The organism is Pseudomonas sp. CHM02 (assembly GCF_000612585.1).
Classification (GTDB): domain Bacteria; phylum Pseudomonadota; class Gammaproteobacteria; order Pseudomonadales; family Pseudomonadaceae; genus Aquipseudomonas.
In genome coordinates this window covers 1-57671 of record NZ_JFCA01000027.1, presented here as the reverse complement: position 1 = coordinate 57671, position 57671 = coordinate 1, and the positions used below count along the sequence as shown (strand labels likewise).

At 56.6% G+C, this 57671-nt stretch carries 51 protein-coding genes, 2 tRNA genes and 1 other RNA gene (1 of these 54 running past the window's edge); 22 read left to right on the top strand and 32 right to left on the bottom strand.

All coding sequences use genetic code 11. The features are described from left to right. The 10 genes from nusA to rlmE all read right to left on the bottom strand — a co-directional run. A protein-coding gene (gene nusA, locus BM70_RS0116970; protein WP_025857112.1) for a transcription termination factor NusA crosses the window boundary here: on the bottom strand, positions 1-63 show its 5' portion. The gene continues 1419 nt to the left of window position 1, outside the view; the window shows 63 of its 1482 coding nt (coding positions 1-63); its start codon is at positions 61-63; the stop codon falls past the left edge of the window. Positions 64-110: 47 nt separating this feature from the next. Then, entirely contained in the window at positions 111-569 is a 459-nt protein-coding gene (rimP, locus tag BM70_RS0116965) for a ribosome maturation factor RimP (protein ID WP_003235029.1), read from the bottom strand. Positions 570-709: 140 nt separating this feature from the next. Continuing rightward, positions 710-786: transfer RNA gene (locus BM70_RS0116960), tRNA-Met, on the bottom strand. A gap of 96 nt (positions 787-882) precedes the next feature. After that, positions 883-968 (bottom strand) — tRNA-Leu (locus tag BM70_RS0116955). A 22-nt stretch (positions 969-990) separates the two neighbouring features. Beyond that, positions 991-1374: a preprotein translocase subunit SecG gene (gene secG / locus BM70_RS32485; RefSeq protein ID WP_010206600.1), complete on the bottom strand. Its 384-nt coding sequence runs from the start codon at positions 1372-1374 to the stop codon at positions 991-993. Between the two features lie 4 nt (positions 1375-1378). After that, the gene (tpiA, locus tag BM70_RS0116950; protein ID WP_003194193.1) at positions 1379-2134 is read right to left on the bottom strand and encodes a triose-phosphate isomerase; all 756 of its coding nucleotides are present in this window, start codon (positions 2132-2134) and stop codon (positions 1379-1381) included. Between the two features lie 66 nt (positions 2135-2200). After that, positions 2201-3538 carry a phosphoglucosamine mutase gene (gene glmM, locus BM70_RS0116945; protein WP_025857111.1) on the bottom strand — a complete coding sequence of 446 codons (1338 nt, stop codon included), beginning with the start codon at positions 3536-3538 and terminating at the stop codon, positions 2201-2203. A 16-nt stretch (positions 3539-3554) separates the two neighbouring features. Further along, positions 3555-4406: a dihydropteroate synthase gene (folP, locus tag BM70_RS0116940; RefSeq protein WP_025857110.1), complete on the bottom strand. Its 852-nt coding sequence runs from the start codon at positions 4404-4406 to the stop codon at positions 3555-3557. 8 nt (positions 4407-4414) lie between these two features. Next, positions 4415-6325: an ATP-dependent zinc metalloprotease FtsH gene (gene ftsH, locus BM70_RS0116935; protein ID WP_010562674.1), complete on the bottom strand. Its 1911-nt coding sequence runs from the start codon at positions 6323-6325 to the stop codon at positions 4415-4417. A 200-nt stretch (positions 6326-6525) separates the two neighbouring features. Next, positions 6526-7176, bottom strand: coding sequence for a 23S rRNA (uridine(2552)-2'-O)-methyltransferase RlmE (gene rlmE / locus BM70_RS0116930; RefSeq protein WP_010206606.1), 651 nt, complete (start codon positions 7174-7176; stop codon positions 6526-6528). A 106-nt stretch (positions 7177-7282) separates the two neighbouring features. Here rlmE and BM70_RS0116925 point away from each other — a divergent pair, with 106 nt between their 5' ends. Then, positions 7283-7591: a YhbY family RNA-binding protein gene (locus tag BM70_RS0116925; RefSeq protein WP_010206607.1), complete on the top strand. Its 309-nt coding sequence runs from the start codon at positions 7283-7285 to the stop codon at positions 7589-7591. 9 nt (positions 7592-7600) lie between these two features. Here the strand turns inward: BM70_RS0116925 and BM70_RS0116920 are convergent, their stop codons facing one another. The 8 genes from BM70_RS0116920 to grpE form a co-directional block, all read right to left on the bottom strand. Further along, a complete protein-coding gene (locus BM70_RS0116920; RefSeq protein WP_025857109.1) occupies positions 7601-8005 on the bottom strand; it encodes a hypothetical protein in 405 nt (134 codons plus the stop codon). A gap of 28 nt (positions 8006-8033) precedes the next feature. Continuing rightward, positions 8034-8510, bottom strand: a complete 477-nt coding sequence (gene greA / locus BM70_RS0116915; protein WP_025857108.1) for a transcription elongation factor GreA — start codon at positions 8508-8510, stop codon at positions 8034-8036. Further along, the gene (gene carB / locus BM70_RS0116910; RefSeq protein WP_025857107.1) at positions 8507-11728 is read right to left on the bottom strand and encodes a carbamoyl-phosphate synthase large subunit; all 3222 of its coding nucleotides are present in this window, start codon (positions 11726-11728) and stop codon (positions 8507-8509) included. Before carB ends, greA begins: the two co-directional genes overlap by 4 nt. A 105-nt stretch (positions 11729-11833) precedes the next feature. After that, positions 11834-12970 (bottom strand): glutamine-hydrolyzing carbamoyl-phosphate synthase small subunit, encoded by a 1137-nt coding sequence (gene carA / locus BM70_RS0116905; protein ID WP_025857106.1) that lies wholly within the window; start codon positions 12968-12970, stop codon positions 11834-11836. A 259-nt stretch (positions 12971-13229) separates the two neighbouring features. Continuing rightward, positions 13230-14036, bottom strand: a complete 807-nt coding sequence (dapB, locus tag BM70_RS0116900; protein ID WP_025857105.1) for a 4-hydroxy-tetrahydrodipicolinate reductase — start codon at positions 14034-14036, stop codon at positions 13230-13232. 10 nt (positions 14037-14046) lie between these two features. Then, positions 14047-15171, bottom strand: coding sequence for a molecular chaperone DnaJ (gene dnaJ / locus BM70_RS0116895; RefSeq protein ID WP_016976814.1), 1125 nt, complete (start codon positions 15169-15171; stop codon positions 14047-14049). A gap of 316 nt (positions 15172-15487) precedes the next feature. Continuing rightward, positions 15488-17404, bottom strand: coding sequence for a molecular chaperone DnaK (gene dnaK / locus BM70_RS0116890; protein WP_025857104.1), 1917 nt, complete (start codon positions 17402-17404; stop codon positions 15488-15490). 102 nt (positions 17405-17506) lie between these two features. Further along, the gene (gene grpE / locus BM70_RS0116885; RefSeq protein WP_025857103.1) at positions 17507-18067 is read right to left on the bottom strand and encodes a nucleotide exchange factor GrpE; all 561 of its coding nucleotides are present in this window, start codon (positions 18065-18067) and stop codon (positions 17507-17509) included. A gap of 254 nt (positions 18068-18321) precedes the next feature. On the opposite strand from grpE, the gene recN reads away from it, so the two are divergent. After that, entirely contained in the window at positions 18322-19995 is a 1674-nt protein-coding gene (gene recN, locus BM70_RS0116880) for a DNA repair protein RecN (RefSeq protein WP_025857102.1), read from the top strand. Between the two features lie 85 nt (positions 19996-20080). On the opposite strand, the gene fur is transcribed toward recN, so the two are convergent. Further along, positions 20081-20485 (bottom strand): ferric iron uptake transcriptional regulator, encoded by a 405-nt coding sequence (gene fur, locus BM70_RS0116875; protein ID WP_003194220.1) that lies wholly within the window; start codon positions 20483-20485, stop codon positions 20081-20083. A 98-nt stretch (positions 20486-20583) separates the two neighbouring features. On the opposite strand from fur, the gene BM70_RS0116870 reads away from it, so the two are divergent. Further along, entirely contained in the window at positions 20584-21111 is a 528-nt protein-coding gene (locus tag BM70_RS0116870; protein WP_025857101.1) for an outer membrane protein assembly factor BamE, read from the top strand. Positions 21112-21174: 63 nt separating this feature from the next. Here BM70_RS0116870 and BM70_RS0116865 read toward each other — a convergent pair whose 3' ends face one another. Together BM70_RS0116865 and BM70_RS0116860 are read right to left on the bottom strand one after the other, a co-directional pair. After that, complete coding sequence (locus tag BM70_RS0116865; RefSeq protein ID WP_025857100.1) at positions 21175-21477, bottom strand: RnfH family protein; 303 nt, start codon at positions 21475-21477, stop codon at positions 21175-21177. Then, entirely contained in the window at positions 21470-21904 is a 435-nt protein-coding gene (locus BM70_RS0116860; protein WP_025857099.1) for a type II toxin-antitoxin system RatA family toxin, read from the bottom strand. Before BM70_RS0116860 ends, BM70_RS0116865 begins: the two co-directional genes overlap by 8 nt. A gap of 168 nt (positions 21905-22072) precedes the next feature. Here BM70_RS0116860 and smpB point away from each other — a divergent pair, with 168 nt between their 5' ends. Next, positions 22073-22555 carry an SsrA-binding protein SmpB gene (gene smpB / locus BM70_RS0116855; RefSeq protein ID WP_025857098.1) on the top strand — a complete coding sequence of 161 codons (483 nt, stop codon included), beginning with the start codon at positions 22073-22075 and terminating at the stop codon, positions 22553-22555. Between the two features lie 36 nt (positions 22556-22591). Here smpB and BM70_RS0116850 read toward each other — a convergent pair whose 3' ends face one another. Then, complete coding sequence (locus BM70_RS0116850; protein WP_025857097.1) at positions 22592-23359, bottom strand: GntR family transcriptional regulator; 768 nt, start codon at positions 23357-23359, stop codon at positions 22592-22594. Between the two features lie 250 nt (positions 23360-23609). Between BM70_RS0116850 and BM70_RS0116845 the strand changes: the two genes are divergently transcribed. From BM70_RS0116845 to BM70_RS0116830, 5 genes are all read left to right on the top strand, one after another. Further along, the gene (locus tag BM70_RS0116845; protein WP_025857096.1) at positions 23610-25304 is read left to right on the top strand and encodes a lactate permease LctP family transporter; all 1695 of its coding nucleotides are present in this window, start codon (positions 23610-23612) and stop codon (positions 25302-25304) included. A 69-nt stretch (positions 25305-25373) separates the two neighbouring features. After that, positions 25374-28184, top strand: a complete 2811-nt coding sequence (locus BM70_RS0116840) for an FAD-binding and (Fe-S)-binding domain-containing protein (RefSeq protein WP_025857095.1) — start codon at positions 25374-25376, stop codon at positions 28182-28184. Between the two features lie 150 nt (positions 28185-28334). After that, positions 28335-28616: a hypothetical protein gene (locus BM70_RS0116835; RefSeq protein WP_025857094.1), complete on the top strand. Its 282-nt coding sequence runs from the start codon at positions 28335-28337 to the stop codon at positions 28614-28616. Between the two features lie 102 nt (positions 28617-28718). Next, positions 28719-29115: a transfer-messenger RNA gene (gene ssrA, locus BM70_RS32480) on the top strand. Positions 29116-29299: 184 nt separating this feature from the next. Further along, entirely contained in the window at positions 29300-30556 is a 1257-nt protein-coding gene (locus BM70_RS0116830; protein WP_025857093.1) for an integrase domain-containing protein, read from the top strand. 174 nt (positions 30557-30730) lie between these two features. Here BM70_RS0116830 and BM70_RS0116825 read toward each other — a convergent pair whose 3' ends face one another. Continuing rightward, on the bottom strand, positions 30731-31741 hold the full coding sequence (locus BM70_RS0116825) for a Kiwa anti-phage protein KwaB-like domain-containing protein (RefSeq protein ID WP_025857092.1): 1011 nt from the start codon (positions 31739-31741) through the stop codon (positions 30731-30733). Beyond that, positions 31734-32369 carry a hypothetical protein gene (locus BM70_RS0116820; RefSeq protein ID WP_025857091.1) on the bottom strand — a complete coding sequence of 212 codons (636 nt, stop codon included), beginning with the start codon at positions 32367-32369 and terminating at the stop codon, positions 31734-31736. The genes BM70_RS0116825 and BM70_RS0116820 overlap by 8 nt, the downstream gene beginning before the upstream one ends. Positions 32370-32600: 231 nt before the next feature. On the opposite strand from BM70_RS0116820, the gene BM70_RS33650 reads away from it, so the two are divergent. From BM70_RS33650 to BM70_RS33645, 5 genes are all read left to right on the top strand, one after another. After that, positions 32601-32930 (top strand): hypothetical protein, encoded by a 330-nt coding sequence (locus BM70_RS33650; protein ID WP_081782087.1) that lies wholly within the window; start codon positions 32601-32603, stop codon positions 32928-32930. Positions 32931-33024: 94 nt separating this feature from the next. Continuing rightward, positions 33025-33993 (top strand): DUF932 domain-containing protein, encoded by a 969-nt coding sequence (locus BM70_RS0116810; protein ID WP_025857089.1) that lies wholly within the window; start codon positions 33025-33027, stop codon positions 33991-33993. 79 nt (positions 33994-34072) lie between these two features. Beyond that, positions 34073-35074, top strand: a complete 1002-nt coding sequence (locus tag BM70_RS0116805) for a YqaJ viral recombinase family protein (protein WP_025857088.1) — start codon at positions 34073-34075, stop codon at positions 35072-35074. A 90-nt stretch (positions 35075-35164) separates the two neighbouring features. Then, a complete protein-coding gene (locus BM70_RS0116800; RefSeq protein ID WP_025857087.1) occupies positions 35165-36058 on the top strand; it encodes a hypothetical protein in 894 nt (297 codons plus the stop codon). A gap of 56 nt (positions 36059-36114) precedes the next feature. Next, complete coding sequence (locus tag BM70_RS33645) at positions 36115-36303, top strand: hypothetical protein (RefSeq protein WP_025857086.1); 189 nt, start codon at positions 36115-36117, stop codon at positions 36301-36303. A gap of 175 nt (positions 36304-36478) precedes the next feature. Here BM70_RS33645 and BM70_RS32470 read toward each other — a convergent pair whose 3' ends face one another. Then, positions 36479-36724, bottom strand: coding sequence for a helix-turn-helix domain-containing protein (locus tag BM70_RS32470; protein ID WP_081782084.1), 246 nt, complete (start codon positions 36722-36724; stop codon positions 36479-36481). A gap of 200 nt (positions 36725-36924) precedes the next feature. On the opposite strand from BM70_RS32470, the gene BM70_RS0116790 reads away from it, so the two are divergent. From BM70_RS0116790 to BM70_RS0116760, 7 genes are all read left to right on the top strand, one after another. Beyond that, positions 36925-37278: a hypothetical protein gene (locus BM70_RS0116790; protein ID WP_025857085.1), complete on the top strand. Its 354-nt coding sequence runs from the start codon at positions 36925-36927 to the stop codon at positions 37276-37278. 113 nt (positions 37279-37391) lie between these two features. Then, entirely contained in the window at positions 37392-38183 is a 792-nt protein-coding gene (locus tag BM70_RS0116785; RefSeq protein WP_025857084.1) for a hypothetical protein, read from the top strand. Positions 38184-38753: 570 nt separating this feature from the next. Beyond that, entirely contained in the window at positions 38754-40259 is a 1506-nt protein-coding gene (locus tag BM70_RS0116775; RefSeq protein ID WP_025857083.1) for a DNA cytosine methyltransferase, read from the top strand. After that, positions 40225-41904 (top strand): McrB family protein, encoded by a 1680-nt coding sequence (locus BM70_RS0116770; RefSeq protein ID WP_025857082.1) that lies wholly within the window; start codon positions 40225-40227, stop codon positions 41902-41904. Before BM70_RS0116775 ends, BM70_RS0116770 begins: the two co-directional genes overlap by 35 nt. Before the next feature lie 60 nt (positions 41905-41964). Next, a complete protein-coding gene (locus tag BM70_RS0116765) occupies positions 41965-43566 on the top strand; it encodes a DUF2357 domain-containing protein (protein WP_218187294.1) in 1602 nt (533 codons plus the stop codon). Further along, the gene (locus BM70_RS32465) at positions 43566-44048 is read left to right on the top strand and encodes a very short patch repair endonuclease (RefSeq protein WP_081782083.1); all 483 of its coding nucleotides are present in this window, start codon (positions 43566-43568) and stop codon (positions 44046-44048) included. Before BM70_RS0116765 ends, BM70_RS32465 begins: the two co-directional genes overlap by 1 nt. Continuing rightward, positions 44029-44604 carry a hypothetical protein gene (locus BM70_RS0116760; RefSeq protein ID WP_025857080.1) on the top strand — a complete coding sequence of 192 codons (576 nt, stop codon included), beginning with the start codon at positions 44029-44031 and terminating at the stop codon, positions 44602-44604. Before BM70_RS32465 ends, BM70_RS0116760 begins: the two co-directional genes overlap by 20 nt. A gap of 59 nt (positions 44605-44663) precedes the next feature. On the opposite strand, the gene BM70_RS0116755 is transcribed toward BM70_RS0116760, so the two are convergent. From BM70_RS0116755 to BM70_RS31920, 7 genes are all read right to left on the bottom strand, one after another. After that, entirely contained in the window at positions 44664-46352 is a 1689-nt protein-coding gene (locus BM70_RS0116755) for a nuclease-related domain-containing DEAD/DEAH box helicase (protein WP_025857079.1), read from the bottom strand. Continuing rightward, on the bottom strand, positions 46352-48205 hold the full coding sequence (drmB, locus tag BM70_RS0116750; RefSeq protein WP_025857078.1) for a DrmB family protein: 1854 nt from the start codon (positions 48203-48205) through the stop codon (positions 46352-46354). Before drmB ends, BM70_RS0116755 begins: the two co-directional genes overlap by 1 nt. After that, on the bottom strand, positions 48195-51386 hold the full coding sequence (locus tag BM70_RS0116745) for a helicase-related protein (RefSeq protein WP_025857077.1): 3192 nt from the start codon (positions 51384-51386) through the stop codon (positions 48195-48197). The genes drmB and BM70_RS0116745 overlap by 11 nt, the downstream gene beginning before the upstream one ends. A gap of 5 nt (positions 51387-51391) precedes the next feature. Continuing rightward, positions 51392-53266 carry a UvrD-helicase domain-containing protein gene (locus tag BM70_RS0116740; protein WP_025857076.1) on the bottom strand — a complete coding sequence of 625 codons (1875 nt, stop codon included), beginning with the start codon at positions 53264-53266 and terminating at the stop codon, positions 51392-51394. A gap of 406 nt (positions 53267-53672) precedes the next feature. Continuing rightward, complete coding sequence (locus BM70_RS0116735) at positions 53673-54374, bottom strand: inovirus Gp2 family protein (protein ID WP_025857075.1); 702 nt, start codon at positions 54372-54374, stop codon at positions 53673-53675. Between the two features lie 462 nt (positions 54375-54836). Then, positions 54837-55064, bottom strand: a complete 228-nt coding sequence (locus tag BM70_RS0116725) for an AlpA family transcriptional regulator (protein WP_025857074.1) — start codon at positions 55062-55064, stop codon at positions 54837-54839. Positions 55065-55125: 61 nt separating this feature from the next. Then, positions 55126-56433, bottom strand: a complete 1308-nt coding sequence (locus BM70_RS31920; protein ID WP_025857073.1) for a hypothetical protein — start codon at positions 56431-56433, stop codon at positions 55126-55128. Positions 56434-56590: 157 nt separating this feature from the next. Here BM70_RS31920 and BM70_RS0116715 point away from each other — a divergent pair, with 157 nt between their 5' ends. Then, on the top strand, positions 56591-57463 hold the full coding sequence (locus BM70_RS0116715; RefSeq protein ID WP_025857072.1) for a hypothetical protein: 873 nt from the start codon (positions 56591-56593) through the stop codon (positions 57461-57463). The last annotated feature ends 208 nt before the right edge of the window (positions 57464-57671 follow it).

The window sequence follows — 57671 nt, the reverse complement described above, 5'->3', positions numbered from 1 at the left end:
GTTTGCCGGTACGCCCTTTTCATTGGATACCGACTCAACAACCAGCAGTACTTCTTTGCTCATCGTACGCCTCGCCTTTCGCAAGCCATTGGATCCGCGGGATCCGCGTCTCAGTCAAAACTGGGAATAATGTTGGCCTTGTCGATCATATCGATCGGCAACAGGAACTCATGGTCTTCTACCTGCACCACGACATCCTGTTCTTCTACACCGCGCAGAAGGCCCTGAAAGTTGCGTCGCCCTTCAAAGGGAGATCGCAGCTTGATCTTCACTTGTTCACCGGCAAATTTTGCAAACTGATCAATAGTGAACAGTGGGCGTTCCATGCCTGGCGAGGAAACTTCGAGGGTGTATTCAACGGAGATTGGATCTTCAACATCCAGCACACCGCTGATCTGACGGCTGACAATGGCACAATCGTCCACCAGCACGCCGCCCTCTTTATCGATATAAACGCGCAACATTGAGTGGCGACCTTGAGCCGAAAACTCAATACCCCAGCATTCATAGCCTAGGGCCACGACCACCGGGGCCAACAAGGCCTGCAACTCTTCTAGCTTGCTCGACACCTGAACCCCCTCGTGCATGTATGTGCATGCTGTGCAAAATAAAAAAATGGGCGAAACGCCCATCCTTGAAACGCCGTCGAACAGCGGCGTTGAAAGTGTCCAGCTAACAAAAAGCCCCTTAAAAGGGGCTCCGCTAAAACTGGTTGCGGGGGCCGGATTTGAACCGACGACCTTCGGGTTATGAGCCCGACGAGCTACCAGACTGCTCCACCCCGCGACAAAGCTGGGGCGGAAGTATACGACCGATCCCTTACAGGGTCAATGTAACCTTCCACCTACAAGAAAGCCCGCAACAGCGGGCTCTCCTGATAATTGGTACCGAGAAGGGGACTCGAACCCCTACACCCTATGGGCACAACCACCTCAAGGTTGCGTGTCTACCAATTCCACCACCTCGGCAATACAGCGCTTACAACCCTTCTTACTTCTGCTCTTGAGCTGGAGGTACGTCAGTCGCTGGAGTAGCCGACTTTTGCTCTTGAAGCACCGGGACATCATCAGAAGCCGGTTTTGCTTTTGGTACTTCCAACACTGCTGGGTTTGGGAGACCTACCTGAGTCAGCACATGAGCTTTCTCTTTAGCAAAGTAACCTAACCCCAAGCTGGTTATGAAGAAACCGGCGGCAAGTATAGCAGTAAACTTACTAAGAAAGGTAGAGGAACCTTGGCTTCCGAACACAGTATTTGAAGCACCTGCACCGAAAGACGCACCAGCATCCGCACCTTTACCCTGTTGCAACAAAACCAGGGCAACTACGCCCAGGGCAGCCAACAGATGAAAAACGACTACGACTGTTTCCAGCATTTTTTCAGTTTCCCGCGGCGCGACAGATCGCACCGAACTCATCTGCATTCAGGGAAGCTCCACCAATGAGCCCCCCATCGATATCCGGCATGCCGAACAGTTCGACCGCATTGGCCGCCTTCACGCTGCCGCCGTATAGAAGACGCACACCTTGTGCGACTTCAGAATTCTCTGCCGCCAACTGCGCGCGGATGGCTGCGTGCACATCCTGCGCCTGTTGCGGTGTAGCAGTCAGCCCGGTGCCAATGGCCCAGACCGGCTCGTAAGCAATTACTGCCTTTGCAAACGCACCAACACCCAGCTCCTCGATGATGCTGCCCAGCTGACGCGAGACAACTTCAAGAGTCTTGCCCGATTCACGCTGCTCCAGGGTCTCCCCTATGCACAACACTGGAATCAAGCCACAAGCCTGTGCCGCCGCGAACTTGCGATTGAGTGTCCCATCACGCTCGCCCATCATCTGACGGCGTTCGGAGTGCCCGACAAGCACATAGGAACAACCCGCATCGACCAACTGACTCGGCGAAATCTCACCAGTCAACGCACCCTGCATTGGTTCCACCGCAGAGTTCTGCGCGCCGACCTGGATCGACTTGCCTTTCAAGCCATCAACCACTTGGTTGATATGCAGGCAAGGCGGAAAAACCGCAACATCAACACCGCTAGGCAAGGCCAAGTGACGAAGGCCATTGATCAGCTCAGCGACACTGGCGCGGGTACCGTGCATCTTCCAGTTACCAGCTACCATAGTGCGACGCATGCTGTACCTCGTCGGTCAAAGTGGGCGCAGATGTTACCCAACCACATCATCACTGGCAAGCCGAATTCAGGCGCAAACTTCAGTTACCAGTTTTGCCAGGTCTTCGGCGTGGCCGCGAACCTGTGTTTCGTCGTCACCTTCGACCATGACACGCACCAGAGGCTCTGTGCCGGACTTGCGCAGCAGCACTCGGCCACGCCCCGCCATTGCCAGGGTCACGCGCTCGCACGCCTCTTTGACAGCCGGGTGCTCGATCGGGTTTTCGCCGCCGGCAAACCGCACATTCAGCAGCACTTGCGGACATTTGCGCAGCGCCTGGCGCGCCTGGGCCAGGCTCTCTTCGCGACGACGCAGCGACAGCAGAACCTGCAGCGCAGCAATGATCGCATCACCAGTGGTGGTGTGCTGGAAGCAGACGACATGCCCGGAATTCTCGCCACCCACCTGCCAGTTACGCTCAAGCAGCTCGGCGATCACATAGCGGTCACCGACATTGGCTCGCACGAACGGGATACCCAGGTCCGCCAAGGCCAACTCAAGCCCCAGGTTGCTCATCAGCGTACCGACGACACCACCTTGCAGCTTGTTACGCTCATGCAAGTCGCGGGCAATGATGAACAGCAGATCATCACCATCAACGATGGCGCCCGTGTGATCCACCATCAGCACACGGTCACCGTCACCGTCAAAGGCAATACCCAGATCCGCATGCTCGGAAAGGACGGCAGCCTGCAACTGCTCCATATGCGTGGAGCCGCAGTTGTCGTTGATGTTCAGCCCGTCAGGCTGGGCCGACAGGACTGTCACGTCCGCGCCCAACTCCTTGAATACGCTTGGCGCCACTTTGTAAGTCGCACCATGGGCGCAATCGACCACGATCTTCAGGCCGGCAAAATTGGTGCTGCTCGGCACGCTGCTTTTGCAGAATTCGATATATCGGCCAGAAGCGTCGTTAATGCGCGATACCTTGCCCAGCTTGCTGGACTCGACCACCGTCATCGGCGCATCCAGCAGCTCTTCGATCATCAACTCGATCTCGTCCGGCAGCTTGGTGCCCTGCCCCGAGAAGAATTTGATGCCATTGTCATCATGAGGGTTGTGCGAAGCACTGATCACAATACCGGCTTCAGCGTGAAAGGTACGCGTCAGGTAAGCGATCGCTGGCGTCGGCATAGGCCCCAGCAGCATCACATCGGCACCCGCGGCGGACAGGCCTGCCTCCAGTGCGGATTCAAACATGTAGCCAGAAATGCGCGTGTCCTTGCCCACCAGGATGCGGCAAGCCCCCATGCTCCGGAACGCCATCCCTGCAGCCCAACCCAGCTTGAGCATGAAATCAGGAGTAATCGGAAATTCGCCGACCCGACCACGGATACCGTCGGTGCCAAAGTATTTTTTAGTCATAAGTGCTCCATCATTCTTATTCGGCTGATTCTACTGCGGCAATCATGCGCACCACATCCACTGTTTCGGCAACATCATGCACACGCAAGATACGCGCGCCTTTGCTTACTGCAAGCGCTGCCAGTGCAAGACCACCGTACAGCCGCTCACCCACCGGGCGACTCAGGGCCAGCCCTATCATGCTTTTGCGCGAAACGCCGACCAGAAGGGGCCGACCAAGGGCATGCAGGGATTCCATATGCTTGAACAGACTTAGATTGTGCTGCAGGGTCTTGGCGAAGCCAAAGCCGGGATCGAGGATGATCTTTTCCGCAGCAATCCCCACGACAGCACATTGAGCGATCCGCTCAGCGAGGAAACCGCTGACTTCGCCGACAAGGTCATCATAGTGAGGATTGTCCTGCATATTGCCGGGTTCTCCGAGCATATGCATCAGGCACACCGGCAAACCGGTAGCGGCAGCGGCATCAAGGGCACCGTCGCGCTGAAGGGAGCGCACATCATTGATCAACCCCGCGCCCAGGCGCGCAGTTTCGCGCATTACCGCCGGCGTCGAGGTGTCCACCGAGATGATCACATCCAGCTCACGTGCAATGCGCTCCACTATCGGCGCCACCCGCTCAAGCTCCTCCAAGGGAGAAACCACGCGAGCGCCAGGCCGAGTCGACTCACCACCCACATCAATCAGGGTAGCCCCCGCCACTACCATCGCCTCAGCGTGACGCAATGCAGCATCAAGCTGGCTGAAGCGGCCACCATCGGAAAAGGAGTCGGGGGTTACATTAAGAATACCCATGACATGCGTATGGGCCAAATCAAGAACCCGGTTGCCGCAAGGCAACCGGGTGGAGGACAACACAGAAGTCATTTCAAACCTTAGTGGTCAGCTGCCGGGCCGCCGATCGGGGTTTCAGGGCGTTCATTCTGAACCACTGGCGGCGTGCCAGAGGTACCCGAACCACCTTCCCAATCACGAGGCTCACGAGGCGTGCGACCAGCCATGATGTCGTCGATCTGGTCGGCATCAATGGTCTCGTACTTCATCAGCGCATCAGCCATGGCATCCAGCTTGTCGCGGTTGTCAGTCAGAATCTGCTTGGCCGTGCCGTAGCACTGATCAATGATGCTGCGCACTTCGGAGTCGATCAGCTTGGCTGTCTCACCGGAGAAGCTGGCGTTCTGACCGCCACCGCCGCGACCCAGGAACACTTCGCCTTCTTCCTCGGCATACATCAACGGACCGAGTTTTTCCGACAAACCCCACTTGGTCACCATGTTCCGTGCGATCTGGCTGGCACGCATGATGTCGTTGGAGGCACCGGTCGTCACGCCATCGAAGCCCAAGGTCATCTCTTCTGCAATACGACCACCGTACAGCGAGCAGATCTGGCTGATCAACGCACGCTTGGAGAGGCTGTAGCGATCCTCTTCCGGCAGGAACATCGTGACACCCAGCGCCCGACCGCGAGGAATGATCGACACTTTGTAGACCGGGTCATGCTCTGGCACAACGCGACCGACAATGGCGTGACCAGCTTCGTGATAAGCGGTGTTCTGTTTCTCTTTTTCGGACATGACCATGGATTTACGCTCGGCGCCCATCATGATCTTGTCTTTCGCCAATTCGAACTCTTTCATCTCCACGATGCGCTTGCCGGTACGGGCAGCGAACAACGAAGCTTCGTTGACCAGGTTGGCCAGGTCGGCACCGGAGAAGCCTGGAGTACCACGGGCGATCACGGCCGGAGCCACGTCGTCGCCCATTGGGACTTTGCGCATGTGTACTTTCAGGATCTGCTCGCGACCACGGATATCCGGCAGGCCAACCACGACCTGACGGTCGAAACGACCTGGACGCAGCAACGCAGGGTCCAAAACGTCCGGACGGTTGGTTGCAGCGATCACGATGATGCCGTCGTTCATTTCAAAGCCGTCCATCTCAACCAGCAACTGGTTAAGGGTCTGCTCACGCTCATCATGACCGCCGCCCATGCCGGCGCCACGATGGCGACCAACGGCGTCGATTTCATCGATGAAGATGATGCAAGGCGCATGCTTCTTGGCCTGTTCGAACATATCGCGAACACGGCTGGCACCGACGCCGACGAACATTTCGACGAAGTCAGAACCGGAAATGGTGAAGAACGGCACCTTGGCTTCGCCGGCAATCGCCTTGGCCAGCAAGGTTTTACCGGTACCCGGAGGACCGACCATCAGCACACCGCGAGGAATGCGACCACCCAGGCGCTGGAACTTGCCCGGATCGCGCAGGAACTCGACCAACTCGCCCACTTCCTCCTTGGCTTCGTCGCAACCCGCAACGTCAGCCAGGGTGGTCTTTACCTGATCCTCAGAGAGCAGGCGCGCCTTGCTCTTGCCGAAGCTCATCGGCCCGCCCTTGCCGCCCGCACCGCCTTGCATCTGGCGCATGAAGAACATGAACACGGCGATGATCACCAGGATCGGGAAGCTGGCTACCAGCAACTGGGTCCAGATGCTCTGCTGCTCAGGCTGCTTGCCTTCGACAACCACGTGGTTATCCACCAGGTCGCCGATCAGGCCATTGTCCTGGATCGCCGGACGAATGGTCTTGAAGCTGTCGCCATCGTTGCGTTTGCCGGTGATCACGTAGCCATCAACCGCTACGCGCTCGACCTTGCCATCCTTAACTTGCTGGATGAAGTCGGAATAGTTGAGGGTCTGCGGCTCGTTAGGGCTGGAGAAGTTGTTCATCACCGTCACCAGGACAGCCGCGATGATCAACCACAGGATCAGATTCTTTGCCATATCGTTCAATTAACTACCCTCTGAAGCAAGCTCCGCTACTGGCGCGTGCTTCGCATGATATTCACCGGCCTAACTTACTACATTACCTACAACACTGGCAGGCGCCGTCTGTAACCCTTTGTGAAACTTTGACTACACAATATTCGTAAAGCTTCGTGACGAAAGCGATATAAAAAAACCTATCGACTCCCTTCAAACCTTCAAAGACGCTCATCACTGGCGGCGCCTTCAATGCCGCGAAACCCCCGCGCCAACAGGTACTGCTCGCGAGACCGGTCACGAGAAGAGTCCGGCTTGCGCATCTGCACCTTGTCGAACAGCTTGCGGATGTTCTTGTGGTACTCGTCGAAACCTTCCCCTTGGAAGACCTTGACCAGGAAATCGCCACCCGGACGCAATACCCGACCCGCCAGATCCAGTGCCAATTCGCACAGGAACATGGCGCGCGGCATATCAACAGCCGGTAATCCACTCATATTGGGGGCCATGTCGGAAATCACAAGGTCCACCTGCGAATTTCCTACAGCTTCCAGGATCTCGGCCAGGACAGCGTCCTGGGTAAAGTCACCGTGCACAAAGGTCACGTCCGGGATGCTGTCCATCTCCAGGATGTCGGAAGCGATCAAACGGCCTTGCCCACCAATCAGACGACTGGCCACCTGGGACCAGCCACCCGGGGCGGCACCCAGGTCGATCACGCTCATGCCGGGGCGAAACAATTTGTCCTTGTCCTGCAGCTCCAGCAGTTTGTAGCTGGCCCGGGAACGGTAGCCGTCCTTTTGCGCCTTTTTGACGTAAGGATCGTTGAAATGTTCTTGTAGCCACTTAAGGCTGGTTTTGGAACGGGCCACGGGCCACCTCGAAAAATAAAACGGGTCGTGATTAACTGGGCGGTCCCGGACTCGCTCGGGTAAACTGGCCGCCGCTTTTTACAAGATCAGACGCAGGGGTCAGATTATGCCGCTCACTCAAGAGCAGAAGAAACAGTACAAATCCATTGGCCACCATCTGAAACCAGTTCTGATTGTGGCAGATAACGGTTTGACTGAAGGTGTGCTAGCCGAATTCGAACGTGCACTGAACGATCATGAACTGATCAAGATCAAGGTCAACATCCTTGACCGCGAAGCGCGCCTGGCCGCCATTGCAGAACTGTGCAAGGTGGGCAAAGCGGACCTGGTCCAGGTCATCGGCAAGATGGCGCTGCTGTATCGCAAGAACTTCAGCGTCAACAAGCAACTGTCGAACGTACACCGCTTCAAGTAATAAAAAGGGTCACGGGCGTGCTTCGCGCGCCCTGCCACTCCATCCCGGTGCAGGCTGTATGACCAGCACCAGGCCGGAGAACCCTAGCACAAGATAGCTGAATAGCTGCCAGCGCAACGCTTCCGGCAGCCACACATGCACGATGCAATACATTGCACACGCATACAGCGCCATCAACAGCAGTTGGCCGCGAATATCCCGCCACAAACTCTCCAAGCCCTCGGCCTTGACCAGCACCAACGCCTGGAGCGTCACGCACGCCGCTGCAAAACCGACCAGCAACGCACTGAGCAATCCATCGATCTCATCGATCAGCAACGGCGCCAGGCCAATCAGGCCCAGCGCCGGTAGCACACCGATATGCAATAACCACAGGCCGCCTACCCAGAGCATCTGGGAGAGCTGCCAAAGCATGGCACCCGCTTGAAGCGGGCGCCGCCTTTCAGATGTGACGAACTTCAACGATCTCGTACTCGATCACACCACCTGGCGTCTTCACAGCCACCACATCACCCTCTTCCTTGGCAATCAAGGCGCGAGCAAGCGGGGAACCGACAGAGATCTTGCCGAGTTTGAAGTCAGCCTCATCTTCGCCAACGATGTGGTAGACCACACTTTCGTCAGTCTCGACGTTGGCGATTTCCACGGTAGTACCGAAAATCACCTTGCCGGTCTTCGGAATGGTCGTCACGTCGATGACCACCGAGTTCTGCAGGCGGCCTTCGATGTCACGGATCCGCGCCTCGACCATACCTTGCTGCTCGCGAGCAGCGTGGTATTCGGCGTTTTCCTTCAGGTCACCCAGTTCGCGGGCCGTACCGATGTCCTGGCTCAGCTTTGGACGTACGACCTTGGTCAGATGGGCGTGCTCCTCTTCCAGGGCCTTGAAGCCCTGGACGGTCATTGGGTATTTGGTCATGCCTTCAATCCTGCGTGTAGATCCTGCAAGCGACGCACGGTCTTTTCCGGACCGAACTTGAGCGCTTCGCAGATGGCTTCGCCAGCAGCAATGGTGGTGGTGCAGTAGATCTTGTGCTGCAAGGCGTTACGACGAATGGAGTAGGAGTCCGCGATCGACTGGCGACCTTCGGTCGTGTTGATGATCAAGGTGACTTCGTCATTCTTGATCATATCGACCACGTGCGGACGGCCTTCCGTCACCTTGTTCACGCGACGCACTTTCAGGCCGGCAGCTTCGATCAGCTTGGCGGTCCCGGCGGTGGCCACGACTTCGAAGCCCAAGTTGATCAGATCACGGGCCACGCCTGCAACCAGTGGCTTGTCGTCATCACGCACGCTGATGAACGCAGTACCGCCGGTCGGCAGCACTTCGCTGGCCCCCATCTGGGCCTTGGCGAAGGCTTCGCCGAAGGTATCGCCCACGCCCATCACTTCACCGGTGGACTTCATCTCTGGACCCAGGATCGGGTCCACACCAGGGAACTTGGCGAATGGGAACACTGCCTCTTTCACGCTGTAGAAGTTCGGAATGATTTCCTTGGTGAAGCCGATTTCCTTCAGGGTCTTACCAGCCATCACGCGGGCAGCGATCATGGCCAGGGACACACCGATGCACTTGGAAACAAATGGCACGGTCCGCGAAGCGCGTGGGTTGACTTCGATGACGTAGATGTCTTCGCCTTGCAGCGCCAACTGTACGTTCATCAGGCCGACTACGCCCAGTTCCAGGGCCATTTTCTTGACCTGGTCGCGCATCTCGTCCTGGATGTGCGCCGGCAGCGAGTACGGCGGCAGCGAGCAAGCGGAGTCACCGGAGTGAACGCCCGCCTGTTCGATGTGCTGCATGATCGCGCCGATCACCACGTCGGTACCGTCGCAGACAGCGTCCACGTCCATCTCGATGGCGCAGTTGAGGAAGTGGTCCAGCAGCACCGGGCTGTCGTTGGACACTTTCACCGCATCGCGCAAGTAACGCTTGAGCTCTTCTTCTTCGTAGACGATTTCCATCGCACGGCCGCCCAGGACGTAGGACGGACGCACCACCAGCGGGTAGCCGATCTTGCTGGCCGCACGGATGGCTTCGTCTTCGCTGCGCACGGTGGCGTTTGGCGGCTGACGCAGGTTCAGGCGCTCAACCATTTGCTGGAAGCGCTCACGGTCTTCTGCACGGTCGATAGCGTCCGGGCTCGTGCCGATGATCGGCACGCCAGCAGCTTCCAGGGCACGCGCCAGTTTCAGCGGGGTTTGGCCGCCGTACTGGACGATGACGCCTTTTGGCTTCTCGACGCGCACGATTTCCAGCACGTCTTCCAGGGTCACTGGTTCGAAGTACAGGCGATCGGAGGTGTCGTAGTCGGTGGAAACGGTTTCCGGGTTGCAGTTGACCATGATGGTCTCGTACCCGTCTTCGCGCAGTGCGAGGGCGGCGTGTACGCAGCAGTAGTCGAACTCGATGCCCTGGCCGATACGGTTCGGGCCGCCACCCAGGATCATGATCTTGTCGCGACCCGACGGCGCGGCTTCGCACTCTTCCTCATAGGTGGAGTACAGGTACGCAGTGTCGGTGGAGAACTCGGCCGCGCAGGTGTCAACGCGCTTGTAGACCGGGAAGATCTCCAGCTTGTGGCGATGAGTGCGCAGGTTTTTCTCGGTCACGCCCAGCAGCTTGGCCAGACGCTGGTCGGAGAAGCCTTTGCGCTTGAGGCGGAACATCATGTCGCGGTCGATGCTGGCCAGCCCCAGGGTCTTGACCTTCTCTTCTTCCTTGATCAGATCTTCGATCTGTACCAGGAACCACGGGTCGATCATGTTCATGCCGAAGATGTCTTCGACGGTCATGCCGGCGCGGAAGGCGTCAGCCACATACCAGATACGCTCGGCGCCCGGCACGGTCAGCTCGCGCTTGAGCACGCTCATGCTTTCCGGGTTGCTCAGGTCGAGCTTCTCGTCCAGGCCGCAAACACCCACTTCCAGGCCGCGCAGGGCTTTCTGCAGGGATTCCTGGAACGTGCGACCGATGGCCATGACTTCACCCACAGATTTCATCTGGGTGGTCAGGCGCGCGTCGGCCTTGGCGAATTTCTCGAAGGCAAAACGTGGCAGCTTGGTGACCACGTAGTCGATGGACGGCTCGAAGGACGCCGGGGTCTTGCCGCCGGTGATGTCGTTCGACAGTTCGTCCAGGGTGTAACCCACAGCCAGCTTGGCCGCGACCTTGGCGATCGGGAAGCCGGTGGCTTTCGATGCCAGCGCCGACGAACGGGACACACGCGGGTTCATCTCGATCACGACCATACGGCCGGTGTTCGGGCAGATGCCGAACTGAACGTTGGAGCCGCCGGTTTCCACGCCGATTTCGCGCAATACCGCCAGGGAGGCGTTACGCAGGATCTGGTATTCCTTGTCGGTCAGGGTCTGCGCTGGGGCCACGGTGATCGAGTCACCGGTGTGCACGCCCATCGGGTCGAAGTTTTCGATGGAGCAGACGATGATGCAGTTGTCCTTCTTATCGCGGACAACCTCCATCTCATATTCTTTCCAGCCGATCAGGGATTCGTCGATCAGCAGCTCTTTGGTCGGCGACAGGTCCAAGCCGCGAGCGCAGATTTCTTCGAACTCTTCACGGTTGTACGCGATACCGCCACCGGTGCCGCCCATGGTGAAGGACGGACGGATAATGCACGGGAAGCCCAGGGTCTCGAGGACCGCATTGGCTTCTTCCATGCTGTGGGCGATACCGGAGCGCGGGCAAGCCAGGCCGATGGACTTCATGGCCTTGTCGAAACGCGAACGGTCTTCAGCCTTGTCGATGGTGTCGGCATTGGCGCCGATCATCTCCACGCCGAATTTTTCCAGGACGCCTTCGCGCTCCAGGTCCAGGGCGCAGTTCAGTGCAGTCTGGCCGCCCATGGTGGGCAACAGCGCGTCCGGACGCTCTTTTTCGATGATCTTGGCAACGGTCTGCCACTTGATCGGCTCGATGTAGGTAGCGTCAGCCATGGCCGGGTCGGTCATGATGGTGGCCGGGTTGGAGTTCACCAGGATGACGCGGTAGCCCTCCTCGCGCAGGGCCTTACAGGCCTGGGCGCCGGAGTAGTCGAATTCGCAGGCCTGGCCGATCACGATCGGGCCAGCGCCGAGAATCAGGATGCTTTTTATGTCTGTACGTTTTGGCATGGGTTTGTCACTCAAATCCGCAGGTCAGTCGGCAAGCCGTCTTGAACAATCTTTGAAGAGCCTGCGGGGGCCACCGAAATCCGGGGCCGCCCGCAGGCCGCTCAGTCAGCGTCGCTTGGCCATCTCATTGATGAAACGGTCGAACAGCGGCGCTACGTCGTTCGGGCCCGGGCTGGCTTCAGGGTGGCCCTGGAAGCTGAACGCGCTCTTGTCGGTGCGCTCGATACCCTGCAGGGAACCGTCGAACAGCGACTTGTGAATGGCGCGCACATTGCTCGGCAAGGTGGCTTCATCTACCGCAAAACCGTGGTTCTGGCTGGTGATCATCACAACGCCGGTGTCCAGGTCTTGCACAGGGTGGTTGGCACCGTGGTGGCCGTGCCCCATTTTCAGGGTCTTGGCGCCCGAGGCCAGGGCCAGCAGTTGGTGACCGAGGCAGATACCGAATACCGGGATCTCGGTTTCCAGCACGTCCTTGATCGCCTGGATGGCGTAGTCGCAAGGCTCAGGGTCACCCGGGCCGTTGGACAGGAACACGCCGTCCGGTTGCAGGGCGAGCACGTCGCTGGCCGGGGTTTGCGCCGGCACCACGGTCACGCGGCAACCGCGCTCGACCAGCATGCGCAGGATGTTGTACTTCACACCGTAGTCGTAGGCGACCACGTGGTAAGGCAACTCGGCAGCATCGATGGTCGCGTGGCTGTCCGTCTTCAGGTCCCAGACCGTGGAGCGCCACTCGTATTTCTCTTTGACGCTGACGACTTTCGCCAAGTCCATGCCCTTCAGGCCAGGGAAGCCTTGCGCTGCGGCAATCGCCGCCTCTTCGGAAATATTGTCACCGACCATGATGCAGCCGTTCTGCGAGCCTTTCTCACGTAGGATGCGTGTCAGGCGGCGCGTATCGATACCGGCGATTGCCACAACGTTGTTGGCTTTCAGGTAATCGGACAGCGACATCGTGTTACGCCAGTTGCTCGCAACCAGTGGCAGGTCACGAATCACCAGACCGGCCGACCAGACACGATCAGACTCGACATCTTCCGGTGTAGTACCGGTGTTGCCGATGTGCGGATAGGTCAGGGTAACGATCTGTTGGGCGTAGGAAGGATCGGTAAGGATTTCCTGATAGCCGGTCATGGCAGTGTTAAACACTACCTCTCCAACGGTCTGACCGTCGGCTCCAATGGCTTCGCCGCGAAAAATGCTGCCATCAGCAAGGGCGAGTATGGCTGGCTTAGTCAAGAAGACCTCCCGTAAATAAAGCCTGAAAGGGCGATCGCAGGTTGTAAAAAAGCGGAGTGACGTATGGACACGTCACCCCGCTTCTTCACTGAATTATTCTGCGCGCTTTTAGTGGACACACTAAAGCTGTAGCTTACAGAAAAAGGCTTTTTTGGTCCACCGCTAATGAGCCTTAAAGGCAGGGGAATGCGACAGGACGTCGCTTAGCGGGTAAAAACGGGGCCTAAGCATAAGCTTGAGACCCCGTTTTAGCTACTGATTAGTGCAGATCCAGCACATCGCGCATGTCATAAAGGCCCGCTTCGCGACCTTCCAGCCAGAGCGCAGCACGTACAGCGCCTTTGGCAAACGTCATGCGACTGGACGCTTTGTGCGTGATTTCCAGGCGCTCGCCCTCAGTGGCGAACAACACGGTGTGATCACCCACCACATCGCCACCGCGCACGGTTGCAAAGCCAATGGTGTCACGCGCACGCGCACCAGTGTGACCTTCACGACCGTACACCGCCACTTTCGACAAGTCGCGACCGAGCGCATCGGCAATCGCCTCACCCATGCGCAGCGCAGTGCCCGACGGCGCGTCGATCTTGTGGCGGTGATGGGTCTCGATGATCTCGATATCCGCCTCATCCCCCAGCACGCGCGCAGCCAGATCAAGCAGCTTGAGCGACAGGTTCACACCGACACTGAAGTTGGCCGCGAAGACGATAGGAATATCCTTGCCCGCCTCCGCCAGCAACTGCTTCTGCTCAACCGTCAAACCGGTGGTACCGATCACCATGGACTTGCCCGCCTTGCGGCAGAAAGCCAGGTTTTTCAGCATCACGTCCGGCAGCGTGAAATCGATCAGCACGTCAAACTCATCAGCCACCTGCTCCAGGTTGCCGGACAACGACACACCGATACGCCCCAACGAGGCCAACTCACCGGCATCCGCACCGATCAGCGTGCTGCCCGGACGAACGATCGCCGCGGTCAGCCCAGAGGCCGGCGAGCGCTGCTGCACCGCCTCGACCAGCGTCTTGCCCATGCGCCCGGCAGCGCCCATTACGGCTATACGTCGCATACTCAATTCCTTACAGGTCGCCGAAGAAGCGCTTCACGCCATCGAAAAAGCCCGCGGTTTTCGGCGAGTGGGAGTCATCACCCTCCATCGAACTGCGGAACTCTTCCAGCAGTTCGCGCTGACGGCGATTCAGGTTGACCGGCGTTTCCACCGCCACACGACACATCAGGTCGCCCGCGCCACCACCGCGCACCGGCGCGACGCCTTTGCCCCGGATACGGAACTGCTTGCCGGTCTGCGTGCCTTCAGGGATCTTGAGTTTGACGCGACCATCAAGGGTCGGGATCTCCAACTCGCCACCCAGCGCCGCATCAACAAAGCTGATCGGTACTTCACAGAACAGGTGCTTGCCGTCGCGCTGGAAGATCGAGTGCTCGCGCACGTTGATCACCACGTACAAATCGCCCGTAGGGCCACCCTGGGTACCCGCCTCGCCTTCGCCCGACAGGCGAATACGGTCACCGGTGTCCACGCCAGCCGGCACTTTCACCGACAGGGTCTTGTACTCTTCCACGCGACCTTCGCCGTGGCAGGAGTCGCACGGGTCGGAAATGATCTTGCCCTGGCCATGGCAACGCGGGCACGTCTGCTGCACCGAGAAGAAACCCTGCTGCATGCGGACCTGACCAATACCGCCGCACGTCGGGCAGGTGATCGGCGAAGAGCCTTTCTTGGCGCCCGAGCCATCGCACGGCTTGCAGTTGACCAGCGTCGGCACGCGGATATTGACGCTGGTGCCGCGCACGGCTTCTTCCAGATTCAATTCCAGGGTGTAGCGCAAGTCGCTGCCACGCTGAGCGCCGCCACGTTGACCACCACGCCCACCGCCGAAGAAGTCGCTGAATACGTCACCGAAAATATCGGAGAAATTTTGACCACCAAAACCGGCACCACCGCCACCCATGCTCGGGTCGACGCCGGCATGGCCATACTGGTCGTAGGCCGCACGCTTGTTGGGATCAGAAAGGCATTCGTAGGCCTCATTGGCCTCTTTGAACATTTCTTCGGATTCTTTGCTATCCGGATTACGGTCCGGGTGATGCTTCATCGCCAGGCGACGGTAGGCCTTCTTCAGGTCCGCCTCGCTGGAGCCGCGCTCCACACCCAACACTTCGTAATAGTCACGCTTTGCCATAAGTCTTTGCACTCTTAAGGACGTTCGGCCAGACCCTCCTGAGCCCTGCCAAACTCGTTGAGCCCCAATACAGGCCCGGACCCAACTCACGTCAATTCAACGATCCTGGTCATTACTACTTTCAGCCAGGGACCCGGCCAAAATGCGGTACTTATTGCTCGGAAAGCAGGAGCATTCCCGATCACACCGCCAGCATCCGAACGTTGTCGCATGCTGTAAAAATTCGCATACCCCAGACACACCAACGCGGGAGCAAGCTCCCGCGCGGCGACATCCTACCAGTCACCGCTTGATAGCGGTCAACCGGGCGACCAACTTACTTCTGGTCTTTGACTTCTTCGAACTCGGCATCGACAACGTCGTCGTGCTTGGCTTCAGGCTCTGCCTGCTGCGCAGCACCGTCAGCTGGCTGACCTTGTTCGGCGTACATTTTCTGAGCAACAGGTGCAGAGACTTTCGACAACTCTTCGATCTTGGCTTCGATAGCGGCCTTGTCGTCGCCTTTCACGGCAGCTTCCAGGGCGACTACAGCAGCTTCGATAGCAGTCTTCTCTTCAGCAGTCACTTTATCGCCAGCATCAGCGACCATTTTGCGGGTCGAGTGAACCAGTGCATCACCCTGGTTACGGGCGCCAGCCAGCTCGGCAAACTTGGCATCCGCATCAGCGTTGGCTTCAGCATCACGAATCATCTGTTGAATTTCTTCATCAGACAGACCGGAGTTGGCCTTGATGGTGATCTTCTGCTCTTTACCGGTTGCCTTGTCTTTCGCGCCGACGTGCAGGATGCCGTTGGCGTCGATGTCGAAGGTCACTTCGATTTGTGGCACGCCACGTGGTGCTGGTGGAATCTCGGCCAGGTCGAACTTGCCCAGGGACTTGTTTTGAGCCGCTTGCTTACGCTCACCTTGCAGCACGTGAATGGTCACAGCGCCCTGGTTGTCGTCGGCAGTCGAGAACACTTGGGATTTCTTGGTAGGAATCGTGGTGTTTTTCTCGATCAGCGCAGTCATCACGCCGCCCATGGTTTCGATACCCAGGGTCAGCGGGCTGACGTCCAGCAGCAACACGTCTTTCACATCACCAGCCAATACCGCGCCTTGGATGGCAGCACCCATGGCAACCGCTTCGTCCGGGTTCACGTCTTTACGTGCTTCCTTGCCGAAGAACTCGGTCACTTTCTGCTGAACCAGTGGCATACGGGTCTGACCGCCCACCAGGATCACGTCGTTGATGGAACCCACGTCGATACCGGCGTCTTTCAGGGCGATGCGGCAAGGTTCGATGGTGCGCTGAACCAGGTCTTCAACCAGTGCTTCCAACTTGGCGCGAGAGATCTTCACGTTCAAGTGCTTAGGACCGGTGGCGTCTGCAGTGATGTACGGCAGGTTCACGTCGGTCGACATGCTCGAGGACAGTTCGATCTTGGCCTTCTCGGCAGCTTCTTTCAGACGCTGCATGGCCAGCGGGTCACCCTTGAGGTTCATGCCGCTTTCTTTCTTGAATTCGTCAACGAGGTAGTCGATCAGACGGATGTCAAAGTCTTCACCACCCAGGAAGGTGTCACCGTTGGTGGCCAACACTTCGAACTGGTGCTCGCCGTCAACTTCAGCGATCTCGATGACCGAGACGTCGAAAGTACCGCCACCCAGGTCATAAACGATCACGGTGTGGTCGCCCTTGGCCTTGTCCATACCGTAAGCCAGGGCAGCTGCGGTTGGTTCGTTGATGATACGTTTTACGTCCAGACCCGCGATGCGACCGGCGTCTTTGGTCGCCTGGCGCTGGCTGTCGTTGAAGTAGGCCGGAACGGTGATCACCGCTTCGGTCACTGTTTCGCCGAGGTAGTCTTCGGCAGTCTTCTTCATCTTTTTCAAGACTTCAGCCGAGATCTGCGGCGCAGACATCTTGTTGCCATTTACTTCGACCCAGGCGTCACCGTTGTCAGCCTTGGCGATTTTGTAAGGCACCATCTTGATGTCTTTCTGTACGACTTCTTCGTCGAACTTACGACCGATCAGACGCTTTACCGCGTACAGGGTGTTGTGCGGGTTGGTGACAGCCTGGCGCTTGGCCGACTGACCGACGAGGATCTCGCCATCATTTGCGTAAGCAATGATCGACGGCGTGGTACGCGCGCCTTCGGCGTTCTCGATAACTTTGGCTTTGCCGTTTTCCATGACGGAGACGCAGGAGTTGGTGGTCCCCAGGTCGATACCGATAATTTTGCCCATGATTTACTCTCCCGAAACTTGAATTTGGATGCCGCAGCAGTGGTGGCTAACTGCGGTAGCACTTAAACGCTTGACTTATAGATGGGGGCCTTACGGCGTATTTCAAGCCTGCTCATCAATAGAAGGCGAAACCGGTGCAGGCGCCTTGCTCACCACGACCATCGCCGGGCGCAGCAGGCGACCGTTGAGCTGATAGCCCTTCTGGAACACTTTCAACACGCTGTTAGGCTCCAGGTCATGGCTTTCCTGCATGGCCATGGCTTGGTGATGCTCAGCGTTGAACGGTTCGCCGCCGGTTGGATCAATGGCTTCCAACTGATAACGCTTCAGGGTGTCCTGGAACATTTTCAGGGTCAGTTCGATCCCTTCGCGCATCGGGCGGATGTTTTCGTCGTCCGGGTTGGACAACTCGAGACCACGCTCCAGGCTGTCGATGATCGGCAGCAAGTCACTGGCGAATTTTTCCAATGCGAATTTGTGAGCCTTCTCTACATCCTGCTCGGCACGGCGGCGGACGTTCTGCAGATCGGCGGCAACACGCAAAGACTGGTCCTGCGCAGCGGCCAATTGCTCTTCGAGCACTTGCACACGAGTTGCCAGCTCATCGCCGACAGCCGAATTGGCGTCTGGAGTTTGCGTATCCTGCGTCTGTTCGTCAGCCATAGATTTCTCCTTTCAAAATCATGCGCGAACTCAACTCGCGCTTCTGTTCCGGTATATGGGGCCACAATTTCCAGGTTCAAGGGCGCAGGCGTCACCAAAAGTCTTTCCCATGACCGGGATCAATTCCTGCCGCCACATTCCTCATTGCGCTAAAAAAGACGCCCATTCAAGCAAATCGAGCTAAGCGCCAGGATTGTCAGCCCAGAACAAAACACTGTATAAATAACCAGACCTAAAGCCTGGGAGCGGCCATCATGCTCGTGCACCTGTCCGTACATAACTACGCCATCGTTGAACATCTGGATCTCGAACTGGATCGCGGGATGAGCGTAATCACAGGCGAAACCGGCGCCGGCAAGTCGATCATGCTCGACGCCCTGGGCCTGACCCTTGGGGATCGCGCCGACAGCGGCGTGGTACGTCCCGGTGCGGACAAGGCTGATATCCTGGCCACCTTCGACCTGGCGGATATTCCCGAGGCCGAGGCCTGGCTGGCCGAGCGCGACCTTAATAATGAAGGCCCGTGCATCCTGCGCCGGGTCATCACGGCAGAAGGCCGCTCACGCGGTTACATCAACGGTACGCCTTGCCCCCTTGGCGACTTGAAAGCCCTGGGCGAACTGCTGATCGATATCCACAGCCAGCATGAACACCAGTCCCTGCTGAAAACCGATACCCATCGCCGCCTGCTCGATGAATACGCCGGCGCAACAGACCTTGCCCGCCAGGTCCAACTTGCCGCTCAACGCTGGCGCCAGACGCGCCAAGAGCTGGAACGCCTCTCCAACTCCGGTGACGAGCAACGTGCTCGCCATCAACTGCTCAGCTACCAACTCGAGGAACTGGAAAGCCTGGGCCTGGGCGAGACCGAACTGGAACAACTCGAACAGGAACACAAGAACCTCACCAACGCGGAAACCCTGCTGGGCATTTGCCGGCAGGTGGTGGAGCAATGCAGTGAGAGCGATTCCGGCAACGTGCTCAACGCACTGACAGCCAGCCTCAATCGCCTGTCCAGCGTGAACAACGCCTCTGGCTCCCTGAGCGAGGCCACGACGCTGCTCACCAGTGCACAGATCCAGGTAGAAGAAGCAGTCGGCGAGTTGAACCGCTTCCTGGACCACTTCGACGCCGACCCGGCACGCCTGCAGGAAATAGAAGAGCGCCTGGACACCATCTACACCCTGGCGCGCAAACATCGAATCCAGCCCACCGAAGTGGCGACGATGCAGCAAAAGCTTCTGGATGAAATCGAGACCCTCAACGCCAACGATGAATCCATCGAGCGCCTGGGCGACGAACTCGCCTCTTTCGCCCGCCACTATCAAGAGAAAGCACGCGAACTCAGCGACCTGCGCCAACAAGCCGCGACCGGCCTGGCCAGCGCAGTGGAGCTGGAGATCCAACGCCTGGGCATGCCTGGCGGGCGTTTCACCATTGAACTGCGCGCCAACGCCAGCAACGAACTGCAGCCCCACGGCCTGGAACAGGTTGAACTACTGGTCAGCGCCAACCCTGGGCAGCCGCTCAAGGCACTGGCAAAAGTGGCGTCCGGCGGCGAGCTGTCGCGGATCAGCCTGGCGATCCAGGTGATTACCGCACAAACCTCGCGGGTGCCGACGCTGGTGTTCGACGAAGTCGACGTGGGTATTGGCGGTCCGACGGCGGAGATTGTGGGCCAACTGCTGCGACGCCTGGGGGATCGAGGCCAGGTGCTGACGGTCACCCACTTGCCGCAAGTGGCAGCCCAAGGGCATCAGCACCTGTTTGTACACAAGGTACGCGGCAGTGATGCAACGCACACGGCCGTGTCCAAGTTGAACAAATCGGAACGCGTGGAAGAAGTGGCGCGCATGCTCGGCGGCATTGATTTGACCAAGGAGTCCTTGGCGCACGCGAAGAAAATGGTCGTGGCAGCGAAGGCCTGAGCAGGTAATTTTCCCTCTATAGAAAGCACGAAGGCGACCTAGAGGTCGCCTTCGATCGTTTTGCAGAGTGGATCTGCAGCGCTTTTTACTTTTTCTTACGGATGTACAGAACCAGATTATGGTCGACCAAATCGAAGCCATGCTCCTCAGCAATCTTATGCTGAAGCGCTTCGATTTCCGGGCTGGTGAACTCGATAACCTCATTGGTATCCAGGTCAACCATGTGGTCGTGATGACCACCATCAGCCAATTCGAACACTGCATGACCGCCGTCGAAATTATGACGAACCACCAGCCCTGCGGCTTCAAACTGGGTCAGCACACGGTAAACCGTGGCCAGGCCGACGTCCTCGTTAGACTCCATCAGCGCCTTGTAGACATCCTCGGCACTCATGTGGCGCTGCTCAGCAGAATCGAGCATTTGTAGAATCTTGACTCGTGGCAGAGTCACTTTAAGACCGGCTTTGCGTAGTTCGCTATTTTCAACCATGGTTAGCTTTCTCGCGGATGCTGCTTCGCAGCTTCTCTTAATACGGGTATGATCGGCGTTTACGTTGTCCCAGCCAAGATAGTGGAAGTCGCCCACCGATGCAAAACACCAAGCTCTTGCTAACCAGTTTCACCTTTGTGGGACTGCTCGCACTCGCCGGTTGTTCATTCCCCGGGGTTTACAAAATCGACATCCAGCAGGGCAATGTCGTCACTCAGGACATGATAGACCAGTTACGCCCCGGAATGACCCGACGGCAAGTACGGTTTATCATGGGTAACCCTCTGCTGACCGACACTTTCCATGCCGATCGCTGGGATTATCTCTACAGCCTGCAGCCAGGTGGCGGTGAACGCCAACAAGAGCGCGTCAGCGTCATTTTCAATGGCAACGACCAACTCGTCAGCCTGTCCGGTGACTTCATGCCCGGCGTGAGCCGTGATGAAGCCCTGCTTGGCAAGGATAACGGCACTAACGTGACTGCGCCCGCGCAGGAAGGCGAGAAGCCGAAGTCCGACGTACCGGCCAAGCCTGGCTCCCTGCTCGACAAGATCCAGAAAGACGTCGACGGCGTGGAAACTGTTCCCGTCCCGACGCCACAGCCTCTGGACACTAGCCCGCAGTAATTTTGTGGCGCTCAACAAAAAGCCCGGCATGCCGGGCTTTTTGCTGCCTGCCATTTGGCTGGCCTAAGCATTCTTCTGTCGGGCCAGGGCCGCCTTGGCAGCGCGCAGTCGGCGCACCTCTTTCGGGTCCGCCAGCAACGGCCGGTAAATCTCAATACGATCACCTGCTTGCACGGCGCGCATGTCGGCGTCCGTAGCTACCTTGCCGAATATCCCCAAAGGACAATCAGCCAGGTCCAACCCAGGAAAATGCACTGCAATCCCTGACGCCTGCACCGCCGCGCGCAGGCTGGTGCCCGCTGGCACCCTCACCGCCAGCAACACCTGACGATCCTCGGCGGCATACACCACTTCAATCTCAACCATGCAGTTGCTTGGCTCGCTGGCAAAACGCGTCCACCAACGTATTGGCGGCTTGGTTGAACAACGGGCCCAATGTTGCTCGTACGATAGGCCCGGCGTAATCAAAGGAAAGGTCCAGGCTGATTTTGCAGGCCTTGTCCGTCAGCGCCTTGAATACCCATACCCCATGCAGCTGGGTGAACGGCCCCTCCTGCAAATTCATTTCGATGGATTTCCCGGGCACCAGTACATTGCGCGTAACAAAGTGCTGGCTAAGGCCACCCTTCGCGACTCCGACACTGGCGACCATGTGCTCATCACCGCTTTCCAGCACCTCGGCCGTTGAGCACCACGGCAGGAATTCCGGGTAACGCGCCACGTCGTTGACCAGGTCATAGAGCGCCTGTGCCGGATAGGGCAGCAGCGCCGAACGTTGAATATGCGTCGTCATGTGTGCGTTATTTCCACAGCTGAGCGGCAAACATCGCGAAAGAACAGCCCGATCCGCGAAAGAAAAAAACCAGAGAACTGCCCGCATTGTCCGGGATTCGTCCAACACGCTCAAGCACGCAGGTTGACCGTAGCCGACACGCTCGCAACTCCCTATAATGCCGCCCCTATGGCTAAACAAAAGAAACACCCCACAGGGACCATCGCGCAAAACAAAAAGGCGCGACACGATTACTTCATCGAACATCGGTTCGAGGCTGGTCTGGTCCTGGCCGGCTGGGAAGTAAAGAGTCTGCGTGCCAGCAAGCTGCAACTGGTCGACAGTTATGTGCTGCTCAAGGATGGCGAGGCGTGGCTGCTCGGCAGTCACATCACCCCGCTGACCACCGCGAGCACCCATGTGATTGCCGACCCGGTGCGCACGCGCAAGCTGCTGCTCAATGCGCGTGAAATCGACAAGCTCGCCGCTGCGGTACAGCAGAAGGGCTATGCCTGCGTGTGCCTGTCCTGGTACTGGAGCAAGCACCTGGTCAAGTGCGAGATCGCCTTGGGCAAGGGCAAGAAGGAATACGACAAGCGTGATACCGAACGCGAGCGCGACTCCAACCGCGAACTGCATCGCGCCGTGCGTAACAAGGGCAAAGAAGACTGACCCTTGCTGCGAGGTAACCGTGGGAACCTCCCTCGGCTACCTCCCCTTGCGCCGCTCCGCACGCGCTACGCGCTGCACTTCCTGACGCACCTCCTCCAGCACCTCCTGCACATACAGCAGGTGGCGCGTTGAAACTTCCCGCGCCTGCTCGGCTCGCCCTTCGATAATCGCCAGGTACAAATCCCGATGCTGACTGATCAGCATGTCGCGGGTTTCCGTGCGCTGCTGATACATACCACCGATGTTGGTGACCACGTTACGTTTCAGCAGGTCGAACAGCCCGCGAATGGTGTGCAGCAACACGGCGTTGTGACTGGCCTCGGCGATCGCCAGGTGAAACCTCGCATCCGCTGCCCCCTCTTCCGCTCGACTCACTTCATCGGAGCGGGTGTAGCAATCCTGTAGCGCGTCAAAAGCGGCCGTAAGCCTCTCACGGTCTACCTCGGTAGCGCGCAGCGCAGCGTAATAGGCACAAGAGGCTTCCAGGGTCTGACGAAACTCCAGCAGGTCACGCTGGGCCTCGGGATTATTTTCCAGCAGGTGCAGCAGCGGATCACTGAATGTGGAACCCAGGGATTCCGCTACGTAGTTACCACCGCCCTGGCGACTGACGAGCAAACCTTTGGCCGCCAATTTCTGGATCGCCTCACGCAAAGAAGGGCGCGACACACCAAACTGCTCAGCCAAAGCCCGCTCAGCCGGCAAGCGTTCGCCCGACTTCAGCGTGCCCTCGAGGATCATGCCCTCCAGCTGCTCGACGATATCGTCAGACAAACGGCGCTGACGCACCTGATCAAACCCCATAACTCACTCTCCACCATCCCGACCACTCGCCGGGGCCTCTATTCTGGCCTATCGCAGCGCTTGCAGCACCTATCAGAACGCCTTCGTTTCAACCGATCAGAACCCCTTCTCGAAGACCTACGACCAAAGTTTCGCGGGCGGCAAATTGACACACCCCTGCCAAGGCTTTTACTCTAGCCAACAGCGATTGTAAATTGGTATTACCAATTATCCAAGCTGACCAAACAACAACAATCAGGGGCCACCCCATATGCAAACCTGGCAACAGCTCTACAGCCCGCTCGGCAGCCTCGGCCTGTCCGCACTGGCGGCCGTTATTCCGATCGTATTCTTCTTCCTGGCCCTGGCCGTGTTTCGCCTCAAAGGCCACGTGGCCGGCAGCATCACCCTGGCGCTGTCGATCCTGGTGGCGATCTTCGCCTTCCAGATGCCGGTAGATATGGCACTGGCCGCCGCGGGTTATGGCTTTGCCTACGGCCTGTGGCCTATCGCGTGGATCATCGTCGCCGCAGTGTTCCTGTACAAACTCACGGTCAAAAGCGGCCAGTTCGAGATCATCCGCAGCTCGGTGCTGTCGATCACTGACGACCAACGCCTGCAAGTGCTGCTGATCGGCTTCTGCTTCGGCGCCTTCCTGGAAGGTGCGGCCGGTTTCGGCGCGCCCGTGGCGATCACCGCCGCGCTGTTGGTCGGCCTGGGCTTCAACCCGCTGTACGCCGCCGGCCTGTGCCTGATTGCCAACACCGCGCCGGTAGCATTTGGTGCGCTGGGCATCCCGATCATCGTTGCAGGCCAGGTGACCGGCATCGATGCATTCAAGATCGGCGCCATGACCGGTCGCCAACTGCCCCTGCTGTCGCTGTTCGTACCGTTCTGGCTGGTGTTCATGATGGACGGCCTGCGCGGCGTGCGTGAAACCTGGCCGGCTGCGCTGGTCGCGGGCTTGAGCTTTGCCATCACTCAGTACTTCACGTCCAACTTCATCGGCCCGGAACTGCCGGATATCACCTCGGCCCTCGCCAGCCTGATCTCCCTGACCCTGTTCCTGAAAGTGTGGCAACCCAAGCGCACCGCAGGCGCTCAGATTGCTGGCGCCACTTCCAGCGCAGCAGTCACCGCCAGCGCCGGCGGTTTCGGCCTGCCGCGCAACACAATTGCCTCGCCCTACAGCCTGGTGCAGATTTTCAAGGCCTGGTCGCCGTTCCTGATTCTCACCGTGCTCGTCACCCTCTGGACCCTCAAGCCGTTCAAGGCGATGTTCGCCGCCGGTGGCTCGATGTACAGCTGGGTGTTCAACTTCGCAATCCCGCACCTGGACCAACTGGTGATCAAGGTTGCACCGATCGTCACCAACCCTACGGCGATCCCGGCGGTGTTCAAGCTAGACCCGATCTCAGCGACCGGCACCGCAATCTTCTTCTCTGCACTGATCTCCATGCTGGTGCTGAAAATCGACATAAAAACTGGTCTGACCACTTTAAAAGAGACTTTCTACGAACTCCGCTGGCCGATCCTGTCCATCGGCATGGTGCTGGCCTTCGCCTTCGTCACCAACTACTCCGGCATGTCTTCGACCATGGCGTTGGTATTGGCCGGAACCGGTGCAGCCTTCCCGTTCTTCTCGCCTTTCCTAGGCTGGCTGGGGGTTTTCCTGACAGGCTCCGATACTTCGTCCAACGCCCTGTTCAGTTCGCTGCAAGCCACCACCGCGCATCAGATCGGCGTCAACGACACCCTGCTGGTCGCGGCGAATACCAGCGGCGGCGTGACCGGCAAAATGATCTCGCCACAATCCATCGCCGTGGCCTGCGCCGCCACCGGCCTGGTGGGCAAGGAATCCGACCTGTTCCGCTTCACCCTCAAGCACAGCCTGTTCTTTGCCACGATCGTCGGGCTGATCACCCTGGCCCAGGCCTACTGGTTCACCGGTATGCTGGTGCACTGAGACCTGCATGCAATAGGGTAAGAATCGACGCCGGATCCGATTCCGGCGTCAGCTATTTCTGGAGGACCGATGAGCCTGCCTGCTGCCTTTCTGAGCGACGTCGCACAACTGATCCCGAAAGATCGGCGTTTCGACGACCCGCTTTCCACCCTCGCTTTCGGCACCGACGCCAGTTTTTACCGACTGATCCCACAACTGGTGATCCGCGTGGAGTCGGAAGACGAAGTCGTTGCATTGCTGCAACTGGCCCAACGTGACCATGTACCGGTAACCTTCCGTGCCGCGGGCACCAGCCTGTCCGGGCAAGCCATCAGCGACTCGGTGCTGATCGTGCTGGGTGACAACTGGAATGGCCGCGAAATTCGCGGGCAAGGTACACAGATCCGTCTGCAGCCCGGCGTCATCGGCGCCCAGGCCAATGCGTGGCTGGCACCGTTCGGCCGCAAGATCGGCCCGGATCCTGCGTCGATCAACGCCTGCAAGATCGGCGGTATCGTCGCCAACAACGCCAGCGGCATGTGCTGCGGCACGGCGCAGAACACCTACCACACCCTGGCCGGCATACGCTTGGTACTGGCTGACGGCAGCCGCCTGGATACCGAAGACGCAGCCAGCGTAGCGGCGTTTCGGGAACAGCACGGGACGCTGCTTGAACGCCTGGCGACACTGGGTCGCGAGACCCGGGCGAATGCTGAACTGGCGGCAAGAATCCGCCACAAATATCGTCTGAAAAATACCACCGGGCTGTCACTCAATGCCCTAGTGGATTTCGACGAGCCGCTGGATATCCTCAGCCATCTGCTGGTGGGCTCCGAGGGCATCCTTGGGTTTATCAGCGCGGTCACCTATGACACCGTGATCGATCACCCGAACAAAGCGTCGGCGCTGATTGTGTTTCCGGATGTCGAGACCTGCTGCAATGCGGTGACCGTCCTCAAAACCCAACCGGTATCGGCCGTCGAACTGCTGGACCGACGCAGCATGCGCTCGGTACAGGACAAACCGGGCATGCCCGCTTTCGTACAGCAATTATCGGAAAATGCCTGCGCCCTGTTGATCGAATCCCGTGCAGCGTCGTCGTCCTTATTGCAGGAGCAGCTGGCGCTGATCATGGCGTCACTGGCGCAATTCCCGGTAGAAAAACAGGTCGACTTCACTGAGGACCCGGTGGAAAACGCGCGGCTGTGGGCGATCCGCAAAGACACCTTCCCTGCCGTCGGCGCCGTACGCAAAACCGGCACCACGGTCATCATCGAAGACGTGACCTTCCCGGTTGAGCAACTGGCAATCGGCGTCAATCGCTTGATCGAGCTGTTCGACAAACATCACTACGACGAAGCGATACTTTTCGGACACGCGCTGGAAGGTAATCTGCACTTCGTGTTCACCCAAGGCTTCAACAGCGCGGAAGAAGTCACGCGCTACCAAGCGTTCATGGACGACGTGGCGCAATTGGTGGCGGTGGAGTTTGGTGGGTCGTTGAAAGCCGAACACGGCACCGGACGCAATATGGCGCCGTTCGTGGAACTGGAATGGGGCAGCGACGCCTATCAATTGATGTGGCAGCTCAAGCGACTGCTCGACCCCAACGGCATTCTCAACCCGGACGTGGTGCTCAGCGACGATCCGCAAATCCACCTCAAACACCTCAAGCCACTGCCCGCGGCCGACGAGATTGTGGATAAGTGCATCGAATGCGGCTTCTGCGAACCGGTGTGCCCGTCGAAAGGCCTGACGTTGAGCCCGCGCCAACGCATTGTGATCTGGCGCGACATCCAGGCAAAGAAACGCGCCGGCGTCGACACCACCGAGTTGGAGGCCGCTTATCACTACCAAGGCATCGACACCTGCGCCGCCACCGGCCTGTGCGCCCAGCGCTGCCCTGTAGGAATCAATACCGGCGACCTGGTGAAAAAGCTGCGTAGCCGCGATGCCGACCGTACGAAAACGGCCGAATGGCTCGCCACTCATTTCGCCACCGCACTGCAAGGCGCGCGCTTTACGCTGCATGTGGCCAATGGCGCACGCATGCTGCTCGGTGCTCCCCGCCTGGCGAAGCTGTCGGCCAGCGTGACCAAGCTGTCCAAGGGGCAGATTCCGCAGTGGACCAACGCCATGCCGCAGCCGGAAAAAGCCATCCGCTTCAGCCCGGCCGTGACGGACGAGCGACCACGGGTGGTCTACCTGGCCGCCTGCGTCTCACGCGCCATGGGCCCGGCGGCGGGGGATAAAGAACAGATGTCGCTGTACGACAAAACCCGTAGTTTGCTGGAAAAAGCCGGTTACCAAGTCGTGTTCCCCGACAATCAGGACAGCCTGTGCTGTGGCCAGCCTTTCGCCTCCAAAGGCTATGCCGAACAGGCCGAGCACAAGCGCCAGGAATTGATCGGCGCGCTGCTCCACGCCAGCCGTGGCGGGCTCGACCCCATCTACTGTGACACCAGCCCCTGCACTCTGCGCCTGGTGCAAGACCTGGGCGAAACGCGCCTGGATCTGTACGACCCCGTGCGTTTCATCCGCACACACCTGATGGATCGCCTCGACTTTACGCCTCAGGAAGCGCCGATCGCCGTGCACGTCACCTGCAGCACCCAGCACTTGGGCGAGAGCCAGGCCCTGATCGACCTGGCCCGACGCTGCTCCAACACCGTAGTCATCCCGGAAGGCATTCATTGCTGCGGCTTTGCCGGCGACAAAGGCTTCACCACGCCAGAACTCAACGCCCACTCACTGCGCACCCTCAAGGACGCGGTGCAATATTGCAGCGAAGGTATCTCCACCAGCCGCACCTGCGAGATCGGCCTGAGCCAGCATGGCGGCATTGATTATCACGGCCTGGTCTACCTGGTGGACCGCGTGACCCAGGCCCGCGCCCACTGATCCTGCAAAAATGAACCTGCAAAAAAACAGAACCCCTGCGCGCCGGCGTAGTCATCTGCATAGGCCTCGACGAACGAGGCTCATCAGTGATGTCGCTGGCAGCCGTTGAACGCCAGCAGCGTCGAGCCCTTTTGCGCAAGGAGATACCCTATGAAGCGTTCCGCTCTTGCTGGCTTGTTCGTTACCGCTGCGATGCTGGCCTCCCCTGTGTTTGCTGCGGGCGACAAAGACCTATGCCAGATCAACTTGGATAAAATCAATAACGGCAAAGCCCTGCTCGCCACTGACACCAGTGGTAAAAGCGGCGAAATAGACACCGCCGTGTCCTCGGCCAAGGCGGCCCATGCTGCAGGTGACGACAAGAAGTGTATCGAGATCACCTCCAAGGCCCTGCAGGACCTGCAGAACACTGAAAAAGGCGGCAACCAGTAACACGCCGTCGCTGAAGGTCAACCTTCGGGTTGGCCTTCCGTGACCGTTTGGCGTACACTGCACAGGCTTGTCACTCACTAAGAAACAACGAGTTACAAGCACGGGGCCGTTTAGGATTCGACGCCGGTTGCGAAACTTTAGGTGCATGCCGAGTTGGTAACAGAACTCGTAAATCCACTGTTGCAACTTCTTATAGTTGCCAATGACGAAAACTACGGCCAGGAATTCGCTCTCGCTGCGTAAGCAGCCTTAGCCCTGAGCTTCTGGTACCTTCGGGTCCAGCAATCACCAGGGGATGTCTGTAAACCCAAAGTGATTGTCATATAGAACAGAATCGCCGTGCAGTACGTTGTGGACGAAGCGGCTAAAACTTACACAACTCGCCCAAAGCACCCTGCCCTTCGGGTCGCTGAGGGTTAACTTAATAGAAACGGCTACGCATGTAGTACCGACAGCGGAGTACTGGCGGACGGGGGTTCAAATCCCCCCGGCTCCACCACTTCATCATCTAAAGACGTCCACGGACGTCTTTTTTTGTGCCTTAAACCCAGTAAATCCGGGAGTTTCGGCACCATCAAGATCCATCAGCGTCCACCGACGTCCATGCAAACGTGTATTCCAAGTGGTATTCCAAGCTCCTAGCTGGTAATTTTTGGAATACACAAACAGCATTGGAATACACCATGGGTGCCCAAGCCACGCGCCTTTCAGACCTGAAAGTCAAAGCCGCCAAACCTAAGGAAAAGGACTATACGCTGACTGATGGCAACGGCCTTCAAATGCGAGTACGAATCAATGGCTCAAAATTATGGAATTTCAACTATATCCATCCCGTAACCAAAAAACGGATCAACATGGGACTAGGCACGTTCCCCGAGGTGAGCCTAGCTCAAGCACGCAAGCGAACCGTTGAAGCAAGGGAGATCGTCGCTCAGGGGCTGGACCCGAAAGAGCAGCGCGATGCGGAGCGGCATGCGAAAAAAGCAGCCACAGAACACACTCTCGAAAACGTGACGACGGCGTGGTTTGAGCTCAAAAAGGATTCAGTCACCGCTGCCTATGCTGAAGACATTTGGCGCTCTCTCACGCTGCACGTCTTCCCGGAGCTGGGCAGCACCCCAATCTCAGCCATCAATGCCCCTAAGGTCATCGGTATGCTCAGACCCTTGGAAACCAAAGGCAGCCTCGAAACCGTTAAGCGCCTAACACAGCGTCTCAACGAGGTCATGACCTACGGGGTCAATTCAGGACTGATTCACTCAAACCCGCTCAGCGGAATCCGTTCCGTCTTCAAAAAGCCCAAAAAGAAGAACATGGCGGCACTCCCACCCGATGAGCTGAAAGACTTGATGTTGGCAATCGCCAATGCCAGCATAAAAAGGACTACCCGCTGCCTAATCGAATGGCAGCTCCATACCATGACCCGCCCCGCAGAGGCTGCTACCGCCCGCTGGGCTGACATCGACATAGAAAAGAGGGTCTGGACGATTCCAGCTGAGCGCATGAAGAAACGCCGTATCCACATAGTGCCGCTCACAGACCAGGCCCTTGCCCTGCTTGAAGCAATCGAGCCCTACAGCGGACACCGCGAGTACGTGTTCCCTGCAGACCGAAATCCTCGAACCCACTGCAACAGCCAAACCGCCAACATGGCACTGAAACGCATGGGATTCGAAGGACGACTGGTAAGCCATGGGATGCGCTCTATGGCCAGTACCATTCTGAACGAAAATGCCTGGGATCCTGAGTTGATTGAAGTGGCGCTTGCACACGTCGATAAAGACGAGGTACGTAGCGCATATAATCGAGCGGACTACATTGAGCGCAGACGCCCAATGATGAAGTGGTGGAGCGAGCACATCCAAGAAGCAGCTACCGGCAATCTTTCGATGTCGGCCATTCAGGACAACCGGGACAGGAAGATCGTCTCGATTCGTTGAGTGATAAAGCTCTACCGAAGTAGCGCCCCCTCAGACATCCTATATCCGTTAACTAACCACTCCAGATGCTACATATCTGGAGTAGTTCGAAAACAGCTCAATAGATAGCTCTAAAGCCACAGCGACCATCAACACATAAATCACAACGCAGTTTGAATAAGCAAGAGCTTAAAATCAATTCCTTTTAACCAACAAGCTTCCAGAATTTGATCCATACGTCTTACCTGTAACCATACCTTGTTTGTAATAGTCATTGAGCAACTTCAAAAAATCCTCAACATCATTCTTGTCTTCAATTAGGACTCTTCCATCTGAAGTTGACTTCAGTTCTCGCCCTTCATACTGAAGAAGCATCTGCTTCATATTCTCAATTTCAGCAGCACCGATTTGAGCATGATTGTTATTTTTAGCGATATTCGCTAGGGCTCGCATCATAGAAGGTTTTGATGTGACTTCCGCACGAACAATTTCTAAACCTTCGACCACAGAATGATTATTTATTATCTCTAATGTTTCGTTTGATAGCTCAACAAACTCATCTTCTAACTCGGCAATTTTTTCGAACGCAGCTTTAGAGAAAATCAGAAACGAATTGTCTTGCAATACGCAATCAAATCTATCTTCAAAAGTAATATGTTCAGCCTTAACCTCCACCAACTTCGGGTCTGCGGAGTCGAAGTGAGCTTTAACTTTCTTCCCAAATCCTTGCGGTGTATCTGTAGCAACACTTGTAGCTGTTAACTTTTTGAAAAATAAGGCTTTTGCCTTTCCACCATCAGTCGTACTTACAATCTTAACGCAGTAGCACCAAATATTCTTTTTTAGCTCATTTAAAGAAACGGCGGACTTTATTTCCGTGCCGTTGAGAATTTTCTTCCAGGTATGATCTGAAACCTTTAACTTTCCAGCCTCATCATACTTGAACAGCGTTTTTGGCATGTCATCGGAGATGACAGCATATTTCTGAGCCACTGCCGAAGACTCTACATATTTATCAACTTGCGCCTTTGCAGACTTAAGAAAAAAACCATTGATTTCCTTCGAGGCATCTATCCTACTAAGAGTATAGCTAAATCCTTTTTTCTTATTTTCAGTCTTGGCTTTTCTTTGTATAAAGAAAACCTCGAACGAAAGATTTGGTTGCTCTAGTAAACCCTTAACGGTGCTCAACGCTTCGCTACTCATCCTTCCTCCCCAAATCTATACCAAAATACAATCTGTGGGCAATTCGCTTCATCTTGAGCAAATCACCTTCTTCCATAAACTTTTCTTTGGTAAGAATTATTATTTTCCTCTTTACTCCCGCTAGGCTTTCGACCTCTACGTGATAGAGGGAATACCAAAAACTCAAAGTTGGGTTTATAAGTATCATTGATGAATTGACGTAAATTGTATACGTAACACACATCAAAGTGACTATTGGTATTAGCTGGGCAGGGTCAGCGGGATCTTGAAATACGAAAGGGATAATGTAAGTAAATAAATAAGCGATTGATTCTGAGTTTTTATTTTCTACGTCAACCACCTTGGAAATTTCGCCGCTTTCCTCAGCTCTATCTCCGAGATTTTTGAGTAAGACCATCAAGAAAACAACAGCCAGAATCGAGATAATTATAAGCGTGGTAGCCACACCGAACTTCTTTGCGAAATTCATCCAGGCATCGCTGTTGAAACCGCCAAAGCTTATATAGTCGCTGTTTTTATAGAATTGCTGAAAAATAATTATCAAAAACAACGGAATGTAAGACACCAGGAAAAGGGTAAGCCTTCCCAGCCGCGTCAATCCGTGCCTTCTGTCCCTACTGCTCTGCATTGGACTATTCCTTGTGCCTTAACACAAGATCTTAGCTGATAGGTGACTACCCTCCAATCAGAATCCTATCCGGACGCTCAGCCTGATTCGTTGAGTGGTGCCAAAAACTCGCATACGGAAAATCACCTCTAAAATTCCTTCAACCAGATCAAGATGCCGAGTTGGATTCAATTCGAAAAAAACTCAGCCCTACATAATCGCAATGACATAACCACCAGAGAGGTTTGCCCCATGTCATTGCAGTGCCCTCGCTGTCATTCCCCAAAAGTCGCTTCCTTCCACCACGCCATGAAAGTCGGGGCCGCTATCGGCACCGTAGGCGGTGCAGCCCGTGGCGTCAGCGCAGCTCTAGCAGGTGGTCAGGCTGGTGCGCTCATCGGCGCTATCGCCGGACCTGTCGGCGTCACCCTCGGATCAGTGTCGGGCGCCATCCTAGGCGGCCTGGCTGGTGGCGTGGGCGGCTGCGCGCTCGGCGCTCAGTTAGGCGAGTCGCTCGACCGCCACGTCCTGGCCCACAACCTCTGCCTGCTCTGTGGTCACTGCTTCAACCTGCCGACCTGACCTAGCCGTACCATTTCTTTCTATCCATATCGTCGGGACGGTGCTGCGCAGTGCGCGGCGCTTATGCCGACTTGCACCCAAAGGAACCTCAACCATGGCTCATCTCGTCGAAACTATGGCCTACGCTGGCGCTTCTCCCTGGCATGGCCTGGGTAACCAGCTCACTCAAAAACAACCCATCGAAGTTTGGCAACGCGAAGCCGGCATGAACTGGAAAATCGAGGAAAGCCCCGTGCATTTCAAATCGGATGCTGTCGGCCACCTGGGCACCATCCACTCCTTCCCTGAGCAGAAGGTGCTCTACCGATCAGATACCAAGGCACCACTGTCGGTAGTCTCGCAACGCTATCACACCGTGCAGCCGCGCGAGGTGCTGGAGTTCTATCGGGATCTCACCGAGGTCTCCGGCTATGAGTTGGAAACGGCCGGTGTGCTCAAGGGCGGTCGCAAGTTCTGGGCGCTGGCGCGTACCGGGCAAGGCGCAACGCTCAAGGGTAACGACCAGATAAACGGCTACCTGCTGCTGGCCACATCTTGCGACGGCACCCTGGCCACCACAGCAACACCTACCACCGTGCGAGTGGTGTGCAACAACACTCTGACCATCGCCCTGGACGGCACCAGCCGAGCGATCAAGGTGCCGCACAACACCCGCTTCGATCAGAAAGCAGTAAAGAAACAGCTCGGCATCGCCGTCTCGCAGTGGGATGAGTTTATGTACCGCATGCGGACCTTGTCTGAGCGCAAGGTTCAGTGGCATGAGGCGCTGGGGTTCTTCATGACAGTGTTGTGTGAGACCAGTCCAACCGGCGCACTGCCGGAGGTACTGCCCAACGAACGCGCCCTGCGAAAGGTGCAAGAGCTGTATGAAGGCCGTGGTCGGGGCAGTCAGCTGGACTCGGCTCGCGGTACCGCCTGGGGCCTGCTCAACGCTGTAACCGAGTACGTCGACCATGAACGTCGCGCCCGTAGCAACGAGTACCGCATGGACTCGGCCTGGTTCGGCCAAGGGGCGCAGATCAAGCAACGTGCTCTGGACACCGCCCTGCAGCTTGTCGCCTAACCGGTTACTTCCCCCCCCCAAAAACGCCCGATCAGCAACGAGGCTGATCGGGCGTTTCTATTTCTGCAAGGTGAACGCTATGAACGCTACTCCGTTGCGCAGCACTAGCAAGGCTCGTCCAGCGCTGCGCCTGATCAGCACCAAGGAACTGCCTCGTGAAGATTGGCTGGCGGTGCGCAAGCAAGGCATCGGCAGCTCGGATGCCGGCGCTGCGGTGGGTCTAAATCCCTACAAATCGCAGTTGGAGCTGTGGCTGGAGAAAACCGGTCGAGACACCACTCTGCCAAAAACCGACCCACATGATGAAGAAAGCCCGATGTACTGGGGCAACGTGCTGGAACCAATCGTGGCCTGGCACTACAGCAAGCGTACTAAGAATAAGGTGCGACGTATCAACGCCGTATTGCAGCATCCGAATCCGGATATGTCCTGGATGCTAGCCAACATCGACCGTGAGGTGATCGGCACGGACGACGTGCAGATCCTCGAATGTAAGACCGCCGGCATAAACGGGGCACGTCTCTGGAAGGAAGGTGTACCCGAGTATGTAGAACTGCAAGTGATGCACCAACTCGCAGTCACCGGCAAGCAGGCGGCAGATGTAGCGGTGCTGCTCGGCGGTCAGCACCTGGAGATCCATCGCATCGAGCGAGATGAGCAGATGATCGTCCGCCTGATCGAACTGGAGCGTAAGTTCTGGAACTACGTGGAAACCGATACCCCGCCGCCAGCCGACGGCAGTGCATCGGCCGAGGCGTCTTTGCGCTGCTTGTACCCGGAGGACAACGGTCAGACCGTCGACTTCAGCGACCATGCAGGATGGGCTGCGGCCTACTTAGAGCTCAAGGCCGTGCGCCAGTCGATTGCCGACAAGGAAAAGCGCGAGGCTGAGATCAAGCAGATTCTGCAGCAGGCCATGGGTGATGCCAGTCGGGCGGTGTTCTCCAGCGGCTACGTCTCCTGGCGCAAGGCCAAGGACAGCATCGGTCTCGATGTCGCTCAACTGCTCCAGGACAAGCCCTACCTGCAGGCCAAGTACCCGCTGCTGAAACCCGGTGCACGGCGTTTCCTGGTCGGCTGATTTCCACCTCTTTCACCCTTCCCTCCCCTTGGCCAGTCCACGCAGTTCGCGCTGCGTGGTTGGCCTTTTTTCATCTCCAGGAGAACCATCATGTTGAAAGGCTTAGCCCTGACACCGCCCGTGCTCGGACGCATCTCCATCGGCAAAGTCGTTGAGAAAAACGGTAAACGCCTGCCGGAGAAAGATGATCAATTCACCATCACATCCCAGGTGCAAAGCAAGGATGGCTGGCTACTACATCCACTCAACGACGAACTGCGCCAGAGTAAGGAAGACAAGCTGCGCAATATTCCTATACGCCTATTGTTCAACGAACCGGAGCTGAATTTCCGGGCCGACTACACCCTGTTCGACCGGCAGTCCGGGCGACCGTTGTGCGTGGGCAATGGTGAAACCTGCAAGCGCACTACCCAGGACGGAATGCAGTCCCTGCACTGCCCTTCGCCCGATGCATGCCCACTGGCCAGAGGCGGTGCCTGCAAGCCATACGGACGACTGAATGTGATCATCGGTGATGAGGACTGGTTGGGTAGCTTTGTGTTCCGTACCACCGGATTCAACAGCATCCGCACCCTGGCCGCTCGACTGCATTACTTCCAGGCCATCTCGGGTAATCGACTGGCTTGCCTGCCGTTGGAGCTGCGTCTACGCGGTAAATCCACCCGGCAAAGCCATGGCACGCCGATCTTCTATGTCGACATCACGATACGCGCTGGCATGGATATGGACGAAGCACTGCAGAAGGCGAGCGAGCTGGACACACAGCGGCAAACAGCAGGTTTCGACCAGAGGGCTCTAGATGACGCGGCTCGCCGAGGCTTCGGCAACGGCGCCTTCGAGGACAGCGAGGAGGACAGTCACGTCGTGATCGAGGAGTTTTTCGTAAATTCGGAGCCAGCCAGCACCTCTAGCCAGGGTGAATCGCGGCCAGCTCCCAACTCCCTCGCGGGAAAACTAGAAGCCCTCACGTCGCAGGCCCACTGAATCAAACCTGTCGGTGCCGAGTACATGGGCCAGATACAAGATCTTGGAGTCCCGCCATGTCGCTAATGCGATTTTTGCTCTGCTTGTTCATATTCGTCGGCGCGCTTGCAGCCGCCGGGGCGCTGGTGCTGAGCATTCTGCTCATGCTGCGCTTTCCACCGCTGTTACTGGCCGTGCTGCTGGCCTGCTGGATCCTGAGTCGCTTGCTCAGATTAGTTTCGCCCAGTCCGGGAAATCCTACCTGAAATATTCCAAGTAACCGTCAGCGGCCATGCACACGGCCGCTTCTACCAGGAGAATGAATCGTGCTTCGATACTGCTTAATCTGCGAATCCAAGGCCATCCTGACCAAAGCAACCGCCTCCCAACAAACATGAAACAGAGTGTCCACTCATGAGGTTCTAAACCCTATTGACGAAATCATAAGCCTGCCTCCAAAAGCAAATCTGACGGCTTACATTTCAACGCAGTAGCAATTCGGAGAATGTTCAAAAAAGTAACATTTCTCTCCCCTCGCTCAATTTTCCCCATGTGGGAACGATCAATCCCAGCAGCATCTGCCAAGGCTTCTTGCGACAGCGTATGCCGTAGTCGCCGCACACGCACTACCGCACCAAGCGCTACCAGGTCACCGTCTTTATCGTGGTTTGCAGAGATTCTTGCCATGGCGAAAATCGTCGCGTTATGATGCTTCGACGACCACGGTATTTACGACCCATTTTTTGTATTTCTGTGACATTGAGCAGACCTAACAGAAGGCCTCCCCCCTGACATGAAGGACCTATCTCAAACCGACATTCACCCCCAAAAGATTGATATTCGACTTCTTCTCCATCCACACCTCATGCAGGGAGCTCAGAAAAACCATGATCGTCGTAACGGGCCTGAATGAAGCGCAGATTGAAGGTCTCCTGAGAAGCAAAACATCCTTCGAGATCAATGGCCTCAGGGGCAATTTCATGGCAGGTATCAAACTTGTCGAAACCAAGATTGAAAGCCAGGGACTGAAGTGTCGAGTCAGAAGTGACGTGAAAAGTGCTGTGGTACAGGGCGGCGCACTCGGTGCTGTATTCAGCGTCCTGTCCACACCTGCAACACTGACCGTGGTAACGCTCGGGGCCGTCGCAAGCGTGGGGCACGGTCTAGTTACCTACAACCCTGATTACGAAATCCTCAAGGACTACGTGAATCAGCGGCTCAAGGTCATCTACAAGAAATAACCTCATTCATTCCCACAACTACCAACAGCGAAGAACCCTGTTGTTCTGCTGAGCTCGTTTGCCCCGTCATCAGTCGTTAATTTTGCACAGAAGCAACAAACTGGAGTGAACCCATGAAACGGATACTCAGCATCGTGCTGCTCATTTTTTGCGCCAACGCCAACGCCGTCGTGGACCATTACGCATGGGGCGCTATCGCCTTCCCAGACGAGACTTCAACCAATGGCCTCCCCGAAGCTATCCCGTGTATTGCCAAGAAAGCCTTCAATGGTCAGCCCATGCTGAAATGCACGTGGCTGGAGACCGCCCGCGATGTACTCATCTGGGATGCCCAGCGTCAACTGGACGTGCGCTATGTCAACCAGGTAAGTGGTCAGTGCCTGCACGGCAAGTGCCGGATAAGCAATGCCATGGTGGGTGAGTGGAACCAGGACGTTTTGTTCACACTATCGATCTGGTATCGCATCGGCACCAGCACCGACGGCAAGCCAGTGGCCTACCGCATCGATACCTCCCGTCAAGTGTCGTATGCCGAGGCGGGATCTCTCCTGTACCAGTTCTACCTGGACATTGGGGTACCTGACGACCAACTCGTCCCTACATTTAACGGGCGCTATGAGGGCGGCCATGCAGCTTGGCAAGCACAGAAAGGAGGGGCGAAACCAGCGACTCAGCAGTCACCTGCCCCTTCGACCCAAACCGAGTGGCCAGAAGTCAAAACCGCTTGGTGCAACCCACGCATGGATGATGATTGCTACATCAACAGCAAGAAAGTCCCTATTGCCGAACTGGGCAAGTGGTTGCCGGACATCAGCGAATCAAATGCCGACCAGCTAGGAGGTCACTGTGAAACCATCCTCTGCTTCGACAAAGATGACCAACCGATGGGCTATCTGTTGCAATAGCAATCCTGAGCAATACTCGCCTTGCTAATCCTGCAAATAGGGGGTCATACGCCCCCTACTGGCTTCACTTCAACTTTTATTTTTTTGATCATCGGCTTGACTCAGACGGATCGACACGATCAAGCATCGTATTGTCACTTAGTGATGGAATGACTTTCATACTTTGAGATGAAATCATCGAGCCAAGCCAACAGCTCATCCAACGCAAAATTTTCCGTCAGTCTCACGGACGAGCAGGACTGTTTCGCCCATAGCGCGCCTTGATACTTACCGTCCCAACACAGCTGGGCAGGAAATTGGTGCAAGGGTACGCACTGTGGTGCACAATGGCACCACTATCACCACTGGTCTTCAGCTTATGGCCCGCCCCCCTATCGCTCCTGATCGTAAGACCGTCAGGACTTCAGTCATGTTGCCTGAGGACGTCCACTTCCAGGTACAAGCTCTGGCCGACGCGAATCACGTTTCGTCTGCCTGGGTCATACGCATGGCGGTGCAGCGCTTTCTGGACGAGCACCAGGGGCAGCTCCAACTGCCCCTTCGCATGTCTGCGCGACAAGGATCTGATTCATGAGTAAAGATGCCATTCTTCGTAAACTGGCGCGCCTCCAAACCTCCGCAAAGCCTCGCGTGCTGGATCTGTTCTCCGGCTGTGGCGGTATCTCACTTGGCTTCGAGTCTGCAGGCTTCGAGATGCGGGGCTCCGTTGAGTTCGATCCCGATGCGGCCAGATCGCACGGCCTAAATTTCCATGGTGGTGCTGAGGCCCACAGCCAGCCAATTGACATTACAAAGACCACGCCGGCTGATCTTTGCCGCCAGCTTGATCTGGGCAATGTTGCAGATGCCTTCGACATCGTAGTGGGGGGACCGCCTTGCCAAGCATTTGCTCGAGTGGGTAGATCCAAACTGCGCGAGATCGAGGAGCATCCCGAAGCGTTCATCCATGATCCACGGGCACAGCTCTATAAGAAGTATCTGGAGTATGTAGACGCGTTCCAGCCACTAGCCGTGCTTATGGAAAATGTACCCGACATTCTGAACCACGGCGGCCAGAACATTGCCGAAGAAACCTGTGAGGTCCTGGAAGCTAAAGGCTATGTCTGCGGCTACACCCTACTCAACTCAGCATTCTATGGCGTCCCTCAGATGCGCGAAAGGATGTTCCTGATTGCATACCGACGTGAGTTAGGGGCGAAGGTTTCATTCCCCTCTCCCAGCCACTGGCTGATACTGCCCCCCGGATATGAGGGATCTCGCTCCGTCGCTCTCAAGTCATTGCGCAATTTGGCCGATGAGGCTCACTCCTACATCGAACCGCCAGCTGCGACTCCAGACCTCCCACCCGCAGTAACGGCGGAGGAAGCACTAGACGACCTCCCAGCAATCAACGCTCGAGAGCTACTTGCTGCTGGGAAGATCGGCCGTGGCGCCCGCCGCTTCGACAACCCAGTCAGCTACAGCCGCAGGAAGCCTTCCGCTTATGCAGAACTGATGCGCACGTGGTCCGATCATGAGGCTCCCAAAGATGGGTTGACGGATCATGTCATCCGCTACCTACCACGGGATTACGAACTGTTTGCTCGCATGAACCCAGGTGATCAGTATCCTGAGGCATATGCGCATGCCACTGAAATGTTCCAGGAGCGCTTGGCCATTGCGCGTACCTACGGAGAAACGCTCGTTGACGGTTCGGTAGAGTACAAGGCACTGAAGGCCTCGATTGTGCCGCCATATGACGTAAGCAAGTTCCCAAATAAGTGGCGCAAAATGTGGCGAGACCAGCCTGCACGCACGCTCTTGGCCCATCTAGGCAAGGATGGCTATAGCCACATCCATTACGACAGCAAGCAGGCTCGAACCATTTCAGTTCGCGAAGCTGCACGCCTACAGTCTTTCCCGGACGGTTTCCGTTTCAGCGGCACAATGAACCCCGCTTTCAAGCAGATCGGTAATGCGGTGCCGCCTCTGATGGCCAGAGCACTAGCCACCCACATCAAACAGACCATCAAACAGGCAATCATGCAAAAGGATTCGGTAGATGAGCCTCGTCGAGCGGCAACGACAGTTTCTTGAAGCTGCGCAGCAGCACTTCGGCACATCAAAAGCAGTCCGCCCGCGAGAGCTGTTCGGGGTATCGAATAGCGCGAAAATTGTTGAGGGCGGCATCCAGCTTGGGGTAGTCAACCTAGATAACGTCAGAGAAGACGCCGAGGCTCTGATATTTGGATGCGTTCTCCGGTTCCCACCGGAGGATGAGGTCTACTTTGCTGTTCTGGTCCGCAAGGACAAAACAAGTTTCCTCGAGCGCTTGGCCGAAATGAAGCGTCTGGGCGCAGCTGCAAAGAGTGCAGGCGATGACTCGGAGTTTGCTCTGGAAGCGGCCGGAGATAGTGACGAGTTGCCGGAACCCCCTGGGACCACTATCAAGTACAGCGCCAGGAACAATCTGGTGCCTATCTATCTGGCAAGGGATGGGCGCCTGTGGTTGCGCAACGCCAAATTCTGGGACAGTTTGGCTTTCGACCTTTCACCTTTCGGGCCCTCCACGGAACCAGATGAGATCGTTGTTGCCCTGTATCCGCCGACGGCCTCCGCAAGGCGTAGCCTCCTTGCTCGCGAGTTCATCGGTTGGTTAGGCAGCCTGGTCGGTAGGGAAAAAATTCACGAACTCCCCGTTTGGGCAGATACAGCAACGCTCAGCCAAGACATGCGTCGCCTGCCGCCAACCATTCCGGTTGAAGAAATCGAGACGGCGATCAAGGCCCTGGGTGGCCACTATCCAAATGGAGAGGTCCGGCGGTTTCATGCCGCCCTAAACTTCCTGGACCACAAGCACTTCGTTATTCTCTCGGGACTTTCAGGTACAGGTAAGACGCAACTGGCGTTGAAATATGCACGCGCAGTTCACGGCCTAACTTCAAGTACAGCCACCGACCCACTACTTTTTGAGTGCCCAGTTCGCCCAGAATGGACAGACCCTACAGGACTGACGGGCTACTACGACGTACTGACGAACCGATACGTCGTACCGACCTTTCTGGAAGCAGTGCTGGTTGCAACGGCGCACCGGGACTCCCCGGTATTTGTAATACTAGATGAGATGAACCTTGCGCGGGTTGAGTACTATCTGTCTGACATATTGTCCGCCATTGAGACCCGAGGAGCACTGCAACTGCACTCCAACGGGGTACCGCTGGAGGGCACCACAGGCGCCAGCGTCCGTGCCGAAATTCCGCTGCCCTCTAACCTGTTCATCATCGGCACAATTAACGTCGATGAGACAACTAACCCTGTCAGCGACAAAGTACTTGATCGGGCATCGGTGATCGACATGTCAGCAGTGGACATATCGGGTTTCATGGCCTCATTGGCCGACCGTTGCCCTGAACTGCGGAATGCAAAGGATGCGTCCGAACCGAAACTGATAGAAGTCCACGGACTCTTGGAGCACTATGGCTTAGGGTTCGGTTACCGGGTAATTGAGGAGTTTGTGCGATATCACGCCTTCGACGCCAAGTACCTGCAGAATCCGACTGGCAGTGTCACGGACCAGTTACTGGTACAAAAGGTCCTGGTCAAGCTGCGTGGCTCAGAGCGCCAGCGCCCGCTGTTAAATGCTCTGGAAAAGGCTTGCGAGGGCCTTCCCCACGCACTGAAGTATGTCCGTAGACTATTGAGCGATCTGGATGAGTTCGGTTCCTTCCAGGCGATGCGCTGAGAAATGACAACTCTATATGTCCAGAGCGAGGACGGAGGACCTGCATGGCAGGTCTGGCCTTTGCAGGATGTAATCCCTAGCGGTTCGATCAGGGAAGCTTCTTCCTACCTATTTGAACTGCGCGACAGCGATGATGCAATTGCCGCCGATCTTCTGATCGACGATGTACCTATCGAGGCTTTGCGTTCGCGCCATACACGCGTAGCCCGCTGGCGCTGGACACCAGGCTTCCATGCCGGCTCGGTAGAAGTTGCGCTACATCTGCCCGGCACAGAAGTCCGCCGCTTCGAGATCACTACTGATCCGGATCTTCGCAAGCTCACCCGTAACGACTTTGACGCTATGGTTCGCGAGGTCTTGGAAGACACCTTCGCCCTCTTCTCGCTCAGTGCATTCCGTAAGAGCATTGCCCGCCAACGCGGCAGTAAACCACCACCGCTTGCCCGGCTGGAATTCCTGCGCTCGCGAGCCGAGGAGATTACGCAAACCATTAGCGCAATCAACCGTTCACCCAGGCACTTCCTGCGCGCTGAGCAGGTAACGGTGCCCTCTCACCGTGCCGTACGTGCCACAGGCCCAGAAATTATCAAATCGTTTCGGTCCGGACTTATCCGGACCGAAACCAGCCAGCCATCCCGATTGCCTGCAGCCCTCGGCGGGCGCCTGCCAGCACAGATTACAATACGACAACGTCGCAATAGCGTAGACATTCCGGAGCATCGGCAGATCAAGGCATGTCTTCGGTCGTGGGCAGCTTGGTTGTCAGGTGTCGCCGATGTACTTGCCAAGGTAGGCCGTACCGGAGATCCTGAGATACTCACTACAGCAGGTAATTGGGCTGTACGTGCTCGGCGCATTGCGCGCCAGTTCAACGATGCTTCAGGTTCAGGCTTTATGGTAGAGGTCACCGACAGCCCAGCGATGCTGCAGATGTCTTCGCTGTTTCGCAATGACCCCGTTTACCACCGCTTCTATCGACTATGGCAGGACATGAACCTGGGCCTTGCGGCTCTGTTCGGCGATTTCCTGCAGATGCCACTGGCCAGAACGTATGAGCTGTACGAACTATGGTGCTTCCTGCGTCTTCTTCGCGCGACCGTTCAAGAGTACGGTTCAACCGGCATAGACCTGAGCAATCTGTTCGTGACCGACGCGGCCGGCGGTGTGACTATTTCCGCAGGAGCGGTCATCGTGTCAGTCGGTCCTGACAAGATCTTGTGCTTCCAACGTCAATACCGTGAATACTGGATAGAACCAAGTGGCGAAGGCAGCTTCAGCCGGGTCATGGTGCCGGATGTGGTTCTGGCAGGTACCGGCTTCGGAAGTCCTAGGAGGCAGGTTATCGTCCTGGATGCAAAGTACCGCATTAATGACGGTCTGAATGACGCGCTGACTTCGATTCACACATATCGCGACGCTCTGGTACAAGAGGCCGAGAGCGGCGAGATTGAGGGAGTTGTTACAGCCGCCTATCTGTTAACACCACACGCTCCTGCCCTCAATTCTGACTTCAAGACTACCCCCGTACCGGGACGACTTTTCCATCCTCAGTACCGGGATAAGTTCCGCTTCGGTGCTATTACCCTACGCCCGGGGATGAGCAGCGAAGATCTCCGAGGCAGCCTGAAGGCGATTGTCGCAGACGCTATCGGAGAGCCCTGATGGTTGATGTCCTTACCCCGGAACAGCGCCACCTCAATATGAGCCGGATTCGTGGACGCGATACCAAACCAGAAATGCTTATCCGGCACGGGTTACATGCCCGAGGCTTTCGCTATCGACTGCAGGATCGAAAATTGCCTGGCCGCCCGGACCTTGTGTTCCCGCGCTATCACGCCGTGGTCTTCATCAACGGCTGCTTCTGGCACGGGCACGGCTGCCCAATGTTCAAACTTCCGGTAACTCGCCAGGAGTTCTGGGCCACAAAGATCGCGTCTAATCGTGCCCGGGATGAGAGAGCTACTACAGCTCTGCTTGAACTAGGATGGCGGGTGGCAAATGTTTGGGAGTGCAGTATCAGAGGTCCTGCCAAACTTACCGGCGATGAAGTTATTACAAGATGCCAGACATTCCTGCTATCAAAGGAACTTACGCTGATAGATATTTCCGGAGCTGCAAGAGCACATGAAGAAAATCAACAGTAAGCCCAGCGAAAACCCAATGGATCTGCCCCCCCTTGACGACCTCCAACTTCTGGCACTACATGCAGCAGTTGCCAGAGAGGCCAGGAATCGGGGCTTAAGCTTCAATGTCGGCGAAATCGGCGAGAAACTGGCAATTGCCGCCTTTAAAGAGCGCCCCGATCTACCTGTCCTGGCCCCATCCCCTCGAGGCACAAAAAACATAGATGCAATTTCTCGGGAAGGAAACCGATACTCGATCAAGACGCTGCAAAGAGCAAAAAAATCTGGGACGATTTACCCGGACCAGTCCAATAATGAACGTCAGCTTTTCGAGTTCATCCTCATCGTTCTGATCCATGAAGACTTCACATTAGAGCGCATCATCGAGCTCGACTGGCAACAATTCTGCGCAGTCCGTAGCTGGGATATCAGAATGAACGCTTGGTATGTAGCCCGCTCCAACCGCGTGCTAAGTGTTGGGCGCCAAATTTATCCCAGACCTGCAAGCCTAGCGACCCTGCCTTCGCCGGTCAGCCTTAGAGTAAAAAATCCAGACAACTCTACCGTGCCCCTCTGAGAACTTTATTCTAAAGCCTTCGACATTGGTACGTACGAAAGCCCATTGGGGGAGACACGTCAGTCGTCGCGTTTTTCCTTTCCTGAAAGCCAGCGTGCGTCATCTTCGGAACACACAATGCACAAGTAGGCCCGCGCTCTCGAGAACGCGACATAGGCAAGCTCGCGCCGCTCCATTTCGTCGCCGCTTACGATGAGAATTATTGCCGGCCGTTCCAGCCCCTTGAACCGTCGTACGGTATCTACGACTACGTCTTCGAGCACCATTGTTTCGGCGTCTGTAAGCGAAATATTCGTCCCGCTGCTTTTTTCGAGAAAGCTTGTCCTAGCGGTGGGCCCGTTGACAAGGATTGCTATGTCACCGGGTGCCACTTCCTCACTGTTGACGAGCCGTCGAAGCTCCCCGTATGCAGCTTCAACTTTCGAACCTGGATTATCCGCGTTGATCCAAGAGACCTCGAGACCGTCGGGCCCGTCGGCAATTATCTCGAGACCCGAATAATGCACCGAAGCGGCCTTGTGGATGTTCTTTGTGTTGCGGAGATTTCGGGAAAGCCGAACTGGAACCACGCTTAGATCATGAACGCCACTCCCGAGGCTGTCGTATACCCTCTGATTGCTATCCATGAAAACACGGAGGTGACCATTGCTGTTCAGGCAGCCATCGATCGCGATCCACCACTCGGCACGGAAGTCCTGGCCTTCATCGACAATAATCGTGTCCCACTTGAGCGAAGGCTTGATTTCCATCGCACTGTAGAGGGCATCAGGCAGCACGTTCTCGTAGAGCTCCTGTTCGCTGACGCCGGTAGGTGTCTGAACACTTGCCTGACTTGCCATGCGCCCGCACAGCATGTGAAAGCTGGCGACCGTGAGGTTCTCTACGGTTTTCAGTCTTCGCTCAAGGTCAATTCCCAACGGGCGACTATAACAAGTCAGGAGGGTCTTCCTGCCAGTGGCGGCGGACCGCAGTGCTTCCTCGATCGCCACCACAGTTTTGCCTGTGCCTGCACCACCCTGAATCAGGGCCCGCGGGATATCGGTGATGACATCAAGGATATGGTACTGGGAGGGCTCAAGGACACGGAACTCTCCTTCAGCTTCCGCAAGTGCGGCACCGATTCGGAAGCTCAGGGTGAAGGGGTGTGCCAGAAGTCTCTCCAGCGCCGCTATACCGTCACGACCAAGAGACTCACAGTTATCAGGTCGCTGCCCTTCCTTCAGCCGATCTGTGACCCACTCATGGAGACCGTGCTCAAGCTGATTTGAACAACAGAAAATGTAGGCCGGGCGATCAGCTCCGAGATTGCCACGAGGCGACCCAGCACTAGGGAATACAACCCCATGAGTGGCATGTATTACACGCTTTGGCCCCCTGAGTGATTCGTGGAGCCGTCTCAGAATTTCGTACTTTGCACTACGCGCCTGTGCCACCGGGTCCTTAATTTTGTGGACGAAGCCACCATGATCTGTACTGCGCCACTGAGCATCCATCGGGTCAAACGAAATTTCCCTCCCCCCTTTGACCTCTATCGCGAGGATGCCGTGTCGTGAATGTGCGATCAGGAAGTCGCATTCGCCGTCCTTTTCGTTTCCCAACCGGTCGGTGCCTAGCCAAGGGCTTGAGTAAAAAACATGAAAGGAATCGTCGAGAACCTCGGCTAGTCGGTTGTACACGCGAACTTCCGCTCGCCGCCTCGGATCATCCAGTACCGAGCGTGGTAATTTCCTTGGCCAGAGCACCGCCATCAGCCTCTCCTAAGCATGTTTTCGAAGTATCCGAGTCCCGAATTTGTCCCGTCACCGATCAAGAGGGCGCGATCAAGGAAACTGTTGAAAGCTTCGCATGATGTCTCTGGAGCAAGGCAGCAAGCGTGGCACACTGAGTGCGAGTAGCTATTGATCGCTCCCATCATGTCCGTAATGCAGAGTGGGTCGGATGAGCACCACTCAATCGCGTTGATCGCACGCTGCAAAATTCCCTCGATGCGCCCTGCTTTTCCTTGCCGTTCAAGTCCTCCAAGAGTTCCGTCCGAGTCTGGCGTCGCGGTATAAATCAGAAGCCCGGCCATCTGTTCATCGCCACTCCCGGCATAAATCCTCTCCTGTAGCGATGCGGAGGAGTATCCGCACTCCAGCGTCAACTGGCGCATTAGAGCGTGCGCGAGTGTGTGGCAGAGCATGTATCGCGGGGTAATCTCGCGAGGCGGATTTGCGTCGTCTCCGTACCGCTCCTTCCAGTTCGCTTGATGCTGAGCGTCGCACTCGGAGACGCGCGCAATTACATCAGATCGAATCTCCCACGCAGAAAGCCACCCCTCATTCAGCGCAAGGAAGATGCCTTCACCACGCACCTCAATCGCCGGTAGCCAATCAAGCGGTTCCTTGGAGAGCCGTGCCACCTCCGGCGAGTCCGGATCACCTGGCGGATTGATCCGGGTGAACCCTTTAATGGCACGAACCTCGCGGAGGCGCACAGCCCGTACCACTCGGGAGATCCATGCAGCTATTTCTGGGGATACGGTTTCTCTGCGGGTTTCGAAGTCGGGAGTCCGACTCCGACTAGGTTCGGCGACGAACTGCCGATACTCCGCCGGACGGAGGTCATCGGTTTGCAACTGTCCGTACGACACGAGGCGGTTCCGGATTGCCTCTGCCAGCTCCGCGGGCGACATCTTCAGTTCCCGCAGGATGCTCTCTAAATCACCCTTGGCAAGGAAGCCGATATACTCCTCAAGCCTCGACGGGTCGTCGAGATTCGTGAGGGAACTCCACCAGTCGCCCAGAACCTCCTGGATACGGTCGGACCAAGGCGGGATGCTGAGGGCTGACTCTGTCACCGCAAAGTACAGGTTGGATGCACCTCGCTGAACAGCATACTGCTCCTTTCCGCATATTTCGTCGCCGTCGCTCAGCCATGGTCGATGCCCCCGGCACTTCGGACCTCGCTCCCAGGTTTGTTTCGAGAAAACACCGTCCATCGACCGGCGCGCGCCACACTTTGGACAACTCAGCATGAGCCCCGCAAGGCCAGGGTTCTCCGCTCGAAGCATCAGACCGGGATGGCGATCCGGATTATCACGCTTCAAGGTCGGGCATTCCGGCTTGTGTCCCACCCACCAGTCCCAAGGAAACTCGTCTACGTGACCATGCTTACAGGCCATGACGAAGCGAACTGGGATGACGAAGACCTTGCTGCGTCCAGGAGACTTTTCGGTGCAAGTCGGACAGTAGCGATAGGCCTCGCCCGGATCGTTTGCCCATCGGCGTTCCGGCTTGATGAAATCGCAGCCTGGACATTGCAGCCATTTCGGGAAACGCACGGCGACGAGACGCCGGGAATCTGGTTCGTCATCTTTTCTCCGTTCGAGCGTGACAGGGGGAGACCTAAAGCCTTTAACGCCAAGCTTTTTCTGCAAGCGTGGCTCGCGGATCACCTGCGGGTGGGCCAAGCCAGCGGGGGGGAAGGAGCGGTCCCACTCCTCAAGCCCAGCAGCGATGCCCGAAACTGCTCCTCCACCGGCCCTGAAGTCCACAACCGAACCGGGGCCGAATGTAGAAACAACTGCGCTGCGCCGCAGATCCTGAAGTTCATTCTTCATGTATGTCATCCTTTGCCCTGAGGACAGGGGCCATCCTGAAAGGGGTCCCAGCTTCGACGGTCCGCATTGAATTGAGGGTCGGCCAAGCAGCTCCCGTTTCACGGTTGGCAGCCCGGCGAGCTGCGGCGCGCTCAGCACTCTGAAGAAGGGATCCTCCCCCCTTGTAATCACTCCAGTAGACCGCTGGGGATCTTGTTCTCCATGTATCAAGACGGGACTCCAGCTCTTCCCTAACGGCCGTCTCCTCGGGATCAATCCGCTTCGCACGCTCGACGATCAGGCCGATGAGGTCCATCGCCTCATCCTCTGCTTCATCATTCATGCGTGGAGAATCGAGCATATCGGCAACAAGATGACGTACCACAGCCACCAACGCAGCGTGCAGCGCCCTGTCGCGAGCCCGTGACGCGAATGGAGTGACGCTCGTTGCCTCCACATCCCTGTACAGGGTGCGATGCCAACTGCAGAACGTCTCGAAATGTGAACGGTCGCGTGCCTTAGCATTGTTGAGCACAGAGACCACAAGCCCGCTCACTTCTCCCCGGCCGACGCGGCTAGTGGCCTGGATGTATTCGGCGATGGTCTTGGGTTGTCCATTGACCAGCATCAGTCCTAGCCGGGAGATGTCCACTCCGACACTGACCATGTTCGTCGCTAGCACCGCATCGACTGCGCCGGGAAGCCCAACCTTGATGTCTAGAACCTCTAGCATCCCGCGGATTTCTTCCTGCGTTCTTCTGGAGGTCAGCTCCTCAACGTTACGAAGGGTTCTTTTTTCTTCGCGGCGTGCGCTAGCGTATAACGCGATACTGTCAGTAACGTCGTCCTGCATGAGGACGAGCGCACCACCAAGTTCACGAATCGAGTTGAAATACCCGACGAGCGTCCAGTAAGCATCTCGGCGAACATCATCGCTGAAAGCCGCGAAAGCAGTTTGCAACAGTGAGCCTGCGACGGCCTGCAGGGTGAACTTTGCCGATCGACCGGCCGTGGTGATGCCGAGATAACGCCTTCCCACCGCCTTTTGCCGCCGATCGCGAACAGCAAAACCGGAGTCATCATGATCGATTGCTGGCGGTGGAAACTGGAATGCTTCGCGATCGAACAGAGCCAGCACCTGCTCCGACGCTCTACGGATCGTTGCTGTAGAACCGATGACCTTTGCCCGATATCCGCGCACAGCGAACATCAGGTCGAATGCTGCCTCATACACTCCCGCGATAGTCCCGAGGGGACCTGAGATGAGATGCAACTCGTCCTGGATGATGAGATCAGGTGGAGATCCGTCTGTAACACCGAACAGTCTGTTGGTTCTCTTCTCGCGGACGATCTGCGCGAACTTGTCGGCGGTTCCAATCAACAACGTAGGCCGGTTGTCGTAGACATCATCATCCACTGTAAAGACGGGCAGAATCCCGCACATCTTGCACGAACTATTCGTGCATTCGACATCAACCGGTGAGGTTGCGTTCGCCATCGACCATGACAGCTTCTCGCCACATGCGGGGCAGCGAGAGAGCTGCTTCGGCGATGCCACCTCCGATGACCCTCGAAGAGAAGCAAATGCATCTGCACGCTTGTTGGGAGTTGCGTCTCCGCCGACCCATAGACCAATCGAGAATGGCACGTCACCTTGAAGCGGCAAGCCGTCAGGAACCGCCGCCCGGCCGGAGCGTATCGCCTCTAATGCCACGATCATGGCTGCCGACCGTGCGAACTGCTGCGTCGTCAGCAGGCGAAGCGTGTAGCGCATGAGGGCGCAGACACCTCCGTGGTCATTCGGATCATCGGAGAGGCGACGATACACAGCGATGCATGCGATCAGTGCGAGGTAGGCCTCGGTCTTGCCTCCGCCGGTGGGAAACCAAAGGAGATCCATGACTCCTCTGTGCTTGTGTTCGCGGATAACCGAGGATGGTGCACTGAGAAGCAGGAACCCCAGCTGGAACGGCCGCCACCGCAAAGGAGCGTGACGGCTCTTGGAACTATCCCACGAGTGCTGCAAGTGCATGGCAAGATTTGCCAGCTGAAATGCTCTCCGAAGCCGCGGATTAGCGCCGATATCGAGAACAGATGCCCGCATGCGCTCAAGCGCCTCCTCACATCGGGCAAGATGTGAGGAGGCGACGTACTTCAGCTCGGAGCTCACATCCATCACGTTGTCGAGTCGCTTACGCTGCACTAGTATCCAGCGCTCGTAGGTATCACAGAAGAGCTGTAGTCCCTGCTGGAGGCTCGTTGTGTCGGCGGAAGCCAGAGACTCGGCCGAAAGCGGATCGAAGGCTACGCGTTCCTTTCCAAGCTCCGAAAAGAAGACATGACCATTCGGATCAACACTCTCGACGATAGCTGACGGGAGCCAAGTCGTCCCTACCCATCGTGCACTAGGCCGAACGCCAGCTACATAGTCTGCGGATTCCCACTCGGCCGAGCAGACGTGCCCGACAGCGAACTCCGCCACGTTCCTGTACAGCAGTGCCCCGCTTTCCTCATCACTAATTGAGCCGGCCCCTCCCTCCCCCGCTTGAGGCAGCGACATCACGCGCCTAGGAGGCTTCGGCACCAAGAGAGTGCCCTCACAGGGCTCAATGCGAAGCTCCGTCTGGAAGAGCGATGCGGCCTCAATCTCGTTTCGGCCCTGCTCTGGCACGACCGAATTCACGAGCGTCAGAGTAGATAAGACCGCGTCCCCTGCATTGATGGATCGGACACTAAGTGAGACGTTGGGTAGTCCATCGCTGAGCGCTGCAAGCGCAATCAAGCGCGTTGGGCCGGCCGATAGATCAAGACCGGGAATCTCGACACTATGAGGCTGTCGAACCCAAACATCGACGTCGTTGAGCTTTTCGATCCGGTACGTAGCGAAACTACAGATGACCCGTGCTTGTGGTGTGCCGCTGGAAGCAACGCTGAACGATATGCCTGCCACGGACGGCTTCTGGAGCGACCCAGTTCTGACTACCTCGGCCTCACCGTCGCTCTCCTCGCCCGAACCGGCGCCCGCAGCCCCAAGTCGCTCGTCATCTTCCCCGAACATTGCCGTGCGCTGGGGCCAGAGGATGCCGGTGAGATAGACGTCGGATGGACGTGTCGTAAGTTCCTCACCTTCTGCGCGTGGCCCGACTAGGTCCTCGGCAAGCCTGCTGGCAACGATGTCTCTGTCCTGCGATTTGTCCTGCATGGGAGCTACCTCCGGCCATAAAAGTAGAAGGGAGGGAACGCCGCAATTCTCGGTGTCAGGACGAAACCGGAGGAGGCCCAAGGCTCATGCAGCGTCTCGAGATCATTGTCGTCGGGGCCCAGAACGATCGTTGCACACCCCTGACCTCTCACATGGTTCACGTAGCTCGGCGGCTTGTGGCTTTGCTTCTGGTTTCTGTTCGCGAGTATCTCCCAGAGGTCGTACGTGAGGTTGCGCGACAGCGCACCAACACAGAAACCCTCGCTACCGGTATGGATCCTGTAGCGCCAATCTAGGTCGGGATCGGCTTCCAACTTGTAGGTGGTGACAACATCGGCGACCTTGGTCAGAAAGGCTTGCCCTGCAGAGGCATCGGCTGCGCTGAACTCGCTGCAACCGACAAGACCACGCGCCGTGATGTCGCCGTCACGACCAATCTCGACCATCGTGGGTTGGCCACTTTTCGTCGAGCGATGGCCCCGTCCCGATCGCAAGGTTGACGCTCTGAGGGCGCTACACTCTCCGACGATGAGGGATGCGCGCGCGCGCGTGGCACCGACAAAAAGCACGCGCGTCTCTTCGATCTCATCCTCGATGCTCTGGAATTCTGCACCGTTCGGCAGCAGCAGAACGACGTTGCTCGCCTCTCGACCCTTGCTCGCGTGAATCGTCCCTACGATCGGCCCGTGAAGGCCGTACTCAGGGAGAGTCAGCTCGACAGGGGGCCGGGGCTGGCCCAGCCGACGTCTCAGTATCTGCATGTCGATGGAGCCATCCTGACGCCCTGCAATGCGCATGAGATGCTGCCAAGCTTCAACAGGCCCATACTGAGGCGCGGCCTTGCCCTCGATGCGCGAGGCCCACAGGTCAAGAAAACGCCGCTCTGCGAGGAATAGCTCAACGAAATCCGAGAAGCAGATCGCCAACCATGCCGGTAGTGTTCCGCCATACCCTGATAGTCGCAGCCGATGGGGGAGATTACAAAACTGCGACGCCATGAGCACTTCAGCACGAGTTCTGAATAACAGAAGATCGTCGCTGGTGAAGTCGGCGACCTTCATGTTCGTCCACTTTAGCCCGCTCTTGTCGGCCAACTCTCGGACTCTTTCCGCTGTCTCGGCGTGCAATCCGTCGCGGTGTTTTTGTTTGTCGAGGACATCCTGGCGCAATTCCGAGAAGATCTTCCGAAGTCCGGGAGAGGACGTACGATAAATTTCCTTCAGAATCAGTGTAGTGAAACCCCAAGCTTTCTCGGCTCGCAAACGGCCTAGCAACGGCTGAACGGGCTTGGAGCCAGCCGCCTTACGACGGTCGATGCTGTCGTCAGAGAAGCCATAGATTGCTTGGGCCTCGTCGGCGAAAACTGTGATACCACAGTCCGAACGCAGTTGCTTCACTAGAGCCCCGATCAGGTCCGCTCGCCGTCCAACTATGTCCTGCGCCTCGTCAATCACGACATGCTCTATTTGCGACAGCTCGTCAGCCACATCTAGGTCAGTCATCAAAAGCTCGATGACTCGATCTATGTTCTCTTCGTAGGATCCAGTCAGTCTGGCTTTCGGGTCATGTCCGGAGTGGATGGACCACGCATGCGAGTCAACGGTTGCAATCCGGATAGCAAAGGATGCATCGCCAACGTAAGAGTGCAGCCGCGCACGAATTTCCGCTACTGCGGTCCTCGTGAAGCTGATCATCCAAGTGTTGCTGGGCTCAAGATCTTCTTGAGTAATCAAATAGGCGAGGCGCGCGCAAGCGACAGCCGTCTTTCCGGTTCCGGGGCCCGCGTCGACGACAAGCCGGGCATCCATATCTCCCTCGATCACCCGGAGCTGATCTGCATCCCAGCCTGATTCCATAAGAGTATTTCCAGCAAAAATCATGGCTAAAGAGTTCCTTACTTCAGCTCGGGGATCACTACAGCTGCGAGGAGTTAGAGCTGTCTCTTACTTTCCACCAGCATTCGATCTTCTTGGCCCTCTCAGAGATCACTTCAGCCCGCAGAGGACCTGCGAGGCCCTACTTTATGGCATCTGCGCGCAAAAGGCTTTCATCACGAGCAGCCTTATGGATGGGGCTTTAGTGGAAATTCCCGCAGAAAGCAGATGGAGTGGTGGTTTGATGGTAGGCGGTTAATGATATGGTCACCCCCACACCCTGCGAGGGTTACGCTTTCGCAGGGTGTTTTATTTTGGAAACCATCATCTTAGGTGAAGATATTCCAGCTAATTCAATTCATACGAAGAATCTCAGCTCGGCGTGGTTGAAAGCTCTATGCAGAACCAAGCGTCATCCCTTGCTGGTGCCGAACCCGCGTTGCTGATCACCGTATGACTTCGTAGCTGCCTTACAGAGGTAGCTGGCACGATGGAATAGCATTGGTAACTTGTCAGCATCACCATGACTGACATTCCGGTCTATTCGGTATTCAGCATTCCCAGGGATATGGACCAACCCTATCACTTGGTCCACTGACAACCTCAGAGCACTGGCCCAGGCCTCTTCCATCCGGCTGATATTGTTGTCCCTCTCAGAACATAGGCGTCCCACTGTGTAGTAGGCATCACGGTTAAGCAGGATCAGCAGATGGTAGTGCGGTCGTTGCCCCTCTCCCAACTCCCTTGTCCAGACGTAGCGAACCTTGCAATCATGGGCGTAAGGATTCCGCTCACGTGCCTTATCTCGGTTGTGCTCGATCTTGGCGTTGAAGGAGGCGATGAACCTGCTGATGGTCTGATTCGTATAGGCATGGTCAGGGAGAATGATGCCCTGGGGTAACCTGAGATCCACCCTGAAGGCCAGCACCCTCGGATACTGAGCTAGTGCTTGGTCGATGGTGCGCTTAAGCCGGGAAAGGTACTCCCTGACGAAAGGTCCCTTGTCGACCATCAAAGGTAGAGTTTCAAAAGTACAGTCATGGTGCAGGTGGAGATTGGTATTGCTGGAATGACGAAGCGAATAGCGGCTGGTGTTGTCAGGATTACTAGTCATGGTTATGACGCCTCAGTTGGTGAGTTTCATAACCTGAGTTTGCTTTGTATTTTTTAACCGTTACCTCGTAACTGTCTGCTCCTCCCATGCAGGATACGCTGGTCGATGCTCCAATGAATCAGCCCACTAACCCTACGGGTAGTAAGTGCTAGTAAAAGCATACTACCCGCACCGCAAATGACGCTCTCGGACACACCGGGATTGAGGGAGGATTTTTCAAAGCTGCACCGTGAATTTCTTCAGGGCGTCTACTCCAGAGATAAACCATCGATCAGCTGCACTGACACAGCGAGAAACCTAACATCCTCTCTCCCGATGGGCCTAGCTAGGAGGAACAGCATTACCGAGCCTGCCGAGAGTGCCCCATTGGGATCCTGCGGGAGTTACGTGAGAATGTAGGGTTCCCCCAAGCGGCATAAACGCCATGACCAGCTACCAACCGGTCATGGCGCAGATGATTGATTAGCTGGCCATACTCAGGCGGCCGGGGCGGGCTGCAGCGCTCTCAGCCAAGTCACGCTCTTCGATTCTTCCCAAAATCCAGTCGTGCACCTCGCTTTCAACCCAACCGACACAACGGTCCCCCAATGAGACCGGCTTCGGGAAGGTGCCCTCCCCGATGTACTTGTAAATAGTCGACCTTGCCAGGCCGGTCGAATCGATGACTTCTTTCAGGCGGATGATCCTCATGAGCAGGCTCCTCTATTGGCTCAGAGGATCTGCAGAGGCGGTTAAAAATGACCTAACCAGCTCAACCCGACTTGGGATTAGTCTGCAAGCCAAACTGGTAGCGCTCTTCCTCAGCTAGCTGCGTCTCTCCATTGAATGGCTCACAGAAGCCTGACCGCGCATCCCTAATGACCAAGCAACTGGCCGTAGGTACCGGCCCCCGTCTCAGCAACAGCGTAGTGATCCGACTACCGTCGTCTCGATCAGGGGAAGGTATCACCTCCATTCGCGAATCCTTAAGGTCGCCCAATACCGTGCTCTCAAGTCGAGACTTGATCTTGGCGGCCCGCGCTACCACAAACCAATGAAAATGGTCGATGACCTCCAACCAATCGGCCTCCCCTATCGCCAAGCCCGTCGCGAAATCTCCTTGCGGTCGATTGAAGTCGGCCGAGATCATATTCTTCAGCGGCGCGAACTCCCACGAGCGTTCTGGCAAACGCAGCTCATTCCAATGGTGACTCAGCAGGTGCGACATATATCGAGCCAACTTTAGATAGAGCACTTCAAAAACAGGTTCTCTAAGCGCATGGAAGAAACGCAGCACAACAGCCGGAGCAGCGGCAGAAACAGTCTCCCGACGACCGACTCCATACTCCTGAAGCACGATGGACGCACAGTAGTCTTCCTCTAGCCTCAGTTGCGGGTGGTTCAAATTGAGAAAATAAGTTGTGCTGACCTTGACCTCCGCAAAAATCGAACTGGTTACCCCCGCAATCGAACTGCGAATGAACCCCAGATGAACCAGTCGTCGCAGCCTGGGTTTCAGCTTGGCCTCATCCAGGCCAGTGAGCTGCTTGAGCATAGGCATTCCAACCCTGCGAACAACTCCGAGGTCATCCGCATGACACATCAACACAGCCAGAAGCAATCGATTACTGACGCTGAGCCGGGTCGATTTTTTCCTGGCAGGTGGCTGCTTGTAACCAACTGCCTGCTCCGGCTCACCTACATCATCCTCCACAATGCTGTCCGACTCCTGGATATCCGAGCAGGACAGCAAGTGCCTGATGAGAGGCTCATGAGTTAGCGAGGCGATGGACTTTGACCTTCGCTCAACCTCTTGAAGCGAAGGTGCAATTTCATAGCTGCGCGTGGGCCGCCCCCGCCCTACTGAGACGTCTTTGACCACTAGGAACGCCTCGTCCCTCGCCAACTCAGGCACCACCTCCATCACCAGGCGCGAGGAGATCATCAGACGCCCCGCCAATTCCTTCACCGTAAGCAAAACCGCCCCTTCCCCACCAAAGCGCATCGCGAAAGCCGCAAGGAAAAACTTTGCACCCGGCCCAAGACCTGAGACCGGTTTTAGCAGTAAGTCAACGAACACAGCGCTAATCTCATTTAAATTTATATCGATAAATATACCCTGTTTTTATGAATATAGATTTTTAACGTGACTGTATAACGCTATTCGTAACCAATTGAACAATCCCAGGTTAAAAGGCTACGATTGAGCGAATCTCACAATCCTCAGAAGGCTAACCATGGGGCGTAAAAGGAAACCGGGCCTGGAGTGGCTTGATCCAGAAAATGAGGCCCAGCGGCAATGGGCCATGGATTACTTATGGACGAAGGGTTTCGAAATTTCCGATAAAGAGAATCGCGCCGGCTCCCCAACACATTTCGCGAGACATGCAGAAATGCTGGAGCTCGGTGCAAAGATTGAGCGTCGGAATGATGGACGCGAAGTCCTCCAGGACATGAAAGCTGCCTGGCGGCAAAAGAACGGGCGGGATTCCGCGAAAGACAAGAAGGTGTGCGCCTTCACTCTGAACACGTCAGCAAAAACCAACTTGCGTGAAATGGCCGAGAACCAGGGAAAGAGCGCCACAGCATTGCTGGAGAGCCTTATCACAAAGGCTTACAAAGCCCATATCCGTAAGCGACAAACGCAACAATCGAAGCTAGTCCAGCGAACAGCTCATAATTATTCATTCCAGGGACCGAACAATACTGGTGAAAGGGGTAACAGGGAGCTCCAAAAGACAGCCCTCCCCCCTGAGACAACTGTGGAAGAGGATGTAATCACTGTGCACGAAGATACCGAAGTGTATTCAGGTGCACCGAGGCCGTTACCGATTGCGGAAGCCTTCCAGGAACAGCAACGAACAGACACTCCTCTCCCCGAATCTCTCCATGGCAGGCAAGTGCCGGGCACGACCACAATTGCGGACGAGCTCCAGCCTGAGCAATCAGCTGCGGTGAATTTAAACCCGCAGCCGACTGACAATGCTCCTAGATGCGCTCAAGTCGACGCCCAACTAACCGCGATGAAAATAGGGCTTCAAAAGAAAAAACCGTTCACTATACCCAGAGATCTTTTGCTGAAACCGTGGGACGCAGATCTTAGCGATTGAAGCGCTCGCTTTGACTCAGCACATAGATTCTATGTATTCCAAAAAGTATTCCAACGAAAAAACAAACAGATATTTATCGTTTAAAATCAACAATATATATAATCAATTCAGATTACCCCGGCACATCCATAGACGCCCACGGACGTCCTTTTCGTGCCTGAAAATCAGTGACGCCCTCAAAAATACTCAGCCTCCAGAGATCTCTAAG

Excerpts from the sequence above, each read along its gene's own strand:
- secG (WP_010206600.1), bottom strand. The coding sequence starts at position 1,374 with ATGCTGGAAACAGTCGTAGTCGTTTTTCATCTGTTGGCTGCCCTGGGC.
- tpiA (WP_003194193.1), bottom strand. The coding sequence starts at position 2,134 with ATGCGTCGCACTATGGTAGCTGGTAACTGGAAGATGCACGGTACCCGC.
- glmM (WP_025857111.1), bottom strand. The coding sequence starts at position 3,538 with ATGACTAAAAAATACTTTGGCACCGACGGTATCCGTGGTCGGGTCGGC.
- folP (WP_025857110.1), bottom strand. The coding sequence starts at position 4,406 with ATGACTTCTGTGTTGTCCTCCACCCGGTTGCCTTGCGGCAACCGGGTT.
- ftsH (WP_010562674.1), bottom strand. The coding sequence starts at position 6,325 with ATGGCAAAGAATCTGATCCTGTGGTTGATCATCGCGGCTGTCCTGGTG.
- BM70_RS0116925 (WP_010206607.1), top strand. The coding sequence starts at position 7,283 with ATGCCGCTCACTCAAGAGCAGAAGAAACAGTACAAATCCATTGGCCAC.
- BM70_RS0116920 (WP_025857109.1), bottom strand. The coding sequence starts at position 8,005 with ATGCTTTGGCAGCTCTCCCAGATGCTCTGGGTAGGCGGCCTGTGGTTA.
- greA (WP_025857108.1), bottom strand. The coding sequence starts at position 8,510 with ATGACCAAATACCCAATGACCGTCCAGGGCTTCAAGGCCCTGGAAGAG.
- carB (WP_025857107.1), bottom strand. The coding sequence starts at position 11,728 with ATGCCAAAACGTACAGACATAAAAAGCATCCTGATTCTCGGCGCTGGC.
- dapB (WP_025857105.1), bottom strand. The coding sequence starts at position 14,036 with ATGCGACGTATAGCCGTAATGGGCGCTGCCGGGCGCATGGGCAAGACG.
- dnaJ (WP_016976814.1), bottom strand. The coding sequence starts at position 15,171 with ATGGCAAAGCGTGACTATTACGAAGTGTTGGGTGTGGAGCGCGGCTCC.
- dnaK (WP_025857104.1), bottom strand. The coding sequence starts at position 17,404 with ATGGGCAAAATTATCGGTATCGACCTGGGGACCACCAACTCCTGCGTC.
- grpE (WP_025857103.1), bottom strand. The coding sequence starts at position 18,067 with ATGGCTGACGAACAGACGCAGGATACGCAAACTCCAGACGCCAATTCG.
- recN (WP_025857102.1), top strand. The coding sequence starts at position 18,322 with ATGCTCGTGCACCTGTCCGTACATAACTACGCCATCGTTGAACATCTG.
- fur (WP_003194220.1), bottom strand. The coding sequence starts at position 20,485 with ATGGTTGAAAATAGCGAACTACGCAAAGCCGGTCTTAAAGTGACTCTG.
- BM70_RS0116870 (WP_025857101.1), top strand. The coding sequence starts at position 20,584 with ATGCAAAACACCAAGCTCTTGCTAACCAGTTTCACCTTTGTGGGACTG.
- BM70_RS0116865 (WP_025857100.1), bottom strand. The coding sequence starts at position 21,477 with ATGGTTGAGATTGAAGTGGTGTATGCCGCCGAGGATCGTCAGGTGTTG.
- BM70_RS0116860 (WP_025857099.1), bottom strand. The coding sequence starts at position 21,904 with ATGACGACGCATATTCAACGTTCGGCGCTGCTGCCCTATCCGGCACAG.
- smpB (WP_025857098.1), top strand. The coding sequence starts at position 22,073 with ATGGCTAAACAAAAGAAACACCCCACAGGGACCATCGCGCAAAACAAA.
- BM70_RS0116850 (WP_025857097.1), bottom strand. The coding sequence starts at position 23,359 with ATGGGGTTTGATCAGGTGCGTCAGCGCCGTTTGTCTGACGATATCGTC.
- BM70_RS0116845 (WP_025857096.1), top strand. The coding sequence starts at position 23,610 with ATGCAAACCTGGCAACAGCTCTACAGCCCGCTCGGCAGCCTCGGCCTG.
- BM70_RS0116840 (WP_025857095.1), top strand. The coding sequence starts at position 25,374 with ATGAGCCTGCCTGCTGCCTTTCTGAGCGACGTCGCACAACTGATCCCG.
- BM70_RS0116835 (WP_025857094.1), top strand. The coding sequence starts at position 28,335 with ATGAAGCGTTCCGCTCTTGCTGGCTTGTTCGTTACCGCTGCGATGCTG.
- BM70_RS0116830 (WP_025857093.1), top strand. The coding sequence starts at position 29,300 with ATGGGTGCCCAAGCCACGCGCCTTTCAGACCTGAAAGTCAAAGCCGCC.
- BM70_RS0116825 (WP_025857092.1), bottom strand. The coding sequence starts at position 31,741 with ATGAGTAGCGAAGCGTTGAGCACCGTTAAGGGTTTACTAGAGCAACCA.
- BM70_RS0116820 (WP_025857091.1), bottom strand. The coding sequence starts at position 32,369 with ATGCAGAGCAGTAGGGACAGAAGGCACGGATTGACGCGGCTGGGAAGG.
- BM70_RS33650 (WP_081782087.1), top strand. The coding sequence starts at position 32,601 with ATGTCATTGCAGTGCCCTCGCTGTCATTCCCCAAAAGTCGCTTCCTTC.
- BM70_RS0116810 (WP_025857089.1), top strand. The coding sequence starts at position 33,025 with ATGGCTCATCTCGTCGAAACTATGGCCTACGCTGGCGCTTCTCCCTGG.
- BM70_RS0116805 (WP_025857088.1), top strand. The coding sequence starts at position 34,073 with ATGAACGCTACTCCGTTGCGCAGCACTAGCAAGGCTCGTCCAGCGCTG.
- BM70_RS0116800 (WP_025857087.1), top strand. The coding sequence starts at position 35,165 with ATGTTGAAAGGCTTAGCCCTGACACCGCCCGTGCTCGGACGCATCTCC.
- BM70_RS33645 (WP_025857086.1), top strand. The coding sequence starts at position 36,115 with ATGTCGCTAATGCGATTTTTGCTCTGCTTGTTCATATTCGTCGGCGCG.
- BM70_RS32470 (WP_081782084.1), bottom strand. The coding sequence starts at position 36,724 with ATGGCAAGAATCTCTGCAAACCACGATAAAGACGGTGACCTGGTAGCG.
- BM70_RS0116790 (WP_025857085.1), top strand. The coding sequence starts at position 36,925 with ATGATCGTCGTAACGGGCCTGAATGAAGCGCAGATTGAAGGTCTCCTG.
- BM70_RS0116785 (WP_025857084.1), top strand. The coding sequence starts at position 37,392 with ATGAAACGGATACTCAGCATCGTGCTGCTCATTTTTTGCGCCAACGCC.
- BM70_RS0116775 (WP_025857083.1), top strand. The coding sequence starts at position 38,754 with ATGAGTAAAGATGCCATTCTTCGTAAACTGGCGCGCCTCCAAACCTCC.
- BM70_RS0116770 (WP_025857082.1), top strand. The coding sequence starts at position 40,225 with ATGAGCCTCGTCGAGCGGCAACGACAGTTTCTTGAAGCTGCGCAGCAG.
- BM70_RS32465 (WP_081782083.1), top strand. The coding sequence starts at position 43,566 with ATGGTTGATGTCCTTACCCCGGAACAGCGCCACCTCAATATGAGCCGG.
- BM70_RS0116760 (WP_025857080.1), top strand. The coding sequence starts at position 44,029 with ATGAAGAAAATCAACAGTAAGCCCAGCGAAAACCCAATGGATCTGCCC.
- BM70_RS0116755 (WP_025857079.1), bottom strand. The coding sequence starts at position 46,352 with ATGGCGGTGCTCTGGCCAAGGAAATTACCACGCTCGGTACTGGATGAT.
- drmB (WP_025857078.1), bottom strand. The coding sequence starts at position 48,205 with ATGAAGAATGAACTTCAGGATCTGCGGCGCAGCGCAGTTGTTTCTACA.
- BM70_RS0116745 (WP_025857077.1), bottom strand. The coding sequence starts at position 51,386 with ATGCAGGACAAATCGCAGGACAGAGACATCGTTGCCAGCAGGCTTGCC.
- BM70_RS0116740 (WP_025857076.1), bottom strand. The coding sequence starts at position 53,266 with ATGATTTTTGCTGGAAATACTCTTATGGAATCAGGCTGGGATGCAGAT.
- BM70_RS0116735 (WP_025857075.1), bottom strand. The coding sequence starts at position 54,374 with ATGACTAGTAATCCTGACAACACCAGCCGCTATTCGCTTCGTCATTCC.
- BM70_RS0116725 (WP_025857074.1), bottom strand. The coding sequence starts at position 55,064 with ATGAGGATCATCCGCCTGAAAGAAGTCATCGATTCGACCGGCCTGGCA.
- BM70_RS0116715 (WP_025857072.1), top strand. The coding sequence starts at position 56,591 with ATGGGGCGTAAAAGGAAACCGGGCCTGGAGTGGCTTGATCCAGAAAAT.